Origin of the sequence: Campylobacter concisus, from assembly GCF_015230015.1 — a bacterium.
Classification (GTDB): domain Bacteria; phylum Campylobacterota; class Campylobacteria; order Campylobacterales; family Campylobacteraceae; genus Campylobacter_A; species Campylobacter_A concisus_AF.
The window spans coordinates 1-57,671 of the sequence record NZ_JAAKZC010000013.1; the positions used below are offsets into that span (position 1 = coordinate 1).

Sequence of the window (57,671 nt, forward strand, 5' to 3'; positions counted from 1 at the left end):
TCTTTATACTGCTCTTTTGAAAGCTTTAAATGGCCAGATTTGGCTAGGTTTTGCATTTTATCTTTTGTGTGATCTAAATTTATCCATTAAATTTGGTGTAAAAATATTTGTAAGAAAATGAGTTAAATTTTACACTTTTCAAAAATTGTGAAATTTATATTTATCTTATACGTAACTTAAAATTTGATCTACCCTATTTTGAAAATGATGAGTGAGAGCTATTTTGATGAGCTTGTAGCTCTTAAAAATAATACCGACCTTGTAAAAGCTGTGATAAATGCAAATAAAGCTCTCGCTCAAGCTGGCATTTTGGAAACAAATTTAATCCCAAGCTTTTTTAAAAAGCTGACAAGGCGATCAAATTTAAGAGCAGCAAAATAAGAACAATGCGATATTTGTTTTCATATACCAAATAGTGATTTTGTGTATCAAATTTTGGAGCAAAGATTTAAAATTGTTATTAAAAGTAACTATAAAATAGAAATTTGTTTTTGTATGCCTAAGAGTTATATTTTTCGTTAAATTTTAGGGTTGAACGATCTTGTGTGAGCTAGTTGTTAAATTTAGCATTAAAACACGGCTAAAAGCTATTTTTAAAGCCTAATTAAATTTTTATTGTTAATTTGCCATCCTTGCTGCACGCGTTTGCCTCGTAGTCCCAAGCTGAACTCATAAATTTACCTATTAAATTTGCCTGCCATCGCTTTATAGATATTTATCTCATCTTGCAAAAGCGTGTATTTTGCCTTTAGTAGCCCCATTTTGGCCTCTAGTTCGCTATTTTTAGCCTCTAAAAACTGCTTTAGCTCGACCTTGCCGTAGGAGTATTTTAGCTCGTAAATTTTTGAAATTTCTTCGTAGTTTTTTATCTGCTCTTGATAGTTAGCAAGCAGTGTTTCATCATTTAAGTAGCCTTTGTAAAATGTGTCTATCTCGTTTAATGCGCTATTTAGTGTGCTTATATAGTTTAGCTTTGCAAGCTCGAAATTCGCCTCGCTAACCTTTAAATTTGACTTTAGCTTGTGGTAGTTTAAAAATGGCAAATTCAAAGCGATGTTTCCATTTAGAAATTTAAGACTGAAAGCTTCCTCTTTTTTGTCGGTGCTGCTTTTGAGGCTAGCTCCTAGCGTGATGGTCGGATAAAACTCTTTTTGGCTCGCTTTGTAGTTTAAGATGCCCTCTTCTATGCGGTAAATGGCCGCTCTTAGATCAGGTCGGTTTGCTATGGCGCTTGTTGGCACGTCTAGATCGACCCCTGCTCTTTTTACAGGACTTAGCGTGAGACCTTCAAATTTAAGCTCAAATTCTGGCCTCTCATTTAGCAAAATCCTAAGCGTTTTTTTAGCACTCACTAGCTCTTTTTTGGCACTTTCTATCTTGTTTTGAGCGCTTAAAAGCTGTGAGTTTATCTGTTTTAGGCTTAGCGCTTCTTCTTTGCCAAGTTCAAATTTAAGTCCAACTATCTTATTTAGCTCGTTATAAATTTCTAAAATTTGTTCATAAGTTTTTATGCTCTCGTTTAGATATAAAATTTGAAAATAAGCATCTGCCACGGAGTTTATCACACTTAGTTTGGCGGCTTCTAGGTCAAATTTGCTAGCATCTGCCTCAAACATCGCTGCGTCTTTGCTATTTGCTAGTTTTTGCCAAAGATCAAGCTCGTAGCTAAGCCCTATGCTTGAGCCAAAACTTCTACTAGAAGCGCCGCCCTCTTTTATGTTTTTGCTACTTCCAGCCTCAAAACCAGCATTAAAGCTAGGGATTAAATTTGCCTGCAAAACGCCAGCTTGAGCGAGCGCTTTATTTACATTTATCGCAGCTTTTGCAAGGTCGGCGTTGTTTTTAAGCGCAAGCGCTACAAGCTCATCAAGATAGCTTTGCTCATACTGCTTCCACCAAGAAGTGTCTAAATTTAGCTCACGGCTGGCGTTATCTTCAAGTAAAATTTGCTTGTAGTTTTCATCTATATTTTTAACAGCGCAGCCGCTTAAAACGAGCACTAAAGCTAGGCTTAAAAATTTCATATTACTCCCTTGAAAGCGCATCTATTGGATTTAGTTTTGAGGCGTTTTTGGCAGGCATGTAGCCAAAGATGATACCAATCGCCATCGATGTGACAAGTGCAAGCACGATCGAGCCGTTTGAAAAGATCATGCTAAAGCCGTTTAAGAAGTTGTTAAAGACGTAGCCGATAGCGTAGGATAGGACGATGCCGATGGCTCCGCCGATAAGGCAAAGTAGCACCGCCTCTATCAAAAACTGCTGCAAGATGTTGCTTTGCCTTGCTCCGATCGCCATTTTTATGCCTATCTCTTTGGTGCGCTCAGTGACTGAGACTAACATGATGTTCATCACACCTATGCCGCCAACTACGAGCGAGACCACGGCGATGCTTGAGATGAGAAGCCGCATCGTGGAAATAGTCTCTTCGATGGTTTGCTTGATGCTGTCAGAATTCCTTGTAAAAAAGTCCTTTTTGCCGTGTTTGATCTCTAAAAGCTCAGTTAGTGTTTTTTCGGCAATTTGAGCATTGACGCCCTCGTTTACTTTTGCGGTGATCGAGCTTATAAATTTATCCCCTGTCACTTTGTTGATAACAGTCGTGTATGGGGCGTAAATTTTAAGCGTGTTTGAGTCGCCCATCTTAAAATCATCCTTTTGCAAAACGCCGATAATGCGCAGTGGCTTTTTGTTAAAAAGTATGATCTTGCCGATAGGATCATCATTTGCAAATAGTCTATTTTTGGTGTTTTGATCGATTAGAGCGACTGAAGCAGAGTTTAAAACCTCGTCCTCATCATAAATTCTACCCTCTTCTAGCTTTAGCCCATTTACGTCAAAACTCCCTACTCCACCACCTTTTAGGCTCGCACTTAGCGAGGTATTTTCATAGGTTAGCACACCTGAGGTGCTTGTATTTGGCGTGACTGAGTCCAGAAAGGACTGCTTAGAAAGCATGTTTGCATCGCTTATGGAGAGCGTTTTTACCTTGCCTGAGAGCATATCGCCAAAGCCTTTGCCTGGCATGATGTCGATCGTGTTTGTGCCGATCTTTCTAATGCCAGCTAAAATTTGCTCCTGTGAGCCTTTGCCAAGGGCCACGACGCTAATAACTGCGGTGATACCTATAATAATGCCAAGCATGGTTAAAAGCGATCTTAGTTTGTGAGCTAACATCGCATTTACCGACATTTTAAAGCTCTCTATGAGCTGATCTTTATAGTAGGTAAATTTACTTTTTTCTGGCTGAGTTTGCTTGGCTGCCTCGTAAATTTCGCTATTTTTTACATTGTCACTTACGATGTTGCCATCTTTTATCTCGATCACACGGCTCGCGTACTCGGCGATCTTTGGGTCGTGCGTGACGATGATGATGGTGTGGCCTTTTTTGTAAAGATCAACCAAAATTTCCATCACTCTTAGCCCACTTTTGCTATCAAGCGCACCCGTTGGCTCATCAGCCAAGATGATCTCGCCACCATTCATCAGCGCCCTTGCTATAGAGACCCTTTGCTGCTGTCCGCCTGAGAGCTTGTTTGGTAAATTTCTCGCTTTTTCGCTAAGACCAAGAGAGTCTAAAATCTCCATCCCTCTTTTTTCGCGCTCGCTCTTGTTTGCGCCTGCGTAGATGCTTGGCAGTGCGACGTTTTCAAGGGCGTTCATCGTGCTAAGAAGGTTATATCTTTGAAAGATAAAGCCAAATTTATCCCTTCTAAGCTTGGCAAGCGCGTCGCTATCAAATTTAGATATATCTTTGCCGTCCAGCAAATACTCGCCCCCACTTGGGCTATCTAAGCAGCCAAGGATATTCATAAGAGTTGATTTGCCAGAGCCAGACTGACCGATGATGGCTATAAATTCGCCCTTTTTTATCTCTAAATTTATGCCGTGCAAGATCTCTAGCTCATTGTCACCTAGCTTAAAGCTTTTGGTGATATTTTTTAGACTTATCACTTAAAACTTCTTATGTTCTTTTGCGATCATCTTGGCGATCTCGCTTGATGAGCCTTGAGATGTGATGATCTCGTCGCCTTCATTTATACCGCTAATTATCTGTGTATCGAGGTTATCTTTTATACCAGTTTTGACCTCGGTTTTTACAGCCTTGCCATCTTTTAGTAGATATACGTAAGAATTTCCTTTTTCATCTTTTTTGATGCCGATGCTTGGTGCGATGATGGCGTCCTCAACATTTGCTATTAAAAGCTCATTTTGTGTGGTCATGCCTATTCTTAAAATTCCATCTTTGTTATCAACGATGCTTTGCGCGTAGTAATAAACCGCTGAGCTGCTGCTAGAGCTACTTGAATATAAAGACTTACTGCTGCTACTTGAGCCATAGCTGCCATCACTTAGTGTGGTAAGCCCCGGGTCGATCGAGCTAACAGTCGTTTGAAATTTCTTCGTTGGCTCAGAGAGGATCGAGTACTCAATAGGCGTGCCGACTTTGATCTTTGTGATGTCGCCTTCTGCTATTTGCATCTTCATCTTTACATGGCTAAGATCAGCGATATTTACGATAGTTGGTGTAGTTTGGTTGGCATTTACAGTCTGACCCTCCTCAACTTGCACGCTTACAACAGTGCCATCCCTTGGAGCGGTGATCTTTGTGTAGCCTAAATTTATCTTAGCTGTGCTTAGCTCGATATTTGTCTGCTTGATCTGCGCTTCAAGCTCTTTTATCTTGGCGCTGTTTGCGCTAAAGGTGTTTTTTGCGCTTTCAAATTCTTGCTTTGAGGTGGCGTTTTTGGCAAAGAGTGCATTTTCTCTATCAAACTGCGTTTTAGCGATATTTAGAGCCACTTTTGCGCTTTCAAGCTGAGCCTTGTAGATGGCAAGCTGTGCTTCTTTATTATTGATGCTATTTTGCTGGGTCGAGCTATCGATACTTGCGATCATATCGCCCTTTTTTACCTGATCTCCAAGCTTAACGTATAGCTTTTTTATCTGACCGCTCACCTGCGCTCCCACGTCGATTAGCTCGGTGGCGAAAATTTCTCCAGTCGCATCGACCTTTTTGCTAAATGAGCCCTTCTTTGCCTTTTTGGTGATAAATTCCACCTTTTCATCTTTTACCTTAAAAAATTTATCGTAGGCAAAATATCCACCAACGCCTAAAATAAGTAGGATTATTAAAATTTTAGATTTTTTCATCGCTTCTCTTTGTAAAAAATTGGTAAATTCTACTCCGCAAGAGTAAATACTCTTTAAGCTTCCTCTTTTGCCATGCCAGCCTCTATCAAAAACCTGCTTGGTTGATAAGTCACCTTCTTTATCTTGTCGTATTTTGCATAACTTAGATAAAGCTCGTCTTTAGCCCTTGTTACTGCTACGTAAAATAGCCGTCTCTCCTCTTCTAGGCTGCCTCCCATGCTCATTAGCTTTAAATTTGGAAAGCGGTTTTGCGCGAGATCTACTATGAAAACTTGGTCAAACTCAAGCCCCTTGCTCGCATGCACGCTAAGCAAGCTAACGCCCTGCCCTTCGCTCATCTCGTTGCTTCCAAGGGCTAAGAAGTTGTAAAATTTACTGATATCTTGATATTTTTTAGCTAGCTCGCTTAGCACCACGCTCTTTGCCATTATGCGCTCTTTGACCTCTTCTTTTAGGGCAAGATCGACGTTGCCATTTTTTAGAGTTGCCCTTTTTGTGCTGATGTTTTCGACGATTAACGAGTAAATTTTGCTAGTTTTTATCTCATTTATCATTGTGGCTGGCTTTGAGATATTTCTCATGCCTCTTAAAAAGTTGTAAATTTCATATAAAAACTGCGCCCCACTCTCGCTTAGCTTTTGTAATTTTAGCACAGGGTGGCCTAGAAATTTATCGCTAAAGCCAAGCTTAGAAAACCTTGAAACCTCGGCAAATTCGTCAAGGTCATCAAAAAGGCCTAGCTGGTAGTTTCGCCTTTTGTTTGATGAGATATTTACGCTCTCGTCTGGCTCAAGGATGCCTTTTATCAAATTTCCATGCCCAAGCTTAAGAAGTGCGTCAAAAATTTCCTTACTAACCGCGCTGCCAACGCCCTTTGCATATTCGCAGATGTGTATAAAAGCCATTATATCTTTTGGATTGACATAAATTCCCATGATGTCGATGAGCGCTTTGATCTCACGGCTCTCAAAAAAGCTCACCCCGCCCTTTCGCTTTGAGCCAATGCCCCTCTCTTTTAGCGCGACCTCGATACCGTCTGCTGATGAGTTATTTCTAAAAATTATGGCGATATTTTCTCTATTAAATGGCGAAAATGAGATGATATCGGCGATGTTTTGATACTGATCAAAAAGCTCGTTATATACTAGCAGTCTTGGAGGCTTGAAATTTCCCTCACGGCTAACTGTGAGGTGCTTTTCATAAAGCCTTGGGTTGTTATTTATGACCTTATTTGCAAGAGCTAGGATGCTTGAGCTTGAGCGGTAATTTACATTTAAAGCGTAGATATTTGCGTTTACAAAGCGATCTTTAAATGAGCCAATGATCTCGATATTTGCGCCGTTAAATGCGTAAATGCTCTGGTCAAAATCGCCCACGCAAAATAGGCTCTTTGTCTTAAATGCGTCTATGAGGCTGCCTTGAAGTGTGTTTGTATCTTGATACTCGTCGATCAAAATTTCATCATAAGCTAAATTTGCCCCATTTTTTAGCTCGTCGCGCATTTTTATAAGAAGGTCGTTAAAATCAGCGTAGGCAAATTTAGCCTTCTCAGCCTCAAACTCCTCTAAGACATCTTCATAAATTTCAGCATAAACGCCCTGCTCTTCGCTCTTTTCGCTTATCCACTTGCCAAATGTTGTGCCTTGCTCGCTGTTTTGAAAGAGTGAATAAAGATCGTACAAATAAGCCCCGCCGTAAGGTTTGACGTCGCTTAAATGGTAAAATTTACGCCTCTCAACAAGGCTTTTTAAAAGCGTCTTTAGCTCACTTGGCTGCTTTAGCGTGACGCCTTTATCAAGGCTTTTTAAAAGCGAAAATGAGACCGAGTGGAAGGTGCCTGCGGTGATTTTGGAGGTGACTTGTTTATCAAAATACCTATTTAAACGCTCTATCATCTCGCTGGCTGCTTTGTTGGTGAATGTTAGAAGCAAAATTTTCTCTGGCGAGATGCCTAAATTTAAAAGATGAGCTATGCGTGCGACTATGGTGCTAGTCTTGCCGGTGCCAGCTGAAGCGATGATGAGATTGTGTCCAAATGGCGCAGTTGCGGCGGTGTATTGTTCTTTGTTTAACCTAGATAAGGGCATGTCTTCCTCTTTTTAAAAAGGCCTAATTATAGCTACTTAAACTTTAACAGCTATAATCACGCCGATGAAAAAGTTTAAATTTCTAAAATTCCTTGCCCTATTTTTGGCTTTAATGGTTGCTATTTTTTTGATACTGGATCAAATTTATCCACTAAATTTAGATGCGCTCAAAAAAGATGAAGCCAAAATTTTGCTTGATAAAAATGGAAACATTATAAATATGAAGCTTAGCAGCGATGGAATTTGGAGATTTCACGAGCAAAGCTTTCCAAATTCGCTAAAACAATGTGTCGTGCTCTTTGAAGATAGATACTTTTACTACCATTTTGGAGTAAATTTTGCCTCCATTTTTAGAGCATTTTTCCACAACCTAAAAAGCGACAACCGCATAGGCGCTAGCACTATCACGATGCAAGTAGCCAGGATGTTGGAGCCTGGAGATCGAAGCTATAAAAATAAGATAAGAGAAATTTTTAGAGCATTTCAGTTAGAGCTTCACTTTAGCAAGGATGAAATTTTAAATTTATACCTAAATTTAGCCCCATATGGCGGCAATATAGAGGGTGCAAAGGCGGCGAGCTTCTTTTACTTTGGCAAAGAGCTAAACGAGCTTAGCTACGCTCAGGCCGCACTTTTAAGCACGATACCTAAAAATCCAAATAAAAATAGACTTGACCGCGTCTCAAACATAAACGCCCTAAAAAATAGGGTCATAAAGATGCTTTATAAGGCAAATTTAATTGATCTTAGCACCTTTAAAAGAGCTCAAGCTGAGCCATTTAAAAATGTAAGGATAAGAGCCGTCGTAAATGCAGGCGACTACGCAAATGTCGCTTTTAAAAACCAAATCGCAAAGGCGAGCTTGGATCTAAATTTACAAAAAGATATGCTTAAAATTTTAAAAGATGCGATGTTCTCGCTAAAGGCTAAAAATGCAAATAACGCCGCAGCTGTGGTCATTGATAATAAAAAAATGAGCGTTGTTGCATTTATCGGTTCGCATGATGAGCGCGCACGCGACGGCAAAAACTCAGCCCTAAATATGAAGCGAAACACAGGTAGCACGCTAAAGCCTTTTATCTACTCTCTTGCGCTTGATAGTGGTCTCATCACGCCAAACTCGCAGCTAATTGACACGCAAATTTATGTAAATGAATATGTGCCAAAGAACTTTAGTAACGACTTTTTGGGGCTTGTAAGCGCAAAGGACGCTCTAAATTTTAGCCTTAATATCCCAGTCATAAATTTAGACTTAAAGCTAAAAGACAACTCGCTTTATGAGCTGCTTGAAAAAGTAAATTTAGTTGATGAAAACAAGGAATTTTACGGCTCTTCGATAGTTTTAGGCAGTGCTGAGATGAGCCTGCTTGATCTTGCGCATCTTTATACGATATACGCAAATGAGGGCGTTTATAGGCCGCTTGAGTTTGCTGGGAAAAACTATAAAAATGAAGATAAAAACATAACCCTCATCTCGCCTCAAAGCGCCTATCTAACCGCTAAAATGATGAGCGAGGCCTCAAGATCGTATCTAAAAAATGCTTGGCAATACGCGCAAAACACGCCAAAGATCGCCTTTAAAACTGGCACTAGCGCAAACTCGCGCGATCTTTACGCCATAGGTGTCAATGAAAACTACACGATAGCCGTCTGGGTGGGCAACTTTAACGCTGAAAAAACTGACAAGCTAACAGGGCTAAATGACGTTTCAAAGATCGTTTTTGATATGTTTAAGATCACGGCGCAAAGGCAAAATTTAGAGTTTATGAGCGAGCCAGAGGGCATTGAAAAAGTGCCAACCTGCCTTGATGCTTTTAGTTATGAAACATGCAAAAAAACGGCGCTTGATGATAGGATAGTTGGAGTTAAACTGCAAGATAAGTGCGAGAGTTTAAGGGGCGAGGAGCTTGAGTTTTTGATAAAAAATGGCTTTTTAGACAAAGACGAGGTCAAAAATAGCCCTTGCGCTGAAGTTTTTAAAGACAAAAAGCCAGTCTTTGCCTATCCGTATGACGGCGAAGAGATCGTGACAGATGAAAATGTAACACAAATTATGCTAAAATGCTACGCGTTTTTAGGTGATGAAATTTACCTAAAAGTGGATGATTTGAACTTTTCTAAGATAGAAAATGCAAGTGAAAAAAGGCTAGATCTAACTCTTGGCGAGCACACTTTAAAGTGCCTTGATCAAAACTCAAATCAAAGTGAAATAACAATAAAACTAAGGAGATAAAATGCAGCAAAAAGCGCTACTTCTAGCACTTTTAGGAGCAGTAAATTTATATGCTTTAAGCCTAGATGGCACCGCCGAGGTAAAGTCGCCTTTAAGCGTGGAATTTGGACTAGAAGATGATGTTAGCAAAAATCTCATAGGCACGCTAAGCGAGAAAAAGCTCATCTCATGTGAGCCAGCGCTAAGTGGCACGGTGAAATTTAACGCTCAAAGTCTTACGCTTTTTACAAAAGATATGCACGCAGGTGCTGAATACAGCTGTAAGTTAGAAAATGGCAGCAGCGCTAGCTTTGAGACGAAAGAATTTGCGCTTGAGAAGATAGAAAAGCTCACTGATAGCAAATTTATCCTTAAATTTAATGACGAAGTTAGTGAAGAGCTTGTGAAAAAAATAGCCATAAAAGGCGCTAGCTTTAATGCCTTGCAGCTTTCTCAAAACAGCTTTGAGCTTGATCTTGATAAAAATATAAGCGAGCCTACTTTTGATCTTGGAGAAAATTTTGAGAGTAAATTTGGCGCTAAACTATCAGGTGATAGCGTGGTGAAATTTAGTGAGCAAGCAAGCAGTGAGAGCGTAAATATAAACGCTGAGGCAAAGAGCTTTGAGATAGCCAAAATTTATCCAACTAGCCTTGATAACGGCATCTTGGCCTTTAGAATTTATCTAAAAGAGTGGCTAAGCGATGATAATAATCTAAAGAAATTTATAAAGATAAAAGGCGTAAAAAGCTTTAGCATAAGCGACGTGGCATATAAAAATGAAGATGAGACTGGCGCGCCAAATTCTGAGCTTGAGGGGTATGATTATTACATTGATATCACAAGTGACGAGTTTAAACCACAAAATAGCTACGAGATCACGATAAAACCGGGCTTTGGAGATGATAGAAATGTCATAAGGGAGGCCAAAACCTACGAGGTGGTCGCTAGTAACTTCACTCCATTTGCAAATTTCACAAATGAAGAGCCTTATATCTCAAGTGTCGGCGAGATCGGCATTAGAAGTGCAAATTTACCTGAGCTAAATGTGAGCGTTGAAAAGTTAAGCGATCAAAATTTTAGATACTTTTTAAATTTCAACGACAATAGCGAAGATCTAAGCAATTTTAGCTCAAAAGTAGCAAGCAAAAGCTACAAGCTAGAGGGTGCATTAAACGAAATTTCACTAAATAAGATCAAGCTTGACTTTGCAGGAGCAGGAGACGGAGTTTATAAGATAAGCTTAAACTATGGCAAAGATAAGAGCGTCTCAAAGGTCGTCTATCTAAGCGACATCGCCATAAATGCAAAGCTTGGCAAGGATGAAATTTTCGTCTTTGCAAACCGCCTTGGCGAAAACACAATGCTGCCAAACGCAAATGTAAAAATTTATGGCAAAAGAAACGAAGAGATCGCAGTTGGCGCGACAAATGATGTTGGCGTCTTTAAATTTAACAAAAAAGATATCTACAAAGAGATCTCATCAATCGTCGTCTCACTTGGCAAGGAGCAAAATTTCCTCATCATAAAAGATGGCGAAGCGCTAAATGAGGCAAAGCTCATCAGTCAAAATTCAAGCGAGAGCATCGATGCTTACACTCATTTTGCATCAAATATCATAAGACCAAACGAGAGCTTAAAAGGAGCAATTTATCTAAGAGATAGGGACTTTAACCCGCTTAAAAATATGCCAGTTAAGATCAAATTTATCGATCCACAAGGCAAAAGTAGCGCCCAGATCACGCAAAATACAAATGATGTTGGCATGATAAATTTTGAAAAAGAAATTTTAAGCGATCTAAGCGGTAGATTTAACATGCAGGTTATCTACGCTAGTAAGGTGATAGCAAGTGTGCCATTTTACGTCGAGAGCTTCATGCCAAACAAGATAAAAAATGACATAGCCATAGATGCGGATAAATTCTTTTCAAACGAGCTAGTAAAGGTAAATTTAACAAGCAGTTATCTCTTTGGCGGAGCAGCCAGCGACTTAGCTGGCAGCATGCAGGTTAGCTTCTTTGATGATGAGTATAAAAATAGCGAATTTAAAGAGTATAAATTTAAAAACGACACCCTAAAAGCGGCTGCCTATCCAAGCATAGAAAATGATCTAACTCTTTCAAAAGATGGTAAATCAAGCCAGATGATAGATCTTAGCTTTAACACCAAAAACGCACCTTCAATAATAAAAGGTGTCATAAATTTCAATGTAAATGACGATGGCAAAAACGTAAGTGACGCGAAAAGCTTTACGCTCTACCCTTACAAAGATATGGTTGGTATCGCTGCTAGCACCGCATTTGCTGATCCAAACGAGGATGTAAAGATAAGAACAGTCGTTGTTGATATGCCAAGCCAAAAGGCCGTGAAGTTAAATTTAAAATTTGATATAAAACGTGTCTCATGGCAGTATCAAAGGGATGCAAACGGCTATATAAAATGGATCCAAACACTTGAAGATGTGGATAGCTTTTATAAAAATAGTGGCGAGTTTAGCTACAAATTCACACAAAGCGGCTCATACGTCATCACTGCTACAAATTTAGTAAGTGGTGCGAGCGCAAGCTTAGACATCGATGTAAGTGGCTACAACTACTCAACCCTTGCCCCTACAAAAGAGCTTAGCAAGTCTCAGATAAAGCTAAACAAAAGCGTCTATAAAAAAGGCGACGAGCTAAGCGCAGACATAAGCTCAGCCATAAAAGAAGGCATCGCACTTGTCACGCTTGAAGACGCTGGCGTCAAAGCCTACAAGGTCGTCAAGATCAAAAACAACTCAGCAAACGTTAAATTTAAGCTTGATTTTGACTTTAACGGTCTTTATGTGAGTGCAAATATCTACCGCATGACTGACGCTGGGCTAACTCCGTTTAGAACCTACGGTAAGGTCTATGCAAACGGCGATAAATCTTCAAGAAAGATAGAGCTTAGCTTAGAAGCGCCAAAAAGTGCAAAGAGCGATGAAAATATCAAAATTTCACTAAAAACAAAGCCAAAAGCTTATGTGAATTTATTTATCACAGATGTTGGCGTGCTTGATATCACTTCGCAAAAGCCAGCCGATCCGCTTAAGTTTTTTGACAAAATTTTGCCTGATGGCGTCTTTGACTACGACATCTACAACAGACTTACAAACTACAAGGTTGAGGGCAAAACATTAAGCTTTGGTGGCGACATGGCAGCGATGGCCATGGAGGCCAAGATGGCAAAGCATGCTAGCCCAGTTGATAGCAAAAATGTAAAAACTTATGCAAATTTAGTTAGCCTTCAAGCAGACGACAAAGGCGAAATTTCATATGAATTTAAAACTCCAAATGGCTTTAACGGCGCTATTAGAGTAGATGCTGTGGCAAATGACGCAACTTCAATGAACGCCGTAAATAGCGAGATAAAAGTAAAAGATGATGTGATCATTAAGCCAAGCGCTTTAGTTTATCTTTTAAAAGGCGATGAGCTAAATGCAAATTTAAGGCTTATAAATACGACAAATGAGGATAAAAATTTAACTATAAATGTAGTTAGCAGTAAAAATTTAAGCATCAAAACACAAGAGAGTGCAAATTTAAAGCCACTTGAAAACAAGGCATTTGCATTTAAAATTTCAGCCCTTGAAACAGGTGCTGGCGAGTATAACATCACTATAAGCGACAAAAACAGCTCAAAAACGGTGCAAAGCCTGCTTGATGTCGTTAGCCCTTATACGATCAGCACTTACGCAAAAAGTAGCGTCTTTGACAAAGAGAGCAAAATTTCACTTCCAAAAGGCTATCACGATGTGAGCGTTGATGCGTCAAGCTCGGTCTCAAGCGTGCTTTTGGCAGCTTCAAAGAATTTATTAGAGTATCCTTACGGATGCGCGGAGCAAAGGAGCTCAAGACTGCTTGCGCTTTTAAATTTAAAACCAAAAGATGAGCTTGAAAAAGTGGATCAAAAGAGATTTATCGTTAGCGGCATAGATGAGCTAGTTAAGATGCAAAAACCAGACGGCAGCTTTGGCTACTGGAGCGATCTAGGCGAGACAAACGCATTTGCAAGCATCTTTGCAACTGATGTTTTACTTGATCTTAGCGAGGCTGGATATGAGGTAAGCAAAGGCGTCAAACAAAATGCGCTAAACTCTCTCTTAAAATACGCAAACAACGACCTTGAGGCACTTTACGCTCTTTATGTAAGCTCACGTGCAAATATGGCTGACAGATCGATCTTAAATAAAATTTACGACGACAAAGCCTACAATAAAACAGCACTCAATAAATACCTAATGGCAGCAGCTCTAAAGCTAAACGGCCTAAATGACGAGGCAAAGGTCGCGCTAAAAGATATCAAAAATGCTAAAACAAGCGAAGAAAATGCATCTGATTTTAGCTCAAAAATAAGAGATAACGCCTTTATCTTATACTTGCACGCAAAATACTTTGAGAAAAACGACTACTCAGACGACCTTGCAAATTTCTTAATCACAAATTTAAATGAGCTTAGCTCAACGCAGGAGCGTGCATTTACGCTAAGAGCGCTAAATGCATACTTTGGCAAAGATAGTGGCGAGAAAAATAACAAATTTAAGCTTAGCTACAACGGCGAAAGTAAAGAATTCGACGGTCTTTTAAGCACGTCATTTACTACAAAAAATGGCGAATTTAGCATCACTCCACTAGGCTCAAACAAACTTTATGCGACTATCTTAAGCTATGCTTACTTGCCACTTGATATTAGGCATAAGATAGAGCCAAAAGAGCTTGATATCTACCGCGTCTTTGTCGATGAAAAAGGCAAAGAGTTAGATATTAACAGCCTAAAAGTAAATGACGTCATCTACTCAAAAGTGGTGATAAACTCAAAAACAATGGTTAAAAACGGCGTTATAAACGAGATCGTAAGTAGTTGCTTTGAGCCGATAAATGAAAATTTAAGCAACTTTAGCAAAAGCTTAAAAAACAGCTTACAAGTTGAGTATAAAAGCATAAAAGATGACCGCGTGCTAAGCTTTTACACGCTAAGTAGCGACGAAAAAGACGCCGTGCTTTACACACCTTATAGAGTAAGACTTGGCGGTAAATGTTCGCTTGGTGCAGTCACAACTGAAAATATGTACAACGAAAGACAAAACGACTACGACCTAGCCGTGAGAAGCTTTAACGTTAAATAGCTATTTAAACCACGGGGCGTTTAACCGCCCCAAGCCCATATTTCCCCACTTTTGCAAAGATTTTTTTAAACAAATTTTAGATAACATTAAGCATTTTTTAAACGAAACTGAGGAGATAAAAGTGGCAGATTTTTACAATGCAAAAGAGATAGAAGACAAATTTTATAAAATTTGGGAAGAACGCGGATATTTCGAGATAGACGCAAACAAAGATATCCAAAAAGATGGACGTAAATTTTGCATTATGATGCCACCTCCAAACGTGACTGGCTCGCTTCACATCGGACACGCCCTAACCTTCACGCTCCAAGATATCATGACTCGCTACAAAAGGATGGACGGCTACAAGACACTTTGGCAGCCAGGACTTGACCACGCTGGTATCGCTACTCAAAACGTCGTTGAAAAGCAGCTTTTGGCTCAAGGGATCAAAAAAGAAGAGCTTGGCCGTGAGAAATTTGTAGAAAAAGTGTGGGAGTGGAAAGAAAAAAGCGGTGGCATGATAGTTCATCAGATGCGAAAACTTGGCATCACTCCGGCTTGGTCACGCCAGAGATTTACTATGGATGAGGGCTTAAGAAAAGCTGTGAAAAAAGCCTTTGTAAATTTATATAACAAAGGGCTAATTGTCCAGAAAAACTACATGATAAACTGGTGTACGCATGACGGCGCACTCTCTGACATCGAGGTTGAACACAAAGAAAACAAAGGCAAGCTTTATCATTTAAGATACTACTTTACAGACAAGCCAAGCGAATTTGTTGTTGTGGCTACTACCAGACCTGAAACATATTTCGGTGATACGGCGGTAATGGTAAATCCAAACGACGAGCGCTATAAAAATTTAATCGGCAAAAAAGTGGTGCTACCTATCATAAATAGAGAGATCGAGATCATCGCAGATGAGCACGTCGATATGGAGTTTGGAACAGGCCTTGTTAAGGTCACGCCTGCGCACGATCAAAACGACTACGAGGTTGGCAAAAGGCACGACCTTGAGTTTATCACTGTATTTGATGAAAAGGGTATTTTAAACGACAAGTGCGATAAATTTGCAGGTCTTGAGAGGCTTGAGGCTAGAGATATCGTAGTGGCCGAGCTTGAAAAACTCGGCAATGTTGAAAAGATAGAAGACTACGAAAATCAAGTAGGCTACTGCTACCGCTGCAAAAACGTCGTCGAGCCATATATCTCAAAGCAGTGGTTTGTCAAAAAAGAGATCGCAGACGAGGCGATACAAAAGGTCTCAGAGGGCCTTGCTAAATTTTACCCGCCACACTGGATAAACAGCTTTAACGCGTGGATGAGAGAGCTAAGAGATTGGTGTATCTCACGCCAGCTTTGGTGGGGACACCAAATTCCGGTATTTTACTGCGACGAGTGCGGTCACATGTGGGCTGACGAGGGAGAGCCGTGCGAGTGCAAAAAGTGTAAAAGTAAAAACATCCACCAAGACCCAGACGTGCTAGATACGTGGTTTAGCTCTGGTCTTTGGCCATTTAGCACGCTTGGCTGGGGCAATGAAAATGAACTAAAAAATGAAAAGTGGTTTGAAGGCGATTTGGCTGAGTTTTATCCAAACAACCTTCTCATAACTGGCTTTGATATATTATTTTTCTGGGTTGCTAGGATGATGTTTCAGGGTGAAAACGCCCTTGGCAAGCTACCATTTGACGACATCTACCTGCACGCGCTTGTAAAGGACGAGTTTGGCAGAAAGATGAGTAAGAGCCTTGGCAACGTCATCGATCCGCTTGATAGCATAAATGAGTATAGTGCCGATATATTGCGCTTTACGCTGACACTTCTGGCCGTTCAAGGACGTGACATCAAGCTAAGTGACGCCAAGATGAAGCAGGTAAGAAATTTCACTAACAAGCTTTATAATGCGAGCAAATACCTAATGCTAAATGAGAGCAAATTTCCAAATTTAGAGGATATCAAGCTTGAAACAAAGCTTGGAATTTATATGAATAGCCGCTTTAACGAGTGCGTGAGAGAGGTGCGCGAAAACATCGACGCATACCGCTTTAACGACGCTGCAAACACACTTTATAAATTCCTTTGGGATGAGTTTTGCGACTGGGGCATCGAGCTTAGCAAGGCTGATAAAGCAAGCGTAAAAGAGCTTGGAAGTATATTTAAAGAAGCGATGAAGCTGCTAAACCCTTTCATGCCGTTTCTCTCAGAGTATCTATTTCAAGAGCTTAGCGGCACACAGCTTGAAAATGCAAAATCAATAATGGTTATGGGCTATCCAAAGGTAAAAGAGCGAAATTTAGAGGTTGAGAAGAAATTTGAGCTAGTTATCGAAGCGATCGTAGCTATTCGCCGTGCAAAAGCTACTATCGATCTTGGCAACTCAAAGATCACAAAAGCCTTTGTTAAATTTAATGAAAAAATAGACCTTGACGAGGTAAAAGAGTATATCAAACTGCTTGCAAAATGCGAAGAAATCGGCTTTGTAGATGAAAAAATAGAAAACTCAATAAGAGATGTGAGCGAAAATTTAGAGGCATTTGTCCCGCTTGAAGGGCTTGATATGAGTGGTATCATCACAAGGCTAAGGTCTCAAAAGACAAAGCTTGAAAAAGAGATCGCCAAGCTTTCAGGCATGCTAAATAACCAAAATTTCGTGGCAAATGCGCCAAAAGAAGTTATAGAAACGAACAAAGAGGCTTTGCAGAGCGCTGAGGCTAAATTTAAAAAAGTATGCGAAGAGCTAAAGGCTCTTGGCGAGTAGGTTTTGCGACAAAAGTTGATGGGTAGCGATTTGTCTTTGGCAGTTTGTCATTGTCACGCTACCTTGCGGTGCTAATATATTGTCTAAATTTATCGCCCTGCACTATCTTGCATGTAAATTTAAAATTTAAAGGATTGAAAATGAGTGAAAAAATAAAAATAGCAGTTTTAGGATATGGAAATTTAGGTCGCGGCGTCGAGCTTGCGGTGCGAAATAGCAAGGATTTAGAGCTTACGGCAGTTTTTAGCCGAAGAGATACAAGCGAAGTAAAAACGTGTGGTGCGCCAGTTTTTAGCGTGGATCAAATTTTATCGCACAAGAGCAAATTTGACGTTTTAGTCCTTTGCGGTGGCAGTGCAACTGACCTTCCAACGCAGACGCCAGAATTTGCACAAAATTTTAACGTAGTTGATAGCTTTGACACGCACGCTAAAATACCTGAGCATTTTGCTGCAGTGGATGCTGCTGCTAAAAAAGGTGGCAATGTAGGTGTCATCGCTGTTGGCTGGGACCCAGGGCTATTTTCACTAAATAGGCTATTTGGCGAGAGCGTGCTTGAAAATGGCAGCAGCTATACGTTTTGGGGCAAAGGCGTTAGCCAAGGCCACTCAGACGCCATCCGCAGGATCGAGGGCGTCGTGGATGCTCGCCAATACACAGTGCCCATAGATAGCGCGCTTGAGCGAGTACGCGCTGGGGAAAATCCAAATTTAACCACAAGGGAAAAACACCTGCGTGATTGCTACGTAGTGGCGCAGGATGGCGCTGATAAGGTACGCATTGAGCATGAGATAAAAACGATGCCAAATTATTTTGCCGACTACGACACGAGCGTGCATTTTATCGATCTGGAGACGCTTAAAAAAGAGCATGGCGGTATCCCACATGGGGGATTTGTGCTGCGAAGCGGAGTGAGCGGAGAGCATGGCGAGAACAAATACTTGATCGAGTTTTCGCTAAAACTTGACTCAAATCCAGAATTTACAGCAAGCGTGCTTGTAGCCTACGCTAGAGCGGCCTATCGCTTGGCACAAAGGGGTGAGACCGGCGCATTTAGCGTATTTGATATAGCCCCAGCACTTCTTTCGCCAAAGAGTGCAGATGAGCTAAGGCGCGAAATTTTATAAGATGAGGCACTTTTAAAAATAAGGAAAATTTAGTGATAAAAATAGAAAATTTAACCAAATTTTATGGTGATACGCAGATCCTTTTTGATGTAAATTTAGAGGTTAAAAAGGGTGAAATTTTTGCTATCGTGGGGCACAGCGGTGCTGGTAAATCAACGCTTTTAAGGTGCATAAACGGGTTAGAGAGCTATCAAGGTGGCAGCTTAAAAGTCTTTGACCAAGAGATAAAAAATTTAGATGAGACGCAGCAGAGACATTTGAGGCGAGATGTTGGGATGATATTTCAGCATTTTGCCTTGATGGCTAGGAAAAATGTCTTTGAAAACGTCGCTACTCCGCTTAAATTTTGGGGTTATAAAAGCGATGAAACTGAAAAAAGAGTAAGAGAGCTTTTAAATTTAGTCGGTCTTGAAAGTAAGGCAAAAAGCTATCCAAGCGAGCTAAGCGGTGGCCAAAAACAGCGCGTAGCCATCGCTAGAGCGCTTGCTTTAAATCCTAAAATTTTACTAAGCGACGAGGCGACTTCGGCTCTTGATCCAAACACGACAAATCAAATTTTAGAGCTGCTTGAAAAGATAAACAAAGAACTAGATATCAGCGTCGTTATCGTCACGCACGAGATGGAGGTGGTTAAATCTATCGCAAAACGTGCCATCTTGCTTGAAGGCGGCAAAATAATAGGCTCTGGAAGCATCGAAGAGCTATTTTTAAAGCCAGATGAGAAGATGAAAGAATTTTTAGGCGAAGTAGAAATTCTGCCAAGCACTGGCACAAATATCAGGCTATTTTTCCCAAAAGAAGTAGCTCAAAACAGCGTGATCACGCACATGGCTAGAAGCCTAAACATAGACTTTAACATAGTCTGGGGCAAGCTTGAAAAGCTAAACGACAACGTCCTTGGCTCGCTTGTCATAAACATAGATGAAAAAGATAAAGAAAACGTACTTAACTACATCAAGCAAAGTGGCGTTTTGTGGGAGGTTGCTTGATGTTTGGTATTGATTTTTCTAAATTTCCAGATGTATTTTCTAGGATACTTTTGCCAGCTATCGGCGAAACGCTATATATGAGCATAGTCTCCACCCTACTCGCCTTTGCCATAGGCCTTATACCTGCGGTTTTGCTCATCCTTTCAGACAAAAACGGCCTCAAGCCAAACAAACAGCTTTATTTTGTACTTGATATTGTTATAAACGTGCTTAGAAGCTTTCCGTTTATCATTTTAATCATCGTGCTCTTTCCTGTCACAAAAATGATCGTGGGCACAAGCATCGGCACTACAGCTGCGATCGTTCCACTAACTATCGGAGCGGCTCCGTTTGTGGCAAGGCTCATTGAGAATGCCCTAAAAGAGGTTGATAAAGGCATCATCGAAGCAGCACAAAGCTTTGGTAGCTCAAAATTTCAGATCATCTTTCGCGTGATGTTTGTAGAGGCGCTTCCTGGCATCATCTCGGCATTTACGCTAACGCTTATCGTAAATATCGGCTTTTCGGCGATGGCTGGCGCAGTTGGCGGTGGCGGACTAGGATCAGTCGCTATAAACTACGGATATCAGAGATTTCGCCCAGATATCATGCTCTACACCGTGGTTATTCTTATCATAATGGTTCAAATTTTCCAAGTTTTAGGCAACTATCTCTATAAAATTTCAAAAAAATGATTTTAAAAACATTGCAAATGCTAATGCCACACATAAGATAAAAGCGATAAAAATTGCCATAAATTTTGGCTTAAAAAACCTATTAAGAAGTATGATTTCCGGCAGGCTAACACCTGCCGCCGTTATTACAAACGCTCCAAATGCGGCCGCACTAGCACCCGAGGTAAGAAGCACTAAGCCAATTGGCACTAGCGCTTCTACTCTAACATAGAGCAAAATTCCAAACAATGCCGAAATAAGTATCGAGGCGATGTCGCTAGAACCAAGATAGTTTGAGACAAGCTTTTGCGGAACAAATCCGTGTATAGCGGCGCCGATAAACATCGCAAGCAGTATGTAATAAAATAGTTTTTTATACTCTTTTACCGAGTTTAAAAGCGCCATTTTGTAAATATTTTTACTATTTTTTATATCCTTGCAAGAGCAAGCTTGTGTCTGATTAACGGGCGTAAAAACAAAGCCTTTAGTTGGATTGTTTGGGCTAAATTTTGGTTTTAAAAAATCATCTTTTAAAAATAGATTTTGATCTGCTTTTGACAACAAAAGACCAAAAGCAAGCGATGAGATGAAAATGACCGTAAAATAAATAATGCTAAATTTAAACCCAAAACTCATAAAAAGAAGCGTTAAAATTACAGGATTAACAAGCGGAGAGCTTAACAAAAATACGCTACTAACGCCAAGTGATACGCCGCTTTTTAAAAACCCATTTAAAAGCGGTATAGTAGAGCACGAACAAAACGGCGTAATAGCGCCAACCAAAAACGCCTTGATAAAGCTTGAAATTTTTGTGCTTATAAGGTGTTTTTTGAGTTTTTGACTAAATTTTTCAGATACGATAAATACCAAAAAAGAGACACAAAAAAATAGTAGTGAAATCTCTGTAAAATAAAGTATGAAAAATTTGATAAACTCAAATATATTGTGTTGATTAAAAAGATCGAGCATTTTTTTACCTTTAAATTTTTTATATGATTATATACTAATATAGGAATATAGTCAAGTATAAATTTAGTTCTTTTAAGTTAAAATCATAAAAAAGGTATAAAAATGCAATATGTTGATATTCTTGCGCTAAAAAGCGAATTTATGAGAGTTTTGGCTCATCCTGTTAGGATCGGGATAGTTGAGGTTTTGGGTGATAAAAAGATGAGCGTAGGTGAAATTTGTGAGCTTTTAAATAAAGAACAAGCAACGGTTTCAAAGCATCTTGGGGTATTAAAAAATGGGGGAATTTTAAAAAGCGAGAAGTCTGGACTTAATGTTTTTTACTCGGTTGATATTTGCTGTTTGCCAAATTTTTTGGAATGTTTAAAAAATATTTTAGAGGAAAAAGCAGCCAAAAACTCAAAAAATGCAAGAGGTGTCATAAAAAGTCTAAGATAAATTTCTAAAATTTATTTTTTTTTAAACTTTTTTACTTAAAATTGCCGAATTAATTTTAGCTGAAAGGACAAAAGATGAAATCAGATATGTGCCAGATGTGCCGCCTACTAAAAAACGCGTCGTCGAAAGACTAATCTCTAAGCACAGAATTTCTTTTTAAGTGCTTAGAAAAAGCTTAAGCGCTTAAAAAGAAATTTAACCTTCTAGCTTAAATTTATCCTTTTTTGGTGCTTGGCAAATTTTAAAAAAGGATAATAAATGAAAAAACTACTTCTTACCTCTTTAGTTGCCCTAGGCCTTAGCGTTAGCGCAAATGCTGCTGACAAGTCAAAAACAATAATCGTCGGTGCTACACCTATCCCACATGCTGAAATTTTAGAGGTTGTAAAGCCTATTTTGGCAAAAGATGGCTACACTCTTGAGATCAAAGAATTTAACGACTACACCACGCCAAACCTTGCGACAGAGGACGGCGACCTTGACGCAAACTTCTTTCAACACATCCCATATCTTGAAGAATTTAACAAAAACAAAGGCACTCACCTTGTAAAAACAGTTGGCGTACATCTCGAGCCAATGGGAGTTTATTCTAAAAAGATTAAAGATATAAAAGAGCTAAAAGATGGCGCAGTGGTCTCTATCCCAAATGACCCAACAAACGAGAGCCGCGCACTTGATATCGTAGCTAGCGCTGGACTTATCAAGCTAAATGACAACCCGCTAAAAACTCCGCTTGATATAGTTGATAACCCTAAAAAGCTTAAATTTGAAGAGATCGAGGCTGCTCAAGTGCCAAGAACGCTTGATGACGTTACTATTGCAGTTATCAACACAAACTACGCGCTAAATGCAAATTTAAATCCAACAAAAGACGCGCTTGTGATCGAGGGTAAAGATAGCCCATACGTAAACTACGTAGTTGTAAAAGCTGGCAATGAGAACAGTCCTAAAACTAAAGCTCTTGATAAAGCTATCAACTCACCAGAAGTTAAGAAATTCATCGAGACAAAGTATAACGGCGCTATCATCCCAGCGTTTTAATTAAATTTATAAAAGCGACGTAAAAGCTTTTACCTTTTTAGCGTCGCTTTAAATCAAATCAAAAAAGGAAAAACAATGAAATTTATCAAACTTTTAACCGCATCTTTAGTTGCTCTAAGCCTTTACGCAGCCGACAAAGACCACACTATCAATGTTGGCGTCTCACCTGTGCCACACGCTGAAATTTTAGAATTTGTAAAACCAAAGCTAAAAGACAAGGGCTATGACCTTGTTATTTCTGAAATTTCAGACTATTCGATACCAAATGTCGCCACAGAAGATGGCAGCTTAGACGCAAATTTCTTTCAGCATTTGCCATATCTTGAGGAGCAAAACAAGGCTAGAGGCCTGCATCTTGTAAGCGTTGCGAGCGTGCATGTCGAGCCACTTGGCTTTTACTCTAAAAAGATAAAAGATATCAAAGAGCTAAAAGATGGCGCAAAAGTGGCGATCGCTTACGATCCGTCAAATGGCAACAGAGCGCTTAGAATTTTAGAAAAAGCTGGTCTTATAGAGATCGATAAAAACGTAAAAGTTGCAACTGTAAATGACATAACTAAAAATCCTAAGAATTTACAATTTGTCGAGCTAGAAGGTGCTCAGATCCCAAGGACACTTGATGATGTCGATATCGCTGCTATTAGCACAAATTTCGTCCTTGATCTTGGCATGAGCGTGGCAAAAGACGCACTTTTACTTGAAGACGCTAACAGCCCTTATGCAAACATCATCGTCACAAGAGCTGGCAACAAAGAGAGTCCTAAGATCAAAGCTTTAGTTGATGCGGTTCTTAGCCCTGATACTAAAAATTTCATCATCACTCGCTACAAAGGCGAAGTCATACCTGCATTTTAAAAACGGGGCGAGCTTTCGCCCTATCTATCTTTTTTGAGTTAAATTTTTATTTGCTTTGTCATACAAAAATATTATTAAAATCAATAAAAATGGATATATGAAAAGATCAAATTTAAAGCTTCTATAAACAAACATTTCAATGAAATCAGAGAAAAATTTGGCACAAATTGGTATATGAAATAAAATAAAATTTATGCTTCTAATAACAAAAGCAAAAAATAATATTGGCGTTATCAATAAAAAATATAAAAAATATTCTTTTGCATATATGTATATAAATATCAAAAAGCAGCCTGAAAGAATTATCATAAGATGTGGTATTAAGTCTATTTTTAAGGTATTGATATCTTTTAGAATGCTGTTTTTATCTATAAAAATATAAAGAATAAACAATGGTAATGATATCTCAATGATCAAATAGGCCAAGCTATATACAAAATAATCAAATTTGTTTGTGATACTAATGTTAAGACAACAAAATAAACAAAGCAAAGCGATTAGAAATTTAAGCTTACTAAAATTTCTTAAGTTTTCTAAAGCTGCGCTACACCTAATGGCAACAAATCCAAGTTCTTTGCTTTGTATCTCCGTAAATAGCCAAAATAAAATGGTTTTCACAACTAAACAATCCTCTCTATTTTTTACTTATCTTTGGCTATTATACACTTCAAAGAGAGCTACATCTTTGTATTTTGCTTGTTTGAGCGCTATTTTTGTCAAAGTCGTCTTTCTAATTTATCTAATAGTATCACTTTGTAGTTTAGTGATTTGGTCTGTCTCCATGCACCACCTAACCCATAAACATTAAGAATTTCTTTTAGTAGCGCAAAAATTTCCTCAATGACTAATGAGCTATCAGTAATCGGCTTTACGTCTAATAAAAGCCATACTTTATCATAAGATACATGGTCTATTGTTTTATTATATAGCTCATTTTCTAGTATGATTTCAAACATTTCACCTTGATAATAAAGTATCCATAGGCTTTTTGAAAGATATCCATGATCTACCTTTGGATCATGGAAAAAGCCACTCTCCATAAGCCAGCAGTCGCGCTCCTTGTCTATAACCCAATACCATTGATCAGGCAAAACGTTATCAGATGGATTATATTTAAGAAAAATGTTAGTAAGGCCATACTTTTCATCATCCTCTTTTGTGATAATTGCATTTTCAAATGCCATTTTCTTCTCCTAATATTTTAATATTTTTAACTTATAGTCAAGATATATTTATTTATGTAGTTTTAAAACTAAAAATGCTGTTTATTGTCTTCTAATTCTCTGTTTTTCTTCTTTATCGTCTGTAGCATTTAATTTTGTTTTGTTTTCTTCAGACATTATATCAACTAGAGCTTTTGATTTGTCTTCTATTTCTATATGTGGGGGTTTAAAAGATGTATTGTTTATATTGTGACCAAAGTAAACTTCGTTTGCAATTGAGTTAACATCCGGCTTATCATAGCTATTTGGGTATTTGGTTGTAGAATTATAAAATTGATGGGACATGCTTTCATTATAATTATTTTGCAATATATAATCTAATACGTCTTCACTAACACTAACGCCTGAATTTTCTTCTTTTATAGTGGCTAAAAATTCTTCTACAATATCAAAGGATGAAATATTATTGTTTTTGGTTATATTATTAATATAATATTCTTTAGAATTGTCTTTTAGATAATTTAGCTTATTTATGTCTGTATCGTTGGTATTTAGCTTGGATATAAATTCTAATTTATCCATTCCATTAATTTTAGTTATATTTTCATTTTTTATAATCTCAGGAAGTTCGGTTTGATAGAATGTTCTATTTGTAAGAGCATTGTCTCCTATTAATATTATTATTTCCCCATTGGTTACAGAAGTGAAGCGTTTAGATACTGTATCCCAAGCACCATTATAGGTTCCATAAAGAAAATTTTTAACGAGGGAGCCGTCTTTTTTTATTAGGTCTTCTTTTATATCAAAATTTGGATTTTCTTTTTTAAAAATTTTTTCGATAGTTTCCAATAATATATGATTTGCCTCTTCGCCGCTTATTGTTAAAAACTTGGCAACAGTTGTTTTATCAATCATTCTAAAATTATCATTTCTTTTAAAACTATTAAGGGCATCATATAAATTTGGTTGTATTTTTCTATCTATACCACTATACAATACGGTTGTTTTTCCGCATGAAGAAATATCAATCTCTTTTAAGATATCAAGAATATCGTTAAGCGAATCAACATCTTTTAGTCTAGCATTTGCTTGCTCTAAACTTAATCCAATCATCTCATTTTTCCTTATTGTCGGTTAAATCCTGTAACTCCATAGTATAGTTTGGTTCTTCCCCAAACAAATCACGATCTCTATAAACCTCTAAAATTTCTTTTAGAAGACACAAAATATCTTGCTTACTAAGATTTGGCGTATGACTTGGTTTTATATCTAAAATTTTCCAGATCCTATGAAATTTTTTCTGAGTTTTATCTATAATAATTTCATAATCCATAGTTATTTCTAGTATTCTATTATCGTAATATAGTATCCAAAAAGTCTCTGTGCTAAGGGCATGATCATACTCATCACTAGGGAAATTTAAAAGACACCACATCCAACAATCTCTACTTTTGTCGATGGTCCATTTTTGCTTATTTATAAAATCTTTATACGGTGGATTGTATTTGTAGTAAATTTTACTTAGCCCATACTTTTCATCATCCTCTTTTGTGATAATCGCATTTTCAAATGCCATTTTTTCTCCTCAACTTTTAATGTCATAAAATTATATCTGCTAGATATTTATATTTGCTTAACATAAAGCTTTTTTAGTACTATCCTTACATCTAATTTTTATATTCTTAGCTTTTGTTGTAGATAATTTTTCTCTTTATTAATAAGCTTGGATTTTTATTTTTATTAATTTTTAATAATTTTACACCTAAATGCTTAAGCGGCACTTTGCTACAATGCCTCACTTTAAGATAAATTTCGGAGTAAAAATGCTACATGACATTATTGATTTTATCGTTTCAAGCGTGAGTAGCTGGGGGTATGCTGGCATATTTGTGATGATGTTTTTAGAGAGCTCATTTTTTCCATTTCCAAGCGAAGTGGCGATGATACCAGCTGGATACCTAGCCCACAAAGGCGAGATGAGCCTAGCGCTTGCCTTTATCTCAGGCACGCTTGGTAGCTTGCTTGGAGCTATTTTCAACTACTATCTTTGCTACTTTTTTGGACGTGAGATCATCTTAAAATACGGCAAATTTGTGGGCATCACTCACGAAAAGATGGATAAATTTGAAGCATTTTTTAATAAACACGGCGAAATTTCAACCTTTAACTCACGCCTCATCCCTGGAATCCGTCAGTATATCAGCCTGCCAGCAGGGCTTGCTAAGATGAATATTTTTAGATTTTGCCTATTTACCACACTTGGTGCTGGGGTTTGGTGTGCGGTTTTGCTTGGAATTGGTTACTTTCTAGGCTCAAATCCAGACAAACAGACACTTCTAACTATCACGATCTCCCTTTTAACTGTGGTTGCGGTAATAAGTGCTATATATATAGTAAAGCAAAGAAAGAAATAATACATATAAAAATACATAAAATTTAGTGTATTTTGCTAAATTTGGCTTAAATTTTTAGATAAATTTAGCTTAGTTGATCGCTCTTATTTTTTCTAAGCGAGCTAAATTTCTTGAAATTTTCTCTAGCTCGCTTTGCTCGCACACCTCGTTACCTGAGTAGAAAAATTTTATATTTGGAGTTAATTTTATATTTGAAATTTGAAGTTTAAGCTCGCTTATGAGGCGCTTTACCGTCCCTTCGTTGCCGTCTATTATGCTTACGTTTGAAGGTAAAATTTCTCTTAAGCTATCTTTAAAATAGTTAAAATGTGTGCAGCCAAGCACCAAAAAGTCAAATTTACTTAGATCAAATTTACCTAGCTCTTCTTTTAGATATGACTTCACGTTTTTACTCTCAAACTCAGCCTTTTCAGCGAAATTTACAAGGCGAGGCAGAGCAAGCAGCTCGGTTTTATCTTTTGCGTTTAAATTTGTGATCAGCTCTTTTAGTTTTGCGCCATTTACGGTGACTGGAGTGGCGATGACAAGCGTTTTTAGGGCGTCATCATGGCTTAGATCGTGAGCCTTTTTTACAGCTGGCTCCATACCGATGATGGGCACGCTTAAATTTGCTCTAAGCTCTTTTATCGCCACACTTGTCGCTGTGTTACAAGCTACCACGACAGCTTTTGCGCCATTTTCTATAAGAAATTTAACCGCGTCAAAGCTAAATTTTAAAATTTCATCCCTGCTCTTTTGTCCGTATGGGACATTTTTCACGTCTGCATAATATAAAAATTCATGCTCGCTAAGCTTACTTAAAGCTTCGTTTAAGACGCTAAGTCCGCCAATCCCCGAGTCAAATATACCTATCTTCATGCCCATCCTTAAAGCCTGCAATTATAGCAAATAATATCTTTGTAAGCCGTTTTTTATTATACTTTGGCTCATTTTAAAGTTGGAGCTAAATTTGGCAGTTGATAAGGTTATTTTCTATCTTTGCGCGACTTTGATCGCCATAAGTATCATTTTCTCACTATCTTTGCCAGTTTTTACAGTTTTGTTTTTTAACTACGACGAATTTCACTTTTTCATCCGCCAGTTTGCAGTCGGATGCATAGGAATTTTTCTCATGTGGTGGCTCTCTAGGCTAAATCCCGACAAAGCGCTAGTTTGGATAGGCTTTGGGCTTCTTATCTCGTGTGGTATCGCTATGGGGCTCATGCACGCCTTGCCAGCTTCGATGGTGACTGACTCTGGAGGTGCTAGACGCTGGATCAGACTGCCTGGCTTTTCACTTGCGCCTGTTGAGTTTTTCAAAGTTGGTTTTGTCTATTTTTTAGCATGGAGCTTTACTAGAAAATTTAGCGACGGTAAGAGAACCTTGATGGCTGAGCTAAAGATACTTTTGCCTTATATCATTCTTTTTGGTATCGCTATCTTTCTTATCGCCGTTATGCAAAACGACCTTGGTCAGGTTGTAGTTTTGGCACTTACTTTTGTGACGATGGCGCTTTTTGCAGGGGCTAGCGTAAGGCTCTTTGGTATCGGTATATTAGGCGCTGCCTTTGTCATGACGGTGGCGATAGTTAGCTCTGAGCACAGAATTTTACGTATAAAGTCATGGTGGGGCACGATACAAAACATGGTTCTCTCTTTCTTACCAGATAGCGTAGCAAACGTGCTTAGAGTGGCAGACGCGCCAGAGCCATATCAAATTTCTCACTCACTAAATGCGATCAAGCATGGCGAGTTTTTTGGCGAGGGGCTTGGAGCTGGGATATTTAAGCTTGGCTTTTTAAGCGAGGTGCATACGGACTTTGTGCTAGCTGGCATAGCTGAAGAGGTCGGTGTTTTTGGTATTTTGTGCATCACAGCGATCTTTATCACGCTACTTTATAGGATATTTAGAATTTCAGCCAGGAGCGAAAACAAGGTCTATCATCTATTCTCGCTTGGTATCGGGCTTATCTTGTCGTTTTCATTTTTGATGAATAGCTACGGCATCACGTCGATCACTCCGATAAAAGGTATCGCGGTGCCATTTTTGAGCTATGGCGGCAGCTCCGTGCTTGCTATATGCATCGGCATCGGCATGGTCTTGATGGTTAGTAAAAAGGCGAAACTATGATAGTTATTTGTGGTGGCGGCACTGGTGGGCATTTGGCGATCGCTAGAAGCTTTTGCGAGGAGCTAAATAAGAGAGGCATAAAGCCTATTTTCATTGGCTCAACTAGTGGTCAGGATAAATTTTGGTTTGAAAATGATGATAAATTTGCAAAAAAATTTTTCTTACCGAGTAGTGGCGTCGTAAATAAAAGAGGTCTTGCCAAGCTAAAATCACTAACAAACATTATAAGCCTAGCTCTAAAGTGTAGGCAAATTTTTAAAGAAAATGGCGTTAAAGCAGTCATTAGCGTGGGAGGTTACTCAGCAGCGCCAGCAGCCATAGCAGCCATCATCTCAAAAACGCCACTTTTCATTCACGAGCAAAATGCCGTAACTGGCAAGCTAAATAAAATTTTAAAGCCATACGCAAAGGGCTTTTTTAGCTCTTATGATGAGCTCTCGCCCTGCCCTTATCCTGTGGCAAATAAATTTTTTGAAAGCCAAAGAGTTAGAGACGAGCTAAAAACGATACTATTTTTAGGTGGCTCACAAGGTGCAAAAGCGATAAATGAGCTAGCTATAAATTTAGCCCCATATCTTAAAGAAAAAGGGATAAAAATCATTCATCAATGCGGTAAAAACGCCCTTGACGAGCTTAAAAAAAGATATGATGAGCTTGGCTTTAGCGAGGCAAATTTAGAAATTTTTGACTTTAGCAAAGAGATAGAAAAGAAGATGAGTGAGGCTGATCTAGCCATATCAAGAGCTGGAGCTAGCTCACTTTGGGAGCTTTGCGCAAACGCCCTACCATCTATCTTTGTGCCATTTCCTTACGCTGCTGGCAATCACCAGTTTTATAACGCTAAATTTCTAAAAGATAAAGGCATAGCTGAAATTTGCCTGCAAAATAGCGAAAATTTAGACAAAGACGAAGTCATAAAAATGATCGAGAGCTTTGATCTAAACAAAAGTAGCAAAGCTCTAAAAGATATCCTTTTGCCAAATGGGGCAAAAGAGATAATGGATAAAATTTTAAGCTAGATCTTCGCCTATGGCGTAGGCTTTTAGCTCTCGTAGCTCGTAAATGAGGTAGTGATAGATAAGCTCGTTTGTCTTTAGGCTCTTGCCTGAAAGCACTGGCCTGATCATCTCGATGATCCTATCTGTGATGCCTGCGATCTCAACCAAAAGTAGTTCGTCGCCCCTTTGTTTGGCAACCCTTATGCAGTTATAAAAAAATGTGTAGATAGTTTTAAAATTTTCCAAAACGACGTTTGAGACGATCTGAGAGTCGAGATGTAAAATTTTATTCATCCTATTTTGTAATTCCATTAGCTCGGCAAGTAGCCCTCTTATCATCGCTGTATCGCCACTTCTTGAGAAGATACTTTTCTTCTTTTTTTTGTTTTGTATCTGATACTCAGCAACCAAAATTTGCATGATGTTTGAGATATTTGTTAGGCTCTCTTGTAGGTTTTGATTAGTCTTTAGGCTCACGCCAGCCTTTTCTATCTTGTAGTATAGGCTTTTGTTTGTCTGCTCGAGGTATGAGCTGATGTTTTCGTAGTAATCTTCAGTGTTAAAGACATTTTTAAAAAAACTGCCCTCGTCTGTTGTGTTATAAAGTCTTTTTTTGATCTCTTCGACATTTTTATTAAAAGTAAGCGCATCGATCTTTGTCTCAGGCTCGACAACGCCGTTGTTTTCGATAACTTCCAAGTTTTTCTTAAGCGTATTTATCAGCTTATCAATCTCATTAAAATCCATTTTGCCTCTTTGAAATTTTTGGCTATTTTACTATAAAAAACTGAAGTTTTCGCTTGCAATCCTTAAAGAGATAAATTTATACTTCTTTTAATAAAATATCTCAAAAAAGGAGCAAAAATGAATGGTGAAGTTTTTAACGCTTGCATTATAGTAGCCTCCATAAAGCAAGCTCTAAAGTCAAATTTAGAGCTAAACTACAAAAGCGAAAAATTTATAAAAAGCCTAGTTTTTGACTATATTTTGGAGGGAGAGCCAGAAAAAAGCGAGCAAGCTAGCATAAATGAGTGGTTTATGCAGGCAAAAAAGCTTGGGTTAAGCGACGTGAAATTTGCTACAAATTTGGCTCTCTCTTCAAAGGAGCGCTCGCTGCAAGGCTTTTCAAATGTAAGCTACAAGTCGATTCTTTGCATTTATAAAGAGAAGATGAGCTACTTTGTGCCGCACTGGAGCTTTAAAGAAGATAAAAAGGGCTGGGATATAGTCTATAAAGAATTTATCCTAAATGGCACGCCAGAAATTCAAAAATTTAGTGACAACACTTTGGAGTTTAAAGATATCCTAACAAGGATCACTAAATTTGCAGATGAGATAGAGTGTGAGAACTTTGGCGACTGCTTTAGAAAAGGGCTAAAAGCGCTAAATGAGCCAGAAAATATAGAGCAAAATGTTCTAAACGCGCCACTTATGCCAAAGCTAAATTTAGCCCTTTTTACTGCGGCAAGTGCGGCCGATGTCTTTGGCGGTATGGGCTCTTGGAACGACGACGCAGCGGGCTGGGCGCAGCATAAAAAACGAGGCAAAGAGTATGATGAGCTTAGCAGTGAGCTTTTTACGCAGATGCGTAAAGCCACACTTTTTGCCATAAATGAGTGGTAGCTAGCCGTTTATATAATAGATCTTTTTTCGCTGGCTTGAGCTGCCGATGTTTAGAATTTTGCGGTATTTTGTGATGGTTCGGCGAACTATTTGGATGTTAAATTTAGCTTGAATGAGCTCTTGGATTTTTAGATCAGAAAGAGGCTTTTTATGGTCTTCATTTTTGATAAGCTCTAGCAAAAATTCCTTTATCGCGGCGTTTGAAGTCTCTTCGTCAAAGCCAGTTGCAAAGAAATTTTTAAGTGCGACCGTGCCTCTTGGAGAGCTTAGATATTTGTTTGCGATGGCTCTTGAGATGGTTGAAGGGTTGCGTCCAAGCTCGTCTGCTAGGTCTTTTAGCTTCATAGGCTTTATGTCGCCACCCAAAAAGTAGTCGTACTGATACTCAACTATCATGAGCCCTATCTTATAAAGTGTCGCCTTTCTCATCTCGAGAGCGTCTATGAGCTCGCTTGCCTCTTTTATGCGTGAGCTTACAAAGGCCTCTTTCTCGTCTAATCCCTCGGTGTCAATCGAAATTTCAGGATAATAATCGTCATTTATCTGCACGCTAATGCCACTACTGGTGCTTAGCACAAAGATATCAGGCACCTTTTGGCTAGCCTCTTCTAGATATTCAATCGCCGGAGGATTTTTAAATTTCTTTATTATTTTTAGTGCGTCGTCGTAAAATTTAAGCTTTCTAAGCTTTTCTATATTTTCAAAATTTAAGATGATTTTTTTAGCACTCTGCCTGATCTCATCGCTAGTTTCGATCTCGCCAAGCTGAAACAAAAAGCTCTCTTTGATATCCTTTGCTCCCACGCCACATGGCTCAAGATAGGCAAATCTAGCCCTTACTCGCTCCACTTCGCTCTCGCAAAAGCCCGCAAAAATTTCATCATCATAAGAAAAATAGCCCTCGTCATCTAAACACTCAATGATCTTATATGCGATATCTTGGGACTTTTGCGTGGGGAAAAGTGGTGGATTGATCTGACTAATTAGCTTTTCATAGAGGCTTTCTTTATAGATGCTTAAAGCCTCGATGCTCTCGCTAACCGAGTTTTTGCTAACCTGCTCGAAAAAATTTCGCCTTTTTTCGCTTTTTTCTAAATTTTTATGTTCGATCGTGGCAAAAGGGTTTTCTTTTATAAAAGGCTCAAGCGTCTCTTTTAGCTCATCAAGCCCGCTTTGAAGGATAGGAAGCCAGCTTCTTAGCGTTTGGTTTAGTTTGATCTTTGGCGCTAAAGTTTGCTTTTGCCTTAGCATCATCTACTCAAGCAGCTTAAATTCTTCGCCAAGATAGTGCGTTCTAACAAGCTTGTTGTTCGCTACTTCGCTCGCACTGCCACTTGCTAGCAGCGAGCCATCTTTGATGACGTAGGCTCTGTCGCAAATGGCTAGCGTCTCACGGACGTTGTGGTCAGTTATCAAAACGCCTATGCCTAGCTTTTTAAGGTCTCTAACGATGCTTTGGATATCGCTAACTGCGATAGGATCGACGCCTGCAAATGGCTCATCGAGCAGTAAAAATTTTGGCTTTATGATGAGGCTTCTAGCGATCTCACAGCGTCTGCGCTCGCCGCCACTTAGGCTAACGCCCTTTCTTAGGCGGATAGGCTCGATATTTAGCATATTTAGCATCTCATTTACTCTTTTAGAGATATCTTCTTTACTTTGATTTAGTATTTCAGCGCCAAGGAGTAAATTTTCTTCTACGCTTAGCTCTTTAAATATGCTTGATTCTTGCGGTAAATAGCCAATGCCAAGGTGCGCTCTTTTGTGAAGCGGGACGTTTGTGATCTTTTCGTCGTTTAAAAAGACATCTCCGCTAGTTGGCGAGATGAGCCCGCAGATCATATAAAAAGTAGTCGTCTTTCCAGCGCCGTTTGGCCCAAGAAGCCCCACCACTTCGCCACTATTTACCTCTAAAGATATGCCTTTTATGATCTCACTTTTCTTAATCGTCTTTTTTAGATCTTTTACTTCTAGTTTATGCACTTATAACCTCGTATTTTCTGCCATTTTTGCTAGGAGAAATTTTTACTAACGTATAGCTCTCGCCGTTTTTCTTTAGAGCTTTTTCTAAATTTTCATCGCCCCACTCTACTAGATGAAGGCCCTCTTCAAATAAATTTTCGAAAAGGCCATTTTTTGCCATCCCGTCAAATCCGATCTGGTAAATGTCGTAGTGGTAGATATCTTTGCCGTAAATTTGCATCAAAGAAAATGTCGGCGACGTCACGCTCTCATCTATGCCGTGCGCTTTGATAATCGCCTTTACAAGCGTCGTTTTGCCACTTGCTAAATCGCCACTTAGTAGCACCACGCCACTTTTTGGTAGCACCCGCACAAGCTCATTAAGCTCATTTTCTAAAAGCTCAAAAACCATCAAAGCTCTTTTACATATTCGCTTTGAGCGCTTTTTGGTATGCTCTTTGTAGTTGGGATCGCTAGCACCTCATATCTCGCCTCACGAGCTAGAAATTTGATAGTGATAACGTCGCCGATCTTGACATCTTTAGCCGCTTTTGCCTGCACGCCGTTGATGCTCACAACGCCACTTTTACACATATCTTCGCTAACGGCACGCCTTTTGGTGATATTTACTACGTTTAAAAATTTATCTACTCTCATGCGGCGGATTTTAACAAAAATAGCCTTAAATTTTTAATCCTTTAGATATTTTAAAAGCTCTTTTAAATTTAGAGGTATGACGCTGCCATGGGTTTCATTTTTAAAAAGTTCAAAGTGAGAATTTACGCCACTTTGCTGTAAAATTTGAGCTAAATCACTCGCCTTTAAAATGCCAGCTTTATCCGTTTTGCCCTTTCTCTTTTCAAGCTCACCAACGCTAAGAAAGACAAATTTGGCTTTTAATTTCTCTTTAAATTTACCCTCACTCACATTTTGCTTTAAAATTTCAGACTCGCCCCACCAAAGAGATGGCGAAGCGATAAAGAAATTTGTAAAAATGCCATCATTTTTAAGCAAGGCATAGAGCGTAAAAAGGCCGCCAAAAGAGTGTCCATAAAGGCTTTTTTGGCTGTCTTGCACGTTAAATTTTTGATCAATTAACGGCACTAAATTTTTAGTTAAAAAGTGGTAAAAAGCATCTGCGCCACCACCTTTGCTAAACTCCTCGCCCTCTGCCTTTGGCGTGAGATCTCTTGTGCGTTTTTCTATCTCGTAGCTTTTGTTTGTGTCATATCCTATGCCTATTATTAGCGGTGCAGTCGTGGCGTCAAATTTGTTTAAGAGCATGTTAAACTGGGCGTTTGCGTCAAGTAAGAAAAGCACATTTTTAAACTCATCTTGCCCCTTTAGCTTGGCTGTGAAAATTTTATAAATTTCATCATTTGCGCTCATTTTAAAGGTTGAAATTTCAAATTTACTAGCGGCTTTCTCGCTTAATGGCTCAGGTGTTTGGCTAGGCCCTGCGTGCAAAATTTGCGTCACACCAAGCATAAAAAGCAAAAATTTAAAGGCTCTTACCATTTTGCAGCGACCTTAAACCAAAATCTCCTGCCCTCTTGCGGATACCAGTAGTAGTTGCCGTCGTCTGCTAGCGCCTCATCGTATCTTACTTTATCAAAGATATTGTAGGCATTTAGGCTAAGCGTTAGGTGCTTGTTTGCATCCCAACTGACGCCTGTATCGAAGGTGAGTAGGTCTTTTGTGTTCTCTCTTACTCTGTTGCCAGCGCCAAAATTTACGCTTGTTAGCTTGCTCTCGTAGTTTGCGCCAAAAAAAGTCTTGACGCTTTTTACAGGCTTATATGTAAGCGTGGCGTGAAGTGTGTGCTCTGGCGTTGCTGTTAGGCTTTTGCCATCAAGTCTAGCTAGGTCTGTCTCGCTAAATTTCATAGGACCTCTTGGCGTGTTTATCGTTGGGTTGCCAGTTTTTATCTTTGACTTATTATAGGTATAGTTTGAGCTTAAATTTAGATTTGAAAGGATGTTATAGTCACCACTTAGCTCCACACCCCAAACGGTCGCGCCCTCGATGTTAAAGTAAGTTCCCCAGCCAGGACAACCCACACTTGGGATTTTTGCGCTTGGTGGGCAAGGACCAAAGGCTGGAATTTTATTTACATTACTGCCGTCGGTGTCTAGGATCTTATCTTTAAATTCATTTCTAAAAAGCGTCACCGAGCCTCTAAAATCAGCTTGATTGTCATAATATGCTCCAACTTCATAAGTCGTGCTCTTTTCTGGCTTTAGGTCTTTGTTACCAAAATCAACTATCCTCCAGCCACCTTGGATAGTGCCTACTTCTGGAGAAATTTGATTGACATTAGGTGTTTTATAGCCGGTTGCCACGCCGCCTTTTAGGCTTAGCGTATCTGTGGCGTTATAGACTAAGTAGGCTCTTGGCGAGAGGTGGTTGCCAAAAAATTCGTTGTGAGTGAGCCTTGAGCCAAGCGTTAAAAAGAGCTTTTCGTCTAAAATTTGCCACTCATCTTCGATAAATCCCGCATGCTCACTCATCGAGTAGGTCTTTGGGTCTTTTAAGCCGTTTTTTGAAGCGTTTGAGACGATGAAGGTCGTGCCTACATTTTGCTTGCTAAAGTCATAGCCAAAAGTTAGTGCGTGAGCGCCAAGAAAGGTTGTAAATTTTGAGTTAAAGTTGTGATTTTTAACTTTTGCAGGTATGAGGCTGTCAAAAAGGCTCGTTCTTTGCGTCTCATCATAGATGTAGCTGATATCGGCATTTAGGTTATCAAATTCGCCAAGGTAGCCCACTCCGTAACTCTTTTTTTCGTAGTCGTAAGCGTTTAAAAGCTTATTTGTCTTTATAGTGGCTGTTTTGCCGACTGTTCGCGAGTAGTCGTGTTTTTCACTTGAGCCAAGGATGAAAAATTTATTGTGCTCATCTGGAGTGATCCAAAGTTTCGCACTTAAATTTCTCTTATCGCTCTTTTGGTAGCCGCCTTTGTAATTATCCTCATCTCTTAGCTTTTTATAGCCCCAAAGCTGAAGAGCAAGAAGATCTTTATAAAGTGGTAAATTTAGATAAAAATCGCCCTGTCTGCCGTCTCCTATGCCCTTATGCGTGTTTATCGTGGTTGAGATGCCGACATTGCCTCTAAATTTTGAAAAGTCTTTTTTGGTGATGATGTTGATGACGCCGCCGACTGCATCGCTACCATAAAGCGAGCTCATCGGCCCACGGATAACTTCTATACGCTCGATCGCCTCGGCTGGCGGGATGAAATTTGAGTTCATATCCCCTGCTCCGCCCTTTGGATTTGCGCTACTTGAATTTACCCTTTTGCCATCAATTAAAACTAGCGTTTGAGATTTTTCCATGCCACGTATCGAGATACCGCTAGCTGCTCCGTCCTCGCCGCCAACGACATTTACGCCTGGCACCTTTTGAGCAATAGAGTGAAGTGAGGTAAAGCTATCTTTTGTAAGCTCATCGCCACTTATCACGCTGATACTTGCAGGGGCTTCTTTTATCTGTTGCGAAAAGCCACTCGCACTTACTACGACGCCATCTAGCTTGGTTTCGTTATTATCTTTCTCTACTGCATAGAGAGAATTTACCACACAAGCACTAAGGCAAATGGCGATAAATTTTGATCTTTTCATGGTTGTCCTTTTGTTAAATTTAAAAAACGTCCTAAATTTAACAGAGTATAAATAAAACTAATATTAATTATCAAGATTTATAATAATATTTTTCTAAGCGCTCTACAAAGTGAAATTTGACCTTTAAATTTTAAAAAATACTTACATTATAAATTAGCTTAGTTTATTAAAAATTAATCAATTTAGGCTAAAATACGACCATTTCAACAAAAGGACAGCTATGAAAAAAGATGTAAAAAAAGTTGTTTTAGCATACTCAGGCGGACTTGACACAAGTATTATTTTAAAGTGGCTCCAAGACGAATATAAATGCGAAGTAGTCACATTTACAGCTGACATAGGTCAAGGCGAAGAGCTAGAGCCTGCACGCAAAAAAGCATTAGCACTTGGCGTAAAACCTGAAAATATTTTTATAGAAGATTTAAGAGAAGAATTTGTGCGTGATTATGTATTTCCAATGTTTAGAGCAAATGCCATCTATGAGGGCGAATATCTGCTTGGCACATCGATCGCGCGCCCGCTAATAGCAAAACGCCAAAGCGAGATCGCAAGACTTGTTGGTGCTGATGGTGTGAGCCACGGAGCAACAGGTAAAGGCAACGACCAAGTTCGCTTTGAGCTTGGCTACTACGCACTTGGCGATAATCTAACTATCATCGCTCCATGGCGCGAGTGGGATCTAAACAGCCGCGAAAAGCTCTTAGCATACGCTGAGAAAAACGGCATAGATATAACCAAAAAACCAGGCAAAAGCCCATACTCAATGGACGCAAATTTACTTCACATAAGCTACGAAGGTCTAGTGCTTGAAGACCCAAGCCATGCACCAGAAGATGATATGTGGAGATGGACAGTAAGCCCAAAAGATGCTCCAGATAAGAGTGAGATCATCGAGATCGGCTATGAAAAAGGCGATCCAGTTAGTATAAACGGCAAAAAAATGAGCCCAGCTGAAATTTTAACCGAGCTAAACCGCCTTGGCGCAAAACACGGCATCGGCAGACTTGACATCGTAGAAAACCGCTCAGTTGGTATGAAGAGCCGCGGCTGCTACGAAACTCCAGGTGGCACTATAATGCTAAAAGCGCATCGTGCGATAGAGAGCATCACGCTAGATCGCGGCGCAGCTCACTTAAAAGATGAGATCATGCCAAGATACGCAGAACTAATTTACAACGGATACTGGTGGTCACCTGAGCGAAATATGCTCCAAGCTCTCATCGACAAGAGCCAAGAGCACGTAAATGGCTCTGTAAAAGTTGAGCTTTATAAAGGCAATGTGACTATCCTTGGTAGAAACAGCAAAGATGATAATCTCTTTAGCGAGGCGTACTGCACATTTGAAGAAGACAGCGTTTATGATCAAAAAGATGCAGCTGGATTTATCAAACTAAATGCGCTTCGCTTCATCATCGCACGCAAAAATGGGCGAAAATTTGACTAAAAATAAAATTTAAAAGGACAAAAATGAAAGTATTATTAATAAAAGATGTAAAAGGACTTGGAAAAGCTGGCGAGATAAAAGAGGTAAAAGATGGCTATGGCAACAACTTTTTAATCGGCAAAGGCTTTGCAAAAGCAGCCACTCCAGATGTCCTTCGTCAATACGAAGCAGCTCAAAAGAGAAAGGCTGAAGAGCTAAAATATGAGATCGCAAATTTAGAAAAACTAAAAGAAGAGCTTGCAAAAGTGACAGTCGTCGTTAAGAAAACTCTTGGTGCAAATGGCTCGCTCTTTGGCTCAGTTTCAAAAGAGGAGATCGCAGCAGAGCTTGAAAAGACACATCATTTGGTAGTTGAGAAAAAGGCTATCGATCTGGATACACACCTAAAAGCAGTTGGTCTTTATGATGTCTCTATAAAGCTTGGTCACTCGATAAATGCGACCTTAAAGGTTGATGTGCAAGGAGAGTAGATGTTTCATGCGACAACCATCTTAGCCTACAAAGGCAAAAATAAAGCGGTCATCGGCGGTGATGGACAGGTTAGCTTTGGCAACACCGTCTTAAAGGGCAATGCCGTAAAAATTCGCAAAATTCACAACGGCAAAGTCCTAGCTGGCTTTGCTGGCAGTACTGCTGACGCGTTTAATCTCTTTGATATGTTTGAGAAAAATTTAGAGCATACAAAGGGTGACTTGCTAAAGGCGGTGATAGAATTTAGCAAAGAGTGGCGCAAAGACAAGTATCTAAGAAAGCTTGAAGCGATGATGCTTGTGCTTGATAGGGATAAAATTTTCTTACTTAGTGGCACTGGGGATGTAGTAGAACCTGAAGATGGCAAGATAGCAGCTATCGGAAGTGGTGGAAACTACGCACTTTCAGCGGCTCGTGCCCTAGATAAATTTGCCGATATCGACGAAGAGGAGCTAGTCAAAGAGAGCCTAAAGATCGCCGGCGAAATTTGCATCTATACAAATACAAACATCAAAACTTATGTTTTAGAATAAGAGAGAAAATGAACTTAACACCAAGAGAAATTGTTAAATTTTTAGATGACTATGTGATCGGTCAAAAGGACGCCAAAAAGATCATAGCGATCGCGCTTCGCAACCGCTATCGCCGTATGAAGCTTGAAAAGAGCTTGCAAGATGACATCATGCCAAAAAATATCTTGATGATCGGCTCAACTGGCGTTGGTAAAACCGAGATCGCAAGGCGTCTTTCAAAGATGATGGGGCTACCTTTTATAAAGGTTGAGGCTAGCAAATATACCGAGGTTGGCTTTGTTGGTCGCGACGTTGAAAGTATGGTAAGAGACCTTGCAATGGCATCATATAATCTCGTAAAAAACGAGCAAAGCGAGAAAAACCAAGACAAGATAAATGCCTACATCGAAGAAAAGATCGTCTCAAAGCTACTTCCGCCACTTCCAAAAGGTGCAAGTGAAGAGAAGCAAGCAGAGTATGCTAAGAGCTATGACAAGATGCTAAATAGGCTAAGAAACGGCGAGCTTGACGAGCTAAGTATCGAGATCGAGGTGCAGCAAAACCCACTTGAATCTGGCTCAAACGTGCCACCTGACATGGCACAGATGCAAGAGAGCTTTATAAAGATAATTGGCATCGGTGGCAAGAACATCAAAAAAGAGATGAAGGTAAAAGACGCTAAAAAAGCCCTTCAAAGCGAGGCAAATGATAAAATTTTAGACCTTGAGAGCGTAAAAACTGAGGCTTTAAGAAGAGCTGAAAACGAGGGCATCATCTTTATAGACGAGATCGATAAGGTCGCTGTTGGCTCAGGTAGCTCAAACAGGCAAGATCCTAGCAAAGAAGGTGTGCAAAGAGACTTGCTACCTATCGTTGAGGGCTCGAATGTAAATACTAAATTTGGAAATTTAAAGACAGATCACATTTTATTTATCGCAGCTGGCGCCTTTCACATAAGCAAACCAAGTGATCTCATCCCAGAGCTTCAAGGCCGTTTCCCACTAAGGGTCGAGCTTGATAGTCTTGATGAGGACGCGCTTTATCAAATTTTAACCCAGCCAAAAAATTCGCTTTTAAAACAATATATCGCACTTCTTTCAACTGAAAATGTCGAGCTAGAATTTGACGATGAAGCGATAAAAGAGATAGCAAGGATCGCTCACGCAGCAAATGAAAAGATGGAAGACATCGGTGCTAGACGCCTTCACACGGTGATCGAGCGCGTGATAGAAGATATCAGCTTTGAGGCTAGCGAAAAGAGCGGCGAAAAGATAAATGTCACAAAAGAGCTCGTAAAAGAGCGCCTAAAAGACGTGGTTGAGGATCAAGATCTAGCGAGGTATATACTTTGAAATCAGGCTTTGTTAGCATCATAGGACGCACAAATGCTGGCAAAAGCTCGTTTTTAAATGCATTGTTGAATGAAAAGATCGCCATTGTCTCGCACAAGCAAAACGCAACTCGCAGAAAGATAAATGGCATAGTTATGAACGGCAAAGATCAGATCATCTTTACCGACACGCCAGGGCTTCACGAGAGCAACAAGGCGATAAATCAACTACTAATAAACCAAGCTATAAAATCGATGGGAGACTGCGATCTCATCGTATTTTTAGCGCCTATCCATGATGATACAAGCGACTACGAGAAATTTCTAGCTCTAAATCCTGAAAAACCACACATCTTAGTGCTAACAAAAGTCGATGAGAGCTCAAATGCTAAAGTACTTGAAAAGATCACTCAGTACCAGAAATTTCAAGATAAATTTGCAGCACTTCTTACTTTTAGCACCAAGCAGGCTACCTATAAAAAGCCGCTTCTTGATGAAATTTGCAAGCTTTTGCCAGAGCATGAGTACTTTTATGATCCAGAATTTCTCACACCAACAAATGAAAAAGAAATTTTTAGAGAATTTATACTTGAAGCGATCTATGAAAATTTAAGCGATGAGATCCCATATCTTAGCGATGCGATCATAAAAAGCGTAAAAGAAAAAACAGGTATCACTGAAATTTATGCGAGCATCATCACGGAGCGTGACATCCACAAAAGTATGATCATCGGGAAAAATGGTGAAACTATTAAAAGAATAGGAATTTTTGCAAGAAAGTTAATACAAAATTTAACAAACACAAAGGTCTTTCTAAAGCTCGATGTAGTCGTTAAAAAAGGCTGGAGCAAAGAAGAAAAGAGCCTAAATCAGATAATCGGCTATTGATTTTTTATTTTAAAGATATTAAAATACCCAATATAAGCGTTTAGGAAGGTTTTTTGATTCATGATGAATATTAAAAAAAATAGTGAAATTTCTATAGTTGCGCTAGATCCGTATGACTATAAAGGATTTCGTTATCACAACAGCAATGTAGAAGCTTTTAACTTTTCAAAAACAGTCAATAAACGCGACTTTTTTATCTCATATATAAAATTTAAAGACTTAAAAACAACAACATTTTTTATCCCTAGAAGTGTTGATAACGACGCCCTATATGAGGAGCTTTATTCAAAGGCCTATGCGGAGCTTTCGCTAGATCCTGCGCTTGATAATAAGATATTTTTCTCAGAAGGCACTACAAAAGCTCAAGAGAGAATTTTTACTGTTTTTGCTATCACAAATGAAGATATAAATTCGATCTTTAAAGCAGTTGCAAAAAAGGTCCCATATATCGACTACCTTGCGCCTGAACCTTTGATCTACTCTGCTATTTATAAAAAAGGCTTGTTGCCTAGCACGCAAGCAGACTGCTTTATAGCGCTTAGAAAAGATGAATCATTTTTAAGCATATATTTAGATGGTGATTTTTTTACTGCAAGAGAAATTCGCTATAACCTAAACTATCTCAAAGATAAATTCTTAGAGCAAAGCGGCGACCGCCTAAGCGATGATAAATTTCTCGAAGTTTTATCTCAAAGAGGACTTGTAAATAAAGATGATGATGGCTTTAACTACGATCTAAACACAGTTTTTGAAGATTATATCTTTTACTTTAACGATATTTTAAACATTATAAATAGCCAAAATGGCATATCTATAAAGAAAATTTACATAGATTGTGACTATGAGATCAAAAATTTTGCAAATTTCATCTCTACCAAACTTGGTTTGGATGCAGAGTATATAAATATAAAAGTTGCGATAAACAACAAAAACTATACCATAAACGAGCGTTATAACGTTATGGCTTTATTTGGTAGATTTTATACCAAAGAGCCATTTTATGAGAATTTTAACCTCTCAAATATGCTTCGTCCAGATCCATTTGTCAAAAGAAAAAGTGGCAAATTCTTGCTCACTTGCGCTGCGGCATTTGCGCTAAGTATGTTATATCCAGCTTACAACTACATAGCTGGTCTTGTTTTAGAAAAAGATAGCGCAAGACTAAATGATGAATATAGCGTCCTAAACGCACAAGAGATGCAGATAAAAGAGACGCTAGCTAAAATTTCAAGAGAACAAGAGGCGGTAAAAGAACAGACTCAAAAAGAGAATGAAAAGCTAAATTTCAGAAAAGGTCTGCTTGCTGAGATCGAAAATAAAAAAGATAATTACGCTATGAAGGGTTTAAATCTTTTTAAAATTACCGATATTTTAAATCTAAACGCAGTTCATATCACAAACATCGTAAATAACGATAGAAATTTGACTATAACTGCAGTTAGCGATAATGAAAAAAGGATAACCCAGTTGATCAAAGATATCAGCAAAGATGAAAAATACTTGGTAAATACTAAAAAAATTCGTTCAGATGACGCTAAACACGAGTATGAAAGTAATATAAGCATAGAGATTAGACAATGAGACAAGATATTTTGAGCAAAATAGATCAATACTTTGATAGCAAAAAGCCAAACGAAACAAACCTCATTTTTCTTGGCTCAGCGCTTATCATAGCTTATCTTGTCTATATGCTATGCTTTGATCCTGCGCAAAATTTCTTTGACGAAAAGCTTGATAAACATACGAGAATTTCTACAAAGCTAGAAAACACTAGAAATTATCTAGCCTCAGTGAGCTCTCCTGATGGCGATAGAAATTTTAAGATAAACGAAGAAAATAGAAATTTAAGCAATCTAAAACTTCGCTACACGAATATTTTGAAATTTAATACCTATTTTGACTCAAAGCTTAAAGAGCTTTCATTTTTGCTTTTTGACAATCAAAACTGGGCAAACTATATAGATAGCATCGTGCTTTTGGCAAAACAAAATAATATAAAAATTTTAGAGCTTAAAAGTGATATAAAAGAGCCAAATTTCCAAAAGATAGAGCAAATTTTAAATATAGATGTCACTTGCCTTGGAAATTTTAAAGATATGCTTAGCTATATAAACGGACTTGAAGAGTCAAAACTCGTAGTAGATCTTCACAAAATGGATATAAATTCCACTCAAAAAGATCTAGGAGCTAAGCTCTCTATCTCTGTGTGGGGTATGAAGTACTGATGAAAAAATTTGGTTTATTTTTAATTTTAGCTCTAAGCCTATTTGGCAGTGAGTTTGAAGGCGAGATGAAAAACTATGATGAAGTTTTTGTTAAGATAAAAGAGCAAAGAAAAGGGCTTAATAGCGGTGAAATTTCTAGCTTGCAAGATCCTTTCAAGCTAAATTTGCCAGTTGCTCCAAAAGGCGATCAAAACACTACAAAATACTCTTCTGCAAGGGGGCTTATGCTAAAGGCCATTTTGCTAAATAAAGCAAATATAAATGGCAAGTGGTATAAAGTGGGAGATATGATTGATGATTACAATATCACAAGTGTTCAAAATAGCAAGGTTATCATCGTAAAAGATGGTGAAAAACAAGAACTAACTCTTAAAAATGGAAGTAAAAATGTTGGTATCAAAATTAAGTAAATTTATTATAACTGTGGCGTTAGCTTCATTTTTAGCTACTCCTATAATGGCAAAACCAAGCACATGCTTGAGTAAAAATTTTAGTATGAAGATCACAGACGATATAAGTCTTGGCGATGTTTTAAATCAGCTCTCTGAAATGTGTGATTTTAGTATCGTTGCAAAAGATGCTTATAGCAAAAAAGAGCTTGATGATAAAGTCTTTGGCGTGAATATAAGAAATATGAGCCTAAGTGAGGTCTTTGATCTGCTTTTAAATGAGAAAAATTTAAGCTATGAGTTTTCAAACAATGTCTTAAAAATCTCATCGCTTCAAACAAAAATTTTTAAAATAGACTATATAACCTCTATCCGTGAAGGCACAGCCATCACAAAAGCTTCAGTTGATGCCTCTCCGTCAGAAGTTGGTAGTAGCTCAAGTAGTGATAATGGCTCTAGCGATATAAAAAATGAAAATAACTTGATAAGAACAACTGAGAAATTTGACTTTTGGGAGAAGCTTGACGCTGAGCTAAAAGCTATCTTAAACAATAGTAGCGAGCACATCACAGCACCAGATCCTATTATAAACCAAAATGCTGGACTTATCACAGTTACAGCTACTCCGTCGCAATTAAAACGTGTGGAAAAATACATAGCTGAGATGCAAAGAAGGCTTAAAAAACAAGTCATCATCGACGTTTCTATCATAGCAGTTGATCTAAATAATGAGTATAAACAAGGTGTTGATTGGAGTAAATTTGAGCTTGGATTTAACTCATATATTGGCAACACAGGTACTGGCAATAGCTCTAGTGCAAGCTGGACAAACAAAGGAAATAGCTTAAGCGATGGCTTTGGCCGCACATTAAATATTGCTGCAAATCTAAACTTTAGCCTTGATGGTATGATAAATTTCCTTGAAACAAATGGTAAAACAAAGGTCGTTTCGAGTCCAAAAGTAACTACCCTAAACAACCAACAGGCGCTAATTTCTGTGGGCGATAATATAAATTACCGCGTAATGGAAGAGACAGATAATGGTAGCAATAATAATAATAATAACAGGCTTACAACGACTTACAAGCAATACTCTGTATTTATCGGTATCTTGTTAAATTTACTTCCAGAAGTTTCAGATAACAACAAAATTATGCTTCGTATAAACCCTAGTTTAAGTAGTTTTAAGTATGCAGAAGATGACACAAGATCACAAAATACAGCCATTAGAGAGATTGCTCCTGATACAGTTCAGAAAAAACTCTCAACAGTCGTTCAGGTAAATAGCGGTGATACAATCATACTTGGTGGGCTTATCGGACAGACTAAAAATAAGCAAAACACGGCTGTGCCACTTCTTGCTGACATACCTTTGATAGGAAGTGTCTTTAAAAGCACAAGAGATGGCGTAAAAACTACTGAGCTTATCTTTGTCATCACGCCAAGAGTTGTTGATCTTGAAGATCCAAAACCAGTGCAGCAGTCGCTAAAAGATCTGGGATTTTCTAAATCGATCTATGAGTAACGAAAATATTTATACACATATAAAAGATGTTTTCATAGATGAAGACGAGAGTTTAAATTTCGTAAATTTAGACAACTCTATAAGCTGCTACAACAAGATAGTTTTAGCTTTAAAAAAGCCACTAAAGCTTATCTTGTTTTATGGTAAGCCAGGTAGCGGCAAGACTTTTTTGCTAAACAAGATCGCAAATGATCTAAAAGAAGATAAAAGCCTCATCTTTTTCCCGCATCCATTTTTTAGCGAGGCGACATTTATCGAGGCGCTTTGTGAGCAAATTTATGGAAAAAAGCTGGAAGATATAAATAACTTTGAGAGCTTTATAAAATTTTATTCAAAAGACTTTAGTAGTAAAGATGAAATTTTAAAAAATCAAATGACGGTTATCCTAGATGAAGCGCAGCTCTATCCGACCGAGCTTATTGAGAAAATAAGGCTTATGGCCGATACTAGGATGTTTAAATTTCTCTTTACGATACATAAAACTGAAAATGAAGATATTTTGGCAAAAGATTATTTTCAAACTAGAATTTGGGAGAGCATCGAGCTAAGCAGCGCTGATGTAAATGAGATCATCATATACTTGCAAAGAAAGCTTAGCCAAAAAAACTATGATAAATACCTTAAATTTGACAAAAAAGACTACGAGTGCGCTTACTCATTTTGCGGTGGAAATTTAAGAACGCTAAATAAGATAATGTATAAATTCTATGAAATTTGCGAATACTACGAGCAGTATCAGCCTTCAAAACTTAGCGGTGATAAGGCAAATATCATGATACTTACCATGGCTGCACTTGATGCGGGGCTAATTGATGCTTGAACCACAAGAAATTCAAAGATTAGAAAAGCTCTATGAGAGCTACAAGAAAAAAAATGGTGGCTTTTTGCATAAAATTTTTAATGCCAAAAATTCTAAAATTTTAATCATCGAGCTTTTGCTTATCATTATTTTGCTGGCTGCACTGATAGCGCTAAGTTTAGAAAAAGCTCCAAGTCTTGCTAGTAAAAGCGATAAAGTTTTAGCCAAAAACGCAACTATAGCAAAAATGGTAGAAAAAAATGAGACAAATGTAAGCGTTCTTAGTGAGCTAAAGCAAAAGAGTGAGGTCGCTAAGGCTAAATTTGAAGAGGGTAAAAAGCAAGACGAACTAGCTGATAAGATAGCTAAAAAGCTTGAAGAGGTTGTAAAGACAAACGAAACAAATGATACTTCAAAAAATGACCCAAAAAAGCAAAGAAGTTCACAAGGCTGGCTTAAGCTAAACATCCCTGATGAAGAGCCACTTACCGAACAAAATGGCATAAGCGTGCCACAAGATGAAGTGATAGATCTTGAGTCAAAACCAGCTAGAAAGCGTGTAAATATACAAGTAACTTCAGCATCTAATGAAGAGAGCGTGCTAAGAGAACAATTTTTAAAGACAAATAATCCAACTATTGCACTTGAGCTTGCGAGATTAAATTTTAGAAATAATAATTTCAAAGAAGCTATAAAGTGGTCGCTTGCTGCGAACGATATAGATAATAGCTTAGAGGAGTCGTGGATCATCTTTGCAAAGTCAAAATATAAGCTAAAACAAAGCGATGATGCCGTAAAAGCTCTAAGGGAGTATAATAAAAACTTAAACAAAGCTTCGATAAATGAGCTTATAAATAAGATAAAAAGTGGAACATTATGAAATTTTTTGCTATTTTTTTTGTTTTTGTTTGTGAAGTTTTTGCTGTTAGTCTAACTGAGATTAGGGATGACTTTAACAGCGCAAACTACGCAAAAGTCTGCAACCAAAAGGTTGAGGACTTTTTAAAAACACAAAATAACGAAGAGCAAATTTCTATGTTTGGCATCGCTTGCATAAAGATGAATGATCTAAACAGGCTAGCAACTCCGATCGATAAGCTAGTAAAGAGCGAAAAATCAAGAGAAAATGCTGCCTATTTTGCTGACATCTTATTTAAGAAAAAGCTCTTATTTCACGCTATGATAGATGGCGTTGATATAAGCTATATCAGGCTTCCAAAGAGTGATTATATACTTTCATTTTTGTTTGATAAATTTGTAAAAAAAGAGTATGTCGAAGAGCTTGGTACATTTATCTTTGAAGAGCCAAATTCTGATACAAGATATGAGATAAGCCCAACAAATGGGCAAATACCAAAGCTTGTGCTTAAAATTTTTAAAAATAACGACCTGAAATCACAAATAGAGTATAGATAATGAAAAATGTAGAAAATGTAATCTTAAAAAATATAGAACAAAACGGCAAACTAAGCACATCAGATATAGAAAAGATAAAGCAGATAAGCGAGCAAGAAGGCAAAGGCCTTGTTAAAATTTTAAGAGATGAAAATTTACTAAATGACGATGACTTTATGGAAATTTTGTCTGATATTTATAGGAGAGGGCATGTAAATATCGATGAAATTTCAAACGACCTTGAGCTTGATATCAAGGCTTTTGTTAAATTTATAAGCGAGAAATTTAAGGTTTTATACTTTGATCTTGATGATATCGACATCGACTACCGCATCAGCGAAAAGCTAAGCACCGCTCAGCTAAAGACATATAGCGCGATCCCAGTAAAAGAAGATGAGATAAGTGTATATGTCGCTTTTAAAAATCCATTTGACGTTATGGCTCAAGATAAGGTGCAAAATTTATTTAATAGAAAACTGCTAAAAGTTGCCATCGCTCAGCCAACTCAGATAGAAAAATATATAAGCAAGCTAGCACTAAATGAGAGCATAAAAGATGTGATAACAGAGATCAGAAGAGAGCTTTCAAGCTCGGCTAGCCAAGGGCAAAACAGTGAAAACTCTGGAATTTTAAAGCTAATCGAGATCATCTTAAAAACATCTATCCAAAGCAGAGCCAGCGACATCCACATCGAGCCAACCGAGACAAACTGCATCGTAAGAAGCAGGATCGATGGCATGCTAAGTGAGACATTTATATTTGATAAAGATATCTATCCGCCGATGGTTAGCCGTATGAAGCTACTTTCAAACATGGACATCGCAGAGCGTCGCCGCCCACAAGATGGTAGATTTTCAGCTCAAATTTTAGACAAAGAGTATGATTTTCGTATCTCGACGCTACCTATCTTAAATGGCGAAAGTATAGTTTTAAGGATTTTGGATAAGTCAAAGGTTATTATAAATTTAGAAGATCTTGGCATGCACCCAGATAACTTTGCCAAATTTAAAAAGAGCATGAAAGCGCCTTATGGTATCATTCTAGTCACTGGTCCAACAGGCTCAGGTAAGACAACGACACTTTACGGCGCGCTAAATGATATAAAAAGCGTAAAAACTAAGATCATCACAGTTGAAGACCCGGTCGAATACCAGCTAAATATGATCCAACAAGTGCATGTAAATGAAAAGGCTGGACTTACCTTTGTCTCAGCTCTTCGCTCTATCTTGAGGCAAGATCCAGACGTCATAATGATAGGCGAGATCAGGGATCAAGAGACGCTTCGCATAGCGATACAAGCGGCACTTACTGGTCACCTTGTCTTTTCTACGCTTCACACAAATGATGCCATAAGCGCACTTCCTCGTATGATAGATATGGGCATCGAGCCTTATCTAGTAAGTGGCGCGCTCGTTTGCATAGAGGCTCAAAGGCTAGTTAGAAAGCTCTGCCCGCACTGCAAACAAAAGATCACTCTATCTCAAAAGGCATTTGACGAGGTTAAAAAATTTGTCCCTGAAAACTATCAGTTTTACAAAAGTGTCGGATGTCCGCAATGCTCACAAACAGGATACTTGGGACGTGAAATGATAAGTGAAATTTTACCTATTAGTGATCATATAGCAAGTATGGTTGCAAATGGCGCTTCTAAAGATGAGCTTAAAAGCGTAGCTTACGAAGAGGGCTTTATAGATATGTTTCATGATGGTGTCATAAGAGCGGCAAATGGCATAACCACGCTTGAAGAAGTTTATAGGGTTGCTAAGATATGAAATACTTTGAGGTTGAGTACATCCAAAACGGCAAACGCCATAAGATGAGCCTAAGAGCGAACAATAAAAGCGAGATCAAAGATAAAGCAAATGTCACTGGCATGATCGTAAAGATCAAAGAGACGCAAACTTCTAGCATAAATAACTTTGAAAATTTACAAAATGTGATCGCAAAGGCTTTTACTAATCCAAAGGTCAAAATCCCAAATTTAGTTGCCACCATAAGACAGCTTAGCGTTATGACAAATGCTGGAATTTCTATCCACGATAGCATTAAAGAGGTTGCAAACTCTACTGAGGATAAGCGCCTGAAATTTATATTTCAAACCATAGATGAGGAGCTAAATCAAGGCTCAAGCCTCACAAATAGTATAGAAAATTTCAAAGAAGAGCTAGGCGACGTGACGCTAGCGATGATAAGACTTGGCGAGAGCACTGGTAATATGGCTGACGCGCTTGCAAAGCTTGCCTCTATCTTGCAAGAAGTCTGGGATAATCAGCAAAAATTTAAAAAAGCCATCCGCTATCCGATAACTGTCATCTGCGCGATCATCATAGCCTTTGTCATCCTTATGATACTTGTTGTGCCGCAGTTTAGAGAAATTTTTGAGCAGTTAAATGCAGAGTTGCCACTGCCAACTAAAATTTTACTAAATATCGAATACGTCATGACGAACTACGGCTTTTATATCCTTGGTGCGCTTGCATTTATCGGATATTTGCTTAGAAAATACTACCTTGATAGTGAAGAATTTCAAGATAAAGTCGATAAATACCTTTTGAAAGTCTATCTCATTGGTAAGATCATATTTTATTCGAATATGAGCAGGTTTAACCTCATCTTTACAGAGCTTGTTCGAGCTGGTTTGCCTATAGCAGATGCCCTTGATACGGCTGTGATAACGGTCTCAAACAAGGATATCAAAAAGAAGCTAAGCGGCGTTAAGATACTTGTTGGTAGGGGTGTTAGCCTAACAGAAGCCTTTAGAGATACAAATTTATATGAAAATATGCTCATACAGATGATAAGCGCTGGCGAGCAAAGTGGTAGCTTAGACGATATGACGCAAAAAGTAACTGACTATTACAGGATGAAATTTAACGATATTATTGATAACATCTCAAACTATATTGAGCCTATCTTACTCGTTTTTATAGCGGGCATGGTGCTTTTACTAGCTCTTGGTATATTTTTGCCGATGTGGGATCTATCAAAAGCCGTTAAAAACTAAAATAATTAAAATCTTAAAGGAGAGAAGATGTCTGAAAACAAAGAACACATGGTCGAAGAGAGCGCCTTTTTGGTCTCAAAGACTGACTTAAAAGGACGTATTACATATTGTAACGAGCCATTTTTAAAGATAGTTGGAGCTAAACAAGCTGAAGTCTTGGGTAAGCCTCATAACATAATAAGACACCCAGATATGCCAAGAGCTGTTTTCAAGCTACTTTGGGAGCGCATAAAAAATAAAGAAGAAATTTTTGCTTATGTTAAAAACAAAAGCTTTGATGGTGGATATTACTGGGTCTTTGCAAATATCACAACTTCGCTTGATGTGCAAAATAATCCAGTTGGCTACTACTCAGTTAGACGCAAGCCAAATCCAAAGGCGATCGAGGTGATAGAGCCTATATATCAAAAGTTATTATCGGTAGAAAAGAGCGGTGGCATGGATGCTTCGATGAAATTTTTAACTGAATTTTTAAAAGAAAAAAATATAAGTTATGATGAATTTATAAATAACCTACAAAGGCTATAATGATGTTTGGAAAAAAACTTGACTCTATAAATGAAATTTTAAGCGTGGTAGGCTCAGCTAGAAACGGCATCTTGGAGCCTAGGATAGTAAATGTAAAAGAAAATGACCCACTTTATGAAGTAGCACTTGGTATAAATGACTTGCTTGATCAAGTTGAGGCACTTCAAAGAGAAATTTCAACCTCAATAGACGCTGCTCAAAGCGGACTAACATATAGAAATATCTTTACAGAGGGATTTCGCGGTATATTTAAACAAAATGCCATTTCTATGAGTAATGGCGTAACTGGCATAAAAGATAGTCACAAAAGTAAAGTAAGAGGTCTGCTTTCAAAAGAGCTTGACACACTTGGCAATGGCAACGACGGCATAGAAGATGTTAGAAACGATCTAAATGAGAGTATCAAAAACCTTAGCCAAATGGCACTCATGGCAAAAGATACGGCTAGAATCGCTGAGGATACGACGCAAAGCATTAATGAGCTAAGCGTAAATATGAGCTCACTTGAGGAGCTGATAGAGGGCTCAAGTCACGCCATAAGCACGCTAAATAGTAGAACAGACGATATCACTTCGGTTGTAAATTTGATAAAAGATATAGCTGAGCAGACAAATTTACTAGCTCTAAACGCAGCCATTGAAGCAGCACGTGCAGGTGAGCATGGACGTGGCTTTGCAGTTGTTGCTGATGAGGTTAGAAAATTAGCTGAAAATACCCAAAAAGCAACACACGAGATCGGCGTAAATATCCAAACACTTCAGCAAGAAGCCAAAGATATAGATGAAAATTCTAAAAAAATAGATGAAATTTCAAAGATCGCCACAGCAAATGTTGAAAATTTCAAACAAACTTTAGCTAGCTTTAACCAAAATGCAAAAGAGACAGCCCAAAGGTCAAAATATGTAGAAGACAAGACCTTTGGCATCATCGCAAAGATAGCTATCATTGTCTATAAAGTGGGCGTTTATTCAGACACTGTAAATGAGCAAGGTTACAGCGATGATATAGCAAAAGATGCAGATGATCTTGTAGCATGGTATGAAAATGAGTGCGCAAAGAGCTTTAGTCACACTAAAATTTATGAAAAATCACGCCATTTAGTGGATGAGTTTAACAAAAACATCAAAGCCATATTGACAGAAGCTGGCAAGGGCTATAACGAGAAAAATTTAAAACATTTTGTCACTGAGTTTAGAAAGCTTGAAGATCTTAGCAGAGAGATATTTAACTCATACAACGAAATGGTCGCTTCAAAATAACTTCAAATTTGCTAGACTCGCATTGGGTCTAGCTTTTTAAATTTATATATCAAATTCTATTTTCTATTGTGCTTGCAAGTGTATTTTGCAATTTTAGTGATTTTTAAAATTTACCTCTTTTGGTAAGAAAAGTAGCTATAAAACAAGGCTAAAAATTTATCTAGATTTGTTTTTGGATGGATATTTTATAAAAGTCTGTAAATTTAAGAGATTTTGTTTTTAAATTTACGAATTTTTCACTACAAAACAAGGTTAAAATTTAGCTAGACTTCATAAATTCTGCTTTTTAAAGTCTCCATTTTTTGCGACAAAGCTTTAAAATGCGCCCTTTACCACCATAACATCTGGCACTTTGAGGACAGTGCCAAGCAAATTTAGAGTTTGCAAGAAAAATTGTTTTTGGATTTTGCTATTTATAGCGAGAAAAGAAGCTCAAATTTAGCCAAGTTTCTACTTTAAATTTTACTTCCTTATTTTTTCAAATTTAAAATCTATAATGTTTTATTGTTGGTTTTAAAACTAAAGATTAAATTAAACCCCTGCTTTAAAATATAAATTTAAATTTAGCAAACCACCCTAACCCAAATTTAAAAAATTTATAGCTCTCAAATTTAATAATAAAATAGTTTTAAAGCCTGCACATTAAATTTAACGCACAGGCTTTGAGAAAGTGTATTAAAAATTTAACCCAAAAGCTCTTTTGCGATCATGCTTATGCGTTTTGCTTCAGCGCTCGCTCCGATCTCATCTTTTGCCATTTTCATTACAGCACCTAAATTTTTACCAACCTTTTCGATGATACTTTTGATCTTCTCTTTTAGCTCATCATCACTTAGCTGAGCTGGCAAATATGCTTTGATTAGCTCGATCTCGCTTTGCTCTTTTTTGGCTAGATCCTCTCTTGCTCCCTTTAAATAGAGCTCAACCGAGTCAGCCCTCTTTTTGATCTCTTTTTGAAGTAGCGGAAGCACGACCTCGTCGGTCATCTCGATCCTTTGATCGACTTCTACTTGCTTAAGTGCCGCATTTAGTGTTCTTAAAGTGTCCCTTTTAAACTCATCTTTTGCCTTCATAGCCTCTTTTATATCAGCTAAAATTTGCTCTCTTATACTCATTTTCTCTCCTTTAAATTTTTGAAATCATAACTAAAATTTTGTGATAATTTCTTGAAATATGCCTTTTAAATAAGCTGCTCCAACGCCCTCTCTAAGCCCATCGTCTATTACTATAAATTTCGCTTCTTGCCCGCTTAGTAGCTCTTTTAAGAGCAGTGTCCCAGCGATGAGCGGATACTTTCTGCTTCTTCCAACCGCCACGTCAGCGCTTTTGTCATCCATCTTTAAAAGCTCATTTACAAACCAAGCAAGATCGCCATTTTTAAGCTCATATCCACTCACTTTTTTTGGATCATAACTCTCGTAGTTTAGCCCAAGCTTTAGTGCTGCGATGGTGGTCGGCACGCCAGAAGTTAGAACAATAAGTCTATTGTCAAGACTTGTTAGAAATTCACTTGCCTCTTTTGTATAAATTTTTGCATTTTCTTGCATCAGATCAAGCGTTTTAAACCTCTCGTAAAAGGTAATGATGCCAAATTTAAAGCTTATAAATTTCCCCTCTTCGCCTATCTCGGAGCTTGCACCGCCGATGTCGATCAGGCTAAATTTATCATTTATGCCAAGCTTTTTTAAGGCATTTTGCACGCCTAAAAATGTAAGTTTTGCTTCAGCTTGCCCATCAATGATATGAAAATTTATGCCAAATTTCTCTCTTATCTCACTAAAAATTTCTTCGCTATTTGATGCCACTCTAAAAGCTTCAGTCGCAACTGCCACACATTTAAATTTAGCAAAGTCAAATTTGCTTTTAGCCTCCGCTATCGCAACAAAGAGCCTATTTTTAGCCTCTTCGCCTATCTTGCCACTTTCGTTTAAGCCCCTTGCAGCTCCAACTATCTTTTCATAAATTTGCTCGTTGTTAAAGCCATTTTGCTCTTTTTTTATAAGTGCCACGCGAAAGGTGTTTGAGCCAAGATCGATCGCTATAACCAAAATTTATCCTTAATATTTTTGCCAAATTCTAACATATGATAATTTAGTATCATTTAAAGTGAGAAAATTCTAAAAACTTTAATAATTTTCAAGATATAATTTTGCTAAAAACTCTTACAAGGGGGCTTGATTGCTTCGAGATAACTTCTTGGCGTTAGTTATTTTTGCGATTTGCAGCGTTGGATTTTTCGTTTGGGGCTATCAATACATCCCGGCAAATAACTACTTTTTATTCTTGATCGCTGGTATGTTTGGTCTTTTTATGGCGTTTAATATCGGCGGAAATGACGTTGCAAACAGCTTTGGCACAAGCGTCGGCGCAAAAACACTCACACTAAAACAAGCTCTCGTCATCGCAGCCATTTTTGAGCTTAGTGGTGCGATATTCGCAGGATCTGAGGTTACAAATACCATTAGAAACGAGATCGTGAAATTTCCAAGCGACATAAACCCTATGAAATTTGTCATCATCATGATCTCAGCCCTTCTAAGCTCTGGTCTTTGGCTATTTTATGCGTCTAAAAAGGGTTTGCCAGTCTCGACCACTCACTCGATAGTTGGCGGCATCGTTGGTGCAGGACTTGCTATGGGATTTATGATAAAAGATCCTGAGCCACTTAATATGGTCTCTTGGGGTGAGATCGGCAGGATCGCCGTTAGCTGGGTCATCTCGCCACTACTTGGCGGCGTGATGTCTTATATTATATTTGGCTACGTAAAGAGCAAAATAATCGAGCCAACGCACGAGCTAAAGACAAATTTAAAAGCGCTAAAAGCTGAGAGAAAAGCCTATAAAGAAAGCTTCATAAAAGCGCTCAAAACAAAGCCAGCTGAGGAGCAGATAGCCACTCTTTCAAAGATCGCAGTTATCGATGAGGACGAGATCGAAACCACTGAATACAGCGAGTACCGCTCAAAAATTCGCATCATGAAAGATAGCGAAAAAGAGATAGATACCTTTAAAGCTATGAAAAAGCACATCCCGATCATCGCTGGATTTGCCGCAATGGTCATCTCATCAATGATGCTTTTTAAAGGGCTAGAGCATATAAATTTAGCCTTTAGCATCATCCAAACAGTCTGGATCATCTTCGTCATCGGCGCACTAGCGTATCTTGCAAGCCTTGCTATCATAAACGTCATGAGCAAAAACGATAGCGAAAAGAGCATCAATAGAATTTTCTCATGGTTTCAAATTTTTACCGCTTCATCTTTTGCTTTTTCACATGGCGCAAACGACATCGCAAACGCAGTTGGACCATTTGCAGCCGTACTTGACGTGCTAAAAACTGGCTCTATAAATGAAAGCTCACCCATACCAAGCATCGCAATGGTAACCTTTGGCATCTCGCTTGTCGTTGGACTCTGGTTTTTAGGCAAAGAAGTGATCACAACTATCGGCTCAAAACTAGCTGAAATTTTACCTACGACTGGCTTTAGCGCCGAGCTTGCTTCAAGTATCGTCATACTTCTAGCTACAAAGCTTGGCATACCGGTAAGCTCTACGCATATCCTAATAGGCGCTGTTTTGGGCATTGGTATCGTAAATAAAAATGCAAACTGGAAAATGGTAAGACCTATCATCCTAGCTTGGCTCATCACACTTCCTGCAGCTGCTATCTCATCGGCTATATTTTATTTTGCCCTTGCTAAATTTCTAGGCGTTTAGTCATATTTTTAAATAGCAAAATCACCCTATTCTTTTGATGTTTTTTGTATAAATTTTATATGAAAGCTTGGCAAGTTGATCCAACCTGCCAAGTAAATTTGAAGTTATTTTTTCTTAATGATAATCTTCTCGCCACGTTATTGCAATTTTTAGTTTTTTCTAAAAAATCTAATCATCTTAGCCTGGATTTTAAACATCTCTGAAAGCTCCATTATCGGATAAGCTCCAGCATATTTTTTGCCACCTGGCAGGTCTTTGCTAACGCCACCGCGTGCTGCGATCTGAGCGAAGTCTCCAACGCTTACGTGACCAGCTGAGCCACTTTGTCCGCCCATTACGACATTTCTTCCTAAAATGGTTGAGCCAGCAAGTCCAGTTTGTGATACGATGAGGCAGCCATTTCCAAGTTCGCAGTTGTGACCTATTTGAACAAGGTTGTCTATCTTTGTGTAGTTTGCTATCATCGTGCTTTCAAAAACGCCGCGATCTATCGTCGTGCAAGCGCCGATCTCGACAAAATCGCCCAAAACAACATTGCCATTGTGATAAATTTTCACATGCTCGCCAGTTTTTGTATGCGCATAGCCAAAGCCGTCACTGCCGATGACGCAGTTTGCTAGCAGGTGGCACTCGTTGCCCACCACGCAGTCATTATAGATGACGACGTTTGGATGGATGATGCAGTTTTTGCCGACGCTTACGTTATCGCCCAAAAACGCCCCAGCCATCACTATCGTGTTTTCGCCCACGCTCACGTTTGAGCCGATGTAGACGTTTGGCATGATAGTTGCGCTCTCGGCGATATTTGACGGCTTTGGCTCGCAAAATAGCGGCTTTGCGTACTCTTTGCTAAGTATAGCAAAGGCAAGGTGTGGGTTGTCGCA

50 protein-coding genes and 1 pseudogene (1 of these 51 running past the window's edge) are annotated in these 57,671 nt (G+C 38.5%); 31 read left to right on the plus strand and 20 right to left on the minus strand.

The window, feature by feature from the left end:
* Positions 1-207 precede the first annotated feature (207 nt).
* On the plus strand, positions 208-381 hold the full coding sequence (locus G6W42_RS07405; RefSeq protein ID WP_194173555.1) for a hypothetical protein: 174 nt from the start codon (positions 208-210) through the stop codon (positions 379-381).
* Positions 382-677: 296 nt separating this feature from the next.
* Here G6W42_RS07405 and G6W42_RS07410 read toward each other — a convergent pair whose 3' ends face one another.
* The 4 genes from G6W42_RS07410 to G6W42_RS07425 are packed head-to-tail and all read right to left on the minus strand — an operon-like array spanning position 678 to position 7,241.
* Positions 678-2,024, minus strand: coding sequence for a TolC family protein (locus tag G6W42_RS07410; protein ID WP_194173524.1), 1,347 nt, complete (start codon positions 2,022-2,024; stop codon positions 678-680).
* Between the two features lies 1 nt (position 2,025).
* The gene (locus G6W42_RS07415; RefSeq protein ID WP_194173525.1) at positions 2,026-3,954 is read right to left on the minus strand and encodes a MacB family efflux pump subunit; all 1,929 of its coding nucleotides are present in this window, start codon (positions 3,952-3,954) and stop codon (positions 2,026-2,028) included.
* Positions 3,955-5,154 (minus strand): efflux RND transporter periplasmic adaptor subunit, encoded by a 1,200-nt coding sequence (locus G6W42_RS07420; RefSeq protein ID WP_194173526.1) that lies wholly within the window; start codon positions 5,152-5,154, stop codon positions 3,955-3,957.
* Between the two features lie 53 nt (positions 5,155-5,207).
* Complete coding sequence (locus G6W42_RS07425; protein ID WP_194173527.1) at positions 5,208-7,241, minus strand: ATP-dependent helicase; 2,034 nt, start codon at positions 7,239-7,241, stop codon at positions 5,208-5,210.
* 64 nt (positions 7,242-7,305) lie between these two features.
* Here G6W42_RS07425 and pbpC point away from each other — a divergent pair, with 64 nt between their 5' ends.
* The 6 genes from pbpC to G6W42_RS07455 all read left to right on the plus strand — a co-directional run bounded on the left by pbpC (position 7,306) and on the right by G6W42_RS07455 (position 20,132).
* Positions 7,306-9,474 (plus strand): penicillin-binding protein 1C, encoded by a 2,169-nt coding sequence (pbpC, locus tag G6W42_RS07430; protein ID WP_194173528.1) that lies wholly within the window; start codon positions 7,306-7,308, stop codon positions 9,472-9,474.
* 1 nt (position 9,475) lies between these two features.
* Positions 9,476-14,599 (plus strand): alpha-2-macroglobulin family protein, encoded by a 5,124-nt coding sequence (locus G6W42_RS07435; RefSeq protein WP_194173529.1) that lies wholly within the window; start codon positions 9,476-9,478, stop codon positions 14,597-14,599.
* A gap of 121 nt (positions 14,600-14,720) precedes the next feature.
* Positions 14,721-17,342, plus strand: a complete 2,622-nt coding sequence (locus tag G6W42_RS07440; RefSeq protein WP_194173530.1) for a valine--tRNA ligase — start codon at positions 14,721-14,723, stop codon at positions 17,340-17,342.
* 140 nt (positions 17,343-17,482) lie between these two features.
* The gene (locus tag G6W42_RS07445; RefSeq protein ID WP_194173531.1) at positions 17,483-18,469 is read left to right on the plus strand and encodes a diaminopimelate dehydrogenase; all 987 of its coding nucleotides are present in this window, start codon (positions 17,483-17,485) and stop codon (positions 18,467-18,469) included.
* A 32-nt stretch (positions 18,470-18,501) separates the two neighbouring features.
* The gene (locus G6W42_RS07450) at positions 18,502-19,458 is read left to right on the plus strand and encodes a methionine ABC transporter ATP-binding protein (protein ID WP_149723303.1); all 957 of its coding nucleotides are present in this window, start codon (positions 18,502-18,504) and stop codon (positions 19,456-19,458) included.
* Positions 19,458-20,132 (plus strand): methionine ABC transporter permease, encoded by a 675-nt coding sequence (locus G6W42_RS07455; RefSeq protein ID WP_002940443.1) that lies wholly within the window; start codon positions 19,458-19,460, stop codon positions 20,130-20,132. The genes G6W42_RS07450 and G6W42_RS07455 overlap by 1 nt, the downstream gene beginning before the upstream one ends.
* Here the strand turns inward: G6W42_RS07455 and G6W42_RS07460 are convergent.
* On the minus strand, positions 20,121-21,080 hold the full coding sequence (locus G6W42_RS07460; protein WP_194173532.1) for a permease: 960 nt from the start codon (positions 21,078-21,080) through the stop codon (positions 20,121-20,123). The two genes, G6W42_RS07455 and G6W42_RS07460, sit on opposite strands and share 12 nt — an antisense overlap.
* Before the next feature lie 102 nt (positions 21,081-21,182).
* Between G6W42_RS07460 and G6W42_RS07465 the strand changes: the two genes are divergently transcribed.
* The 3 genes from G6W42_RS07465 to G6W42_RS07475 all read left to right on the plus strand — a co-directional run bounded on the left by G6W42_RS07465 (position 21,183) and on the right by G6W42_RS07475 (position 23,414).
* Positions 21,183-21,518, plus strand: coding sequence for an ArsR/SmtB family transcription factor (locus G6W42_RS07465; protein WP_103599125.1), 336 nt, complete (start codon positions 21,183-21,185; stop codon positions 21,516-21,518).
* A 258-nt stretch (positions 21,519-21,776) separates the two neighbouring features.
* Positions 21,777-22,559: a MetQ/NlpA family ABC transporter substrate-binding protein gene (locus tag G6W42_RS07470; protein WP_002940462.1), complete on the plus strand. Its 783-nt coding sequence runs from the start codon at positions 21,777-21,779 to the stop codon at positions 22,557-22,559.
* A gap of 75 nt (positions 22,560-22,634) precedes the next feature.
* Positions 22,635-23,414 (plus strand): MetQ/NlpA family ABC transporter substrate-binding protein, encoded by a 780-nt coding sequence (locus G6W42_RS07475; protein WP_194173533.1) that lies wholly within the window; start codon positions 22,635-22,637, stop codon positions 23,412-23,414.
* 24 nt (positions 23,415-23,438) lie between these two features.
* Here G6W42_RS07475 and G6W42_RS07480 read toward each other — a convergent pair whose 3' ends face one another.
* From G6W42_RS07480 to G6W42_RS07495, 4 genes are all read right to left on the minus strand, one after another.
* Entirely contained in the window at positions 23,439-24,032 is a 594-nt protein-coding gene (locus G6W42_RS07480; protein WP_194173534.1) for a hypothetical protein, read from the minus strand.
* 98 nt (positions 24,033-24,130) lie between these two features.
* The gene (locus G6W42_RS07485; RefSeq protein ID WP_194173535.1) at positions 24,131-24,598 is read right to left on the minus strand and encodes a hypothetical protein; all 468 of its coding nucleotides are present in this window, start codon (positions 24,596-24,598) and stop codon (positions 24,131-24,133) included.
* A gap of 81 nt (positions 24,599-24,679) precedes the next feature.
* The gene (locus G6W42_RS07490; RefSeq protein ID WP_194173536.1) at positions 24,680-25,690 is read right to left on the minus strand and encodes a hypothetical protein; all 1,011 of its coding nucleotides are present in this window, start codon (positions 25,688-25,690) and stop codon (positions 24,680-24,682) included.
* Position 25,691: 1 nt separating this feature from the next.
* A complete protein-coding gene (locus tag G6W42_RS07495; protein ID WP_194173537.1) occupies positions 25,692-26,153 on the minus strand; it encodes a hypothetical protein in 462 nt (153 codons plus the stop codon).
* A 247-nt stretch (positions 26,154-26,400) separates the two neighbouring features.
* Here G6W42_RS07495 and G6W42_RS07500 point away from each other — a divergent pair, with 247 nt between their 5' ends.
* The gene (locus tag G6W42_RS07500; RefSeq protein WP_194173538.1) at positions 26,401-26,991 is read left to right on the plus strand and encodes a DedA family protein; all 591 of its coding nucleotides are present in this window, start codon (positions 26,401-26,403) and stop codon (positions 26,989-26,991) included.
* Positions 26,992-27,060: 69 nt separating this feature from the next.
* Here G6W42_RS07500 and murI read toward each other — a convergent pair whose 3' ends face one another.
* Positions 27,061-27,849, minus strand: coding sequence for a glutamate racemase (murI, locus tag G6W42_RS07505; RefSeq protein ID WP_194173539.1), 789 nt, complete (start codon positions 27,847-27,849; stop codon positions 27,061-27,063).
* A gap of 91 nt (positions 27,850-27,940) precedes the next feature.
* Between murI and G6W42_RS07510 the strand changes: the two genes are divergently transcribed.
* A complete protein-coding gene (locus tag G6W42_RS07510; RefSeq protein WP_009293817.1) occupies positions 27,941-29,101 on the plus strand; it encodes an FtsW/RodA/SpoVE family cell cycle protein in 1,161 nt (386 codons plus the stop codon).
* The gene (gene murG / locus G6W42_RS07515) at positions 29,098-30,120 is read left to right on the plus strand and encodes an undecaprenyldiphospho-muramoylpentapeptide beta-N-acetylglucosaminyltransferase (RefSeq protein WP_194173540.1); all 1,023 of its coding nucleotides are present in this window, start codon (positions 29,098-29,100) and stop codon (positions 30,118-30,120) included. The genes G6W42_RS07510 and murG overlap by 4 nt, the downstream gene beginning before the upstream one ends.
* Here the strand turns inward: murG and G6W42_RS07520 are convergent.
* The gene (locus G6W42_RS07520) at positions 30,112-30,846 is read right to left on the minus strand and encodes an imidazole glycerol phosphate synthase (protein ID WP_103646946.1); all 735 of its coding nucleotides are present in this window, start codon (positions 30,844-30,846) and stop codon (positions 30,112-30,114) included. The two genes, murG and G6W42_RS07520, sit on opposite strands and share 9 nt — an antisense overlap.
* A 117-nt stretch (positions 30,847-30,963) precedes the next feature.
* Here G6W42_RS07520 and G6W42_RS07525 point away from each other — a divergent pair, with 117 nt between their 5' ends.
* Complete coding sequence (locus G6W42_RS07525) at positions 30,964-31,722, plus strand: RNA polymerase subunit sigma (protein WP_194173541.1); 759 nt, start codon at positions 30,964-30,966, stop codon at positions 31,720-31,722.
* On the opposite strand, the gene G6W42_RS07530 is transcribed toward G6W42_RS07525, so the two are convergent.
* Genes G6W42_RS07530 through G6W42_RS07555 form a run of 6 tightly spaced genes read right to left on the minus strand, consistent with a single transcriptional unit; the run spans position 31,723 to position 37,301 of the window.
* The gene (locus G6W42_RS07530) at positions 31,723-32,973 is read right to left on the minus strand and encodes an RNA polymerase factor sigma-54 (RefSeq protein WP_242042722.1); all 1,251 of its coding nucleotides are present in this window, start codon (positions 32,971-32,973) and stop codon (positions 31,723-31,725) included. It lies immediately after the preceding gene.
* 3 nt (positions 32,974-32,976) lie between these two features.
* Positions 32,977-33,705 carry an LPS export ABC transporter ATP-binding protein gene (lptB, locus tag G6W42_RS07535; RefSeq protein ID WP_002940487.1) on the minus strand — a complete coding sequence of 243 codons (729 nt, stop codon included), beginning with the start codon at positions 33,703-33,705 and terminating at the stop codon, positions 32,977-32,979.
* Positions 33,698-34,096: a tRNA (adenosine(37)-N6)-threonylcarbamoyltransferase complex ATPase subunit type 1 TsaE gene (tsaE, locus tag G6W42_RS07540; RefSeq protein ID WP_103595874.1), complete on the minus strand. Its 399-nt coding sequence runs from the start codon at positions 34,094-34,096 to the stop codon at positions 33,698-33,700. Before tsaE ends, lptB begins: the two co-directional genes overlap by 8 nt.
* Entirely contained in the window at positions 34,096-34,341 is a 246-nt protein-coding gene (locus G6W42_RS07545; protein WP_002940508.1) for an RNA-binding S4 domain-containing protein, read from the minus strand. Before G6W42_RS07545 ends, tsaE begins: the two co-directional genes overlap by 1 nt.
* 33 nt (positions 34,342-34,374) lie before the next feature.
* Complete coding sequence (locus tag G6W42_RS07550) at positions 34,375-35,202, minus strand: alpha/beta hydrolase (protein ID WP_194173543.1); 828 nt, start codon at positions 35,200-35,202, stop codon at positions 34,375-34,377.
* Entirely contained in the window at positions 35,196-37,301 is a 2,106-nt protein-coding gene (locus G6W42_RS07555; RefSeq protein WP_194173544.1) for a TonB-dependent receptor domain-containing protein, read from the minus strand. Before G6W42_RS07555 ends, G6W42_RS07550 begins: the two co-directional genes overlap by 7 nt.
* Before the next feature lie 220 nt (positions 37,302-37,521).
* On the opposite strand from G6W42_RS07555, the gene G6W42_RS07560 reads away from it, so the two are divergent.
* The 16 genes and pseudogenes from G6W42_RS07560 to G6W42_RS10855 form a co-directional block, all read left to right on the plus strand.
* Complete coding sequence (locus tag G6W42_RS07560) at positions 37,522-38,745, plus strand: argininosuccinate synthase (RefSeq protein ID WP_194173545.1); 1,224 nt, start codon at positions 37,522-37,524, stop codon at positions 38,743-38,745.
* A gap of 23 nt (positions 38,746-38,768) precedes the next feature.
* On the plus strand, positions 38,769-39,215 hold the full coding sequence (rplI, locus tag G6W42_RS07565) for a 50S ribosomal protein L9 (protein ID WP_009293837.1): 447 nt from the start codon (positions 38,769-38,771) through the stop codon (positions 39,213-39,215).
* Entirely contained in the window at positions 39,216-39,749 is a 534-nt protein-coding gene (hslV, locus tag G6W42_RS07570; RefSeq protein ID WP_002940451.1) for an ATP-dependent protease subunit HslV, read from the plus strand.
* An 8-nt stretch (positions 39,750-39,757) separates the two neighbouring features.
* A complete protein-coding gene (gene hslU, locus G6W42_RS07575) occupies positions 39,758-41,080 on the plus strand; it encodes an HslU--HslV peptidase ATPase subunit (protein ID WP_194173546.1) in 1,323 nt (440 codons plus the stop codon).
* Positions 41,077-41,946 carry a GTPase Era gene (era, locus tag G6W42_RS07580; RefSeq protein ID WP_194170468.1) on the plus strand — a complete coding sequence of 290 codons (870 nt, stop codon included), beginning with the start codon at positions 41,077-41,079 and terminating at the stop codon, positions 41,944-41,946. The genes hslU and era overlap by 4 nt, the downstream gene beginning before the upstream one ends.
* A gap of 60 nt (positions 41,947-42,006) precedes the next feature.
* Positions 42,007-43,527 (plus strand): C4-dicarboxylate ABC transporter, encoded by a 1,521-nt coding sequence (locus tag G6W42_RS07585; protein ID WP_194170469.1) that lies wholly within the window; start codon positions 42,007-42,009, stop codon positions 43,525-43,527.
* Entirely contained in the window at positions 43,524-44,171 is a 648-nt protein-coding gene (locus G6W42_RS07590) for a hypothetical protein (protein WP_012001744.1), read from the plus strand. The genes G6W42_RS07585 and G6W42_RS07590 overlap by 4 nt, the downstream gene beginning before the upstream one ends.
* Positions 44,171-44,581, plus strand: a complete 411-nt coding sequence (locus G6W42_RS07595) for a hypothetical protein (protein WP_194173547.1) — start codon at positions 44,171-44,173, stop codon at positions 44,579-44,581. The genes G6W42_RS07590 and G6W42_RS07595 overlap by 1 nt, the downstream gene beginning before the upstream one ends.
* Positions 44,559-46,085: a pilus (MSHA type) biogenesis protein MshL gene (gene mshL / locus G6W42_RS07600; protein ID WP_194173548.1), complete on the plus strand. Its 1,527-nt coding sequence runs from the start codon at positions 44,559-44,561 to the stop codon at positions 46,083-46,085. The genes G6W42_RS07595 and mshL overlap by 23 nt, the downstream gene beginning before the upstream one ends.
* Entirely contained in the window at positions 46,078-46,905 is an 828-nt protein-coding gene (locus tag G6W42_RS07605; RefSeq protein ID WP_103558079.1) for an ATP-binding protein, read from the plus strand. The genes mshL and G6W42_RS07605 overlap by 8 nt, the downstream gene beginning before the upstream one ends.
* Positions 46,898-47,764, plus strand: coding sequence for a CDC27 family protein (locus G6W42_RS07610; protein ID WP_194173549.1), 867 nt, complete (start codon positions 46,898-46,900; stop codon positions 47,762-47,764). Before G6W42_RS07605 ends, G6W42_RS07610 begins: the two co-directional genes overlap by 8 nt.
* Positions 47,761-48,300: a hypothetical protein gene (locus tag G6W42_RS07615; protein ID WP_021092328.1), complete on the plus strand. Its 540-nt coding sequence runs from the start codon at positions 47,761-47,763 to the stop codon at positions 48,298-48,300. Before G6W42_RS07610 ends, G6W42_RS07615 begins: the two co-directional genes overlap by 4 nt.
* Complete coding sequence (locus G6W42_RS07620; RefSeq protein WP_103558076.1) at positions 48,300-50,051, plus strand: GspE/PulE family protein; 1,752 nt, start codon at positions 48,300-48,302, stop codon at positions 50,049-50,051. The genes G6W42_RS07615 and G6W42_RS07620 overlap by 1 nt, the downstream gene beginning before the upstream one ends.
* Positions 50,048-51,283: a type II secretion system F family protein gene (locus G6W42_RS07625; RefSeq protein ID WP_194173550.1), complete on the plus strand. Its 1,236-nt coding sequence runs from the start codon at positions 50,048-50,050 to the stop codon at positions 51,281-51,283. The genes G6W42_RS07620 and G6W42_RS07625 overlap by 4 nt, the downstream gene beginning before the upstream one ends.
* A gap of 27 nt (positions 51,284-51,310) precedes the next feature.
* Entirely contained in the window at positions 51,311-51,811 is a 501-nt protein-coding gene (locus G6W42_RS07630) for a PAS domain-containing protein (RefSeq protein ID WP_012001752.1), read from the plus strand.
* A 551-nt stretch (positions 51,812-52,362) separates the two neighbouring features.
* Positions 52,363-53,070: pseudogene (locus tag G6W42_RS10855) on the plus strand (methyl-accepting chemotaxis protein); the annotation flags it as partial.
* A gap of 683 nt (positions 53,071-53,753) precedes the next feature.
* Here G6W42_RS10855 and G6W42_RS07640 read toward each other — a convergent pair.
* Together G6W42_RS07640 and G6W42_RS07645 are read right to left on the minus strand one after the other, a co-directional pair.
* Positions 53,754-54,185, minus strand: coding sequence for a GatB/YqeY domain-containing protein (locus tag G6W42_RS07640; RefSeq protein WP_103586352.1), 432 nt, complete (start codon positions 54,183-54,185; stop codon positions 53,754-53,756).
* A 30-nt stretch (positions 54,186-54,215) separates the two neighbouring features.
* Positions 54,216-55,118, minus strand: coding sequence for a disulfide bond formation protein DsbA (locus tag G6W42_RS07645; protein ID WP_194173551.1), 903 nt, complete (start codon positions 55,116-55,118; stop codon positions 54,216-54,218).
* A 130-nt stretch (positions 55,119-55,248) separates the two neighbouring features.
* Here G6W42_RS07645 and G6W42_RS07650 point away from each other — a divergent pair, with 130 nt between their 5' ends.
* Positions 55,249-56,787: an inorganic phosphate transporter gene (locus tag G6W42_RS07650; protein ID WP_103615305.1), complete on the plus strand. Its 1,539-nt coding sequence runs from the start codon at positions 55,249-55,251 to the stop codon at positions 56,785-56,787.
* A 149-nt stretch (positions 56,788-56,936) separates the two neighbouring features.
* Here G6W42_RS07650 and lpxD read toward each other — a convergent pair whose 3' ends face one another.
* On the minus strand, positions 56,937-57,671 hold the 3' portion of the coding sequence (gene lpxD, locus G6W42_RS07655; RefSeq protein ID WP_194173552.1) for a UDP-3-O-(3-hydroxymyristoyl)glucosamine N-acyltransferase. It continues 219 nt past the right edge of the window; 735 of the gene's 954 nt are visible here — the last part of the coding sequence; its start codon lies beyond the right edge, outside the window; the stop codon is at positions 56,937-56,939.

Excerpts from the sequence above, each read along its gene's own strand:
- G6W42_RS07525 (WP_194173541.1), top strand. The coding sequence starts at position 30,964 with ATGAATGGTGAAGTTTTTAACGCTTGCATTATAGTAGCCTCCATAAAG.
- mshL (WP_194173548.1), top strand. The coding sequence starts at position 44,559 with ATGTTGGTATCAAAATTAAGTAAATTTATTATAACTGTGGCGTTAGCT.
- murG (WP_194173540.1), top strand. The coding sequence starts at position 29,098 with ATGATAGTTATTTGTGGTGGCGGCACTGGTGGGCATTTGGCGATCGCT.
- G6W42_RS07475 (WP_194173533.1), top strand. The coding sequence starts at position 22,635 with ATGAAATTTATCAAACTTTTAACCGCATCTTTAGTTGCTCTAAGCCTT.
- hslV (WP_002940451.1), top strand. The coding sequence starts at position 39,216 with ATGTTTCATGCGACAACCATCTTAGCCTACAAAGGCAAAAATAAAGCG.
- G6W42_RS07560 (WP_194173545.1), top strand. The coding sequence starts at position 37,522 with ATGAAAAAAGATGTAAAAAAAGTTGTTTTAGCATACTCAGGCGGACTT.
- G6W42_RS07500 (WP_194173538.1), top strand. The coding sequence starts at position 26,401 with ATGCTACATGACATTATTGATTTTATCGTTTCAAGCGTGAGTAGCTGG.
- pbpC (WP_194173528.1), top strand. The coding sequence starts at position 7,306 with ATGAAAAAGTTTAAATTTCTAAAATTCCTTGCCCTATTTTTGGCTTTA.
- G6W42_RS07470 (WP_002940462.1), top strand. The coding sequence starts at position 21,777 with ATGAAAAAACTACTTCTTACCTCTTTAGTTGCCCTAGGCCTTAGCGTT.
- G6W42_RS07590 (WP_012001744.1), top strand. The coding sequence starts at position 43,524 with ATGAGACAAGATATTTTGAGCAAAATAGATCAATACTTTGATAGCAAA.
- G6W42_RS07610 (WP_194173549.1), top strand. The coding sequence starts at position 46,898 with ATGCTTGAACCACAAGAAATTCAAAGATTAGAAAAGCTCTATGAGAGC.
- G6W42_RS07445 (WP_194173531.1), top strand. The coding sequence starts at position 17,483 with ATGAGTGAAAAAATAAAAATAGCAGTTTTAGGATATGGAAATTTAGGT.
- G6W42_RS07545 (WP_002940508.1), bottom strand. The coding sequence starts at position 34,341 with ATGAGAGTAGATAAATTTTTAAACGTAGTAAATATCACCAAAAGGCGT.
- G6W42_RS07640 (WP_103586352.1), bottom strand. The coding sequence starts at position 54,185 with ATGAGTATAAGAGAGCAAATTTTAGCTGATATAAAAGAGGCTATGAAG.
- G6W42_RS07555 (WP_194173544.1), bottom strand. The coding sequence starts at position 37,301 with ATGAAAAGATCAAAATTTATCGCCATTTGCCTTAGTGCTTGTGTGGTA.
- G6W42_RS07405 (WP_194173555.1), top strand. The coding sequence starts at position 208 with ATGAGTGAGAGCTATTTTGATGAGCTTGTAGCTCTTAAAAATAATACC.
- G6W42_RS07585 (WP_194170469.1), top strand. The coding sequence starts at position 42,007 with ATGATGAATATTAAAAAAAATAGTGAAATTTCTATAGTTGCGCTAGAT.
- G6W42_RS07420 (WP_194173526.1), bottom strand. The coding sequence starts at position 5,154 with ATGAAAAAATCTAAAATTTTAATAATCCTACTTATTTTAGGCGTTGGT.
- G6W42_RS07520 (WP_103646946.1), bottom strand. The coding sequence starts at position 30,846 with ATGGATTTTAATGAGATTGATAAGCTGATAAATACGCTTAAGAAAAAC.
- G6W42_RS07595 (WP_194173547.1), top strand. The coding sequence starts at position 44,171 with ATGAAAAAATTTGGTTTATTTTTAATTTTAGCTCTAAGCCTATTTGGC.
- G6W42_RS07620 (WP_103558076.1), top strand. The coding sequence starts at position 48,300 with ATGAAAAATGTAGAAAATGTAATCTTAAAAAATATAGAACAAAACGGC.
- G6W42_RS07625 (WP_194173550.1), top strand. The coding sequence starts at position 50,048 with ATGAAATACTTTGAGGTTGAGTACATCCAAAACGGCAAACGCCATAAG.
- G6W42_RS07530 (WP_242042722.1), bottom strand. The coding sequence starts at position 32,973 with ATGCTAAGGCAAAAGCAAACTTTAGCGCCAAAGATCAAACTAAACCAA.
- G6W42_RS07435 (WP_194173529.1), top strand. The coding sequence starts at position 9,476 with ATGCAGCAAAAAGCGCTACTTCTAGCACTTTTAGGAGCAGTAAATTTA.
- G6W42_RS07460 (WP_194173532.1), bottom strand. The coding sequence starts at position 21,080 with ATGCTCGATCTTTTTAATCAACACAATATATTTGAGTTTATCAAATTT.
- tsaE (WP_103595874.1), bottom strand. The coding sequence starts at position 34,096 with ATGGTTTTTGAGCTTTTAGAAAATGAGCTTAATGAGCTTGTGCGGGTG.
- G6W42_RS07495 (WP_194173537.1), bottom strand. The coding sequence starts at position 26,153 with ATGGCATTTGAAAATGCGATTATCACAAAAGAGGATGATGAAAAGTAT.
- murI (WP_194173539.1), bottom strand. The coding sequence starts at position 27,849 with ATGAAGATAGGTATATTTGACTCGGGGATTGGCGGACTTAGCGTCTTA.
- G6W42_RS07455 (WP_002940443.1), top strand. The coding sequence starts at position 19,458 with ATGTTTGGTATTGATTTTTCTAAATTTCCAGATGTATTTTCTAGGATA.
- G6W42_RS07550 (WP_194173543.1), bottom strand. The coding sequence starts at position 35,202 with ATGGTAAGAGCCTTTAAATTTTTGCTTTTTATGCTTGGTGTGACGCAA.
- G6W42_RS07485 (WP_194173535.1), bottom strand. The coding sequence starts at position 24,598 with ATGGCATTTGAAAATGCAATTATCACAAAAGAGGATGATGAAAAGTAT.
- rplI (WP_009293837.1), top strand. The coding sequence starts at position 38,769 with ATGAAAGTATTATTAATAAAAGATGTAAAAGGACTTGGAAAAGCTGGC.
- G6W42_RS07465 (WP_103599125.1), top strand. The coding sequence starts at position 21,183 with ATGCAATATGTTGATATTCTTGCGCTAAAAAGCGAATTTATGAGAGTT.
- G6W42_RS07490 (WP_194173536.1), bottom strand. The coding sequence starts at position 25,690 with ATGATTGGATTAAGTTTAGAGCAAGCAAATGCTAGACTAAAAGATGTT.
- G6W42_RS07410 (WP_194173524.1), bottom strand. The coding sequence starts at position 2,024 with ATGAAATTTTTAAGCCTAGCTTTAGTGCTCGTTTTAAGCGGCTGCGCT.
- G6W42_RS07425 (WP_194173527.1), bottom strand. The coding sequence starts at position 7,241 with ATGCCCTTATCTAGGTTAAACAAAGAACAATACACCGCCGCAACTGCG.
- G6W42_RS07615 (WP_021092328.1), top strand. The coding sequence starts at position 47,761 with ATGAAATTTTTTGCTATTTTTTTTGTTTTTGTTTGTGAAGTTTTTGCT.
- G6W42_RS07630 (WP_012001752.1), top strand. The coding sequence starts at position 51,311 with ATGTCTGAAAACAAAGAACACATGGTCGAAGAGAGCGCCTTTTTGGTC.
- G6W42_RS07605 (WP_103558079.1), top strand. The coding sequence starts at position 46,078 with ATGAGTAACGAAAATATTTATACACATATAAAAGATGTTTTCATAGAT.
- hslU (WP_194173546.1), top strand. The coding sequence starts at position 39,758 with ATGAACTTAACACCAAGAGAAATTGTTAAATTTTTAGATGACTATGTG.